Below are 57,671 nucleotides of genomic sequence, written 5' to 3'. Positions count from 1 at the left end.
TCTCAAATGAAGTTGAAAACTATCATCCTTGGATACTGCTGCCGCAAGGCCTCCCTGTGCAAGGTAAGTGCTTCCAGTGGGAATTGGAACTTTGCTCGCAAGAAGAATATCAAGTTCTTCAGGAAGAGCAAGCGCGCATGTCAGTCCTGCCATCCCCGCGCCAAGTATGAGCACATCTGTTCTTATAGTACCGGTCAAATGCATTATCCTATCTTTTTCGAAGTTCTCGAAACTTTATAATCGTGTTCTGAATTTCATCAAGAAGTTCAGGTATATCTCCCTCGACCTCAAGGTTCATTGTTTGAACCATTATGTCATCAGTATCAGCAATACCGCTCAGTTTTACTGCATCCTTCTCTGTGGTTATCAATGCTGCTGCCTGCTTTTTAAGCATTATTTCCTTCAGCTGTTCTATGTCCTCTTCCGAATAAATATGATGGTCAGGAAAAGCCACAAGTTTCCTGATAGTAAAACCGGCTTCTTCAAGAGAGTTCCGGAAGCTTTCAGGTTTTCCAATTCCGCAGAACGCAAGAACCGGATCTTCAGGAATACGTGGCAATCTCCTGCCGGAAGCAAGCCTGACGCCTGTCGGCTGAATTCTGCTGAACTGGACAGAAGCTTTCCAGTTGTAATCTGAAACTCTGCGCTTTATCCACTCAGCTGACATTCCGGACGCAATCCGATTTATCCATATATGATCCGCTCTTGATATGAATGATGGAAATTCTCTGAGTGTTCCAGAAGGAAGAATTCCACCCTGACCAAACGGATTTGAGAAATCAAGTACAATGAGTTCTATGTCCCTGTGCAGTTTAAGGTGCTGAAATCCGTCATCAACTATGATGATATCCGGATTCTCCTCTCTATATGCTCTAATAGAAGCTTCGGTTTTTGACCTGCCGGCATACACTCTGGCTTTTCCCAGAAGGCTCTCAGCAAGGAGCAGGACTTCGTCTGTAAATTCTTTCCTGACATCATCATTGTCCAGTCTGACTCTGCAGGCGGATTCCCTTTCTCCGAAATTCCGCGCAATTACCGCTACAGAATAACCCATCCCTGCTATTCTTCTTGCAAGCCAGATCGTAACAGAGGTCTTACCAGTTCCGCCAACCTCGATATTTCCGACACTTATCACAGGAACCGGTAATCTGAGCTGTTTCCTGCCTGATTCGAACCACATTCTTCGAAGGGCTGCAATTGAACCGTATAGCCATCCTAATGGCATCAATACCCACCCGAGCCAGGCATAATACCCCTCGCGAGATGCTATTTTTCTGAAAACTCTGTCAGGTCTTCTCATTTAATATTCTCCAGGTGACTGATAACCCCTGATCTGAAAAGGAGTAATCCAAACTGATCATATACCACATTCCGAATTTTCTCTACTGTATCTCTCACCAAATCTTTCCCTGGCAAATCGTTTTTCAGTTTCTTAAGTACATCAGCTAACTCTTCATGTGTTGAGATGATATAGCCAACTTGTGATGTGGATATTTTATCGATGATATTCCTGAAACTTTCGTAATGTGGACCAACAGTAACAGGGACTCCCCTCATGAGAGGTTCGAGCACGTTATGTCCGCCAACAGGCACAAGCGTTCCTCCCACAAAAGCGACATTGCCCACTCCGTACATTCGCGCGAGTACGCCATGCAGATCGAGTAGAACACTGTCATGATTACCTCTATCTTCTGAATCTGCAATTTTACTCCATTCAACAGGCGAGAAACCATGATTTTTCATGATATCCAGTACTTCATCTACCCGATCAAGATGTCTTGGTGCCAGAACAGGGAAATATCCTGCTTCACGAGAGGCTTTGAGTATGGTTTCTTCCTCTCCTTTTCTTGTTGAACCGGCAACCAGAACCGGTAGATCGGTCTGCAGCATCTCATGCCATTCCCCCGGCGGATCACCGTGATCGGAGCAGGACTTGGAATCGCCGGTTACGGTTATGGTGTCTGGATTTGCGCCAAGTAACTTGAAGCTATCTGCATCTTTCATGCTTCGCGCAAGAATACCTGAAAAACATAGAAGCATTCTTCTGAGCAATGGTTTGAATATCCGATAACCTCTAAGGCTACGTTCTGAGAGCCTGCCGTTGACAATCATACATGGAATACAGGATTCCAATGCTTCAAGGATAGTGTTTGGCCAGATTTCAGTCTCGGTAATTATTAGTGCTCTCGGTTTCATTCGCTTAATGAAACGCTGCGTAAATATTGGTGTATCAAGAGGACTGAAACTTCCCGGTAGGTTCATTCTATCCAGAAATATCCGTCCAGAGGGAGTGAAACAGGTTACCCAGACAGGTATTTTTCTTTTTTCAAGATACGATACAAAAGGAAGAAGTCCGTTCAACTCACCAAGAGATGATCCATGAAGCCAGACCGGATTACTGTTCATTTCCGGAACGAAACCCTGTCTTTCCTTTCTTTCTCTTGACGATCTGAATTGCATCGCCAGTATTGCAGGAGCGTGAAGAATATATCCAGCGGATTTCAGAATTAACCTGAAAAATCGAGCGGATGGTGATGTAAGAAGATCAGCTATGTGAGTGACTCTTGAAATTTCCCTTTCTATTCTGTCCAGCCATGTATCCGGATCATCTTCCCTTTTCATTGGTGGAAATGGTCTTCCCTCAACCACGCTCACTCTGGCAAATGGCAGTGGAAACAGAAATTTGTCCCAGGAGGAGAAACGCAGCGAAGGCCAGGCTGATGATCCCATTGAAACAACAGGTTTACTTCCAAGCCTGGATATATGAGCAATCCCCTTCTTCACTTGCTCAGCGGGACCTCTCGGTCCATCCGTTGTAATTGCGCAGTCCATCCCGCTTCCAAGTTTACCGGCAATTACACCGATTGCTCTTATGCCTCCCCTGCTGCTGGAACCCCGAACTGTTGAAAAACCCATTGAATGAAGAACATTAGCTGCATACTGTCCATCCCTGTTCTGACTTACGAGAACAGTAACGCCCTCATTCCGATGCGTATGAATAAATGGAAGCTGTCTTCCGTGCCAGAATGCGAAAACCGCGGGTCTCCCCCGAGTATGCCCTGCCCTTAAACCTTGCTGTGAGACGTAAATTACCCGCCATGAACTGCCTATCAACCTCATGAAAATGCGTCCAGCTATTCGTGAGAGCTTGAATAGATCAGGGGTTTTCATGTTTGATTTCATTGTAAAGGAGCCTTGCTGCTCTTTCCGCTGCACCGTTATCACCAAGGGCTTTGCGAACGTATTTAATATCCGATAGTGATTTCTTTCTTGTTCCCGTTTCAGACAGCAGAGGAATTATTCGCTCTGCGATGTTGAACGCTGTAACATTATTCTGTATGAGTTCAGGTGCTACGTCTTTGCCGGAGACTATGTTAGCCATGCCAATTCTATCCACCCCTCGTACCAGCACCTTAGCGAGCAGATATGTCAATCGCGAAGTTCTGTATGTAATGATGAATGGAATTCCCCAGAGTGCTGTCTCAAGTGTGGCAGTTCCAGAACATACAACGGCAGCAGACGCGTTTTGAAGCGAAGCTCTTATTGAATTGACCGGTGTTACTCCTTCAGTATTGAAGGCGCGATCATATAGTCTTGATGGGACAGATTCTGTCATAGCTACAGAAGCTTTTCGGACGATACCCCTGCTTCGAAGAATTGAGTATGCATCGAGCATCGGATCGAGAAGACCGGCAACTTCCTGTTCCCGGCTTCCTGGAAGTAAAGCCAGATCTCCCTCAGGCTTTGAATTAGAGGGCTCTGGAATCGCATCTACCAGCGGATGTCCGGCGCATACAGCTCTGACTCCATGCTGATTGTAGAATTCCACCTCGAATTCGAAGAGAGTTATCATGAGATCAACGCTGTTTCGAATTTTCTTTACTCTCCCTTTGCCCCATGCCCATAACTGCGGAGAGATATAATAGATAACTTTGAAACCCTTTTTCTTTGCCCATTGAGCCAGTGGTATATTGAAGCCTGGATAGTCAACCAGAAGAACCGCATCCGGGTTTTCAGAGATGATAAGTGATTTCATTTCATTTCTCAGATTGCGAAATCTGTTCAGAGAGGAGATCACTTCCGCAAAGCCCATAACGGAGTAATCTTCGAGATTGAATAATACATCTACACCGGCATCTGAAAGATTACTGCCTCCCAGTCCTGAAGCTTCAACCGGAACTAATGCTGAAAGCTTCCTGAAAAGCTCTCCAGCACGAATATCACCGGATGGGTCACCGGCTGAGATAACAAGATTCATACTCCAGTCAGATCCTTCAAAATTTCTTCTGTCGCTATCTGTATCTTGTTCGAGATTATCTTTGCAGATCGGAGAGCGATAAGACCGTCTTTCCCCGAAACAGTCGGAGAACAGCCTGTATTACATGCTTTCAGAAAATCATTGAGTTCAGCGGTAAGAGCATCACCTTCCTCAACAACTATTGAAAGAGGTTCGATATTCCCGGATGAGACACGGAAAGCCTCAACTTCTCTTGATGCGAAATCAACGGATACATAACTCTTATGCTGGAAGAACCTCAGTTTTCGTATCTGTTCTCTAGAAATTCGGCTTGCGGTCATATTAGCAACACAGCCATTCTCAAACTGAATTCTTGCGCTGGCAATATCCACATTATTACTGAGAACAGGCACACCTGATGCCTGAACTGAAGTAACCGGAGATCGTACGAACGAAAGAACCAGATCGATGTCGTGAATCATTAGATCCATTACAACCGAGACATCGGTTCCCCTGGGGTTGAAAGGCGCCATTCTGTGCCCTTCTACAAAAAGTGGTGTATCTATAAACTCTGCCGCGGCAAGTATAGCCGGATTAAAGCGCTCCACATGACCAACCGCTAGAATCAGATCCGTTTCTTCTGCCAGCTCTACCATTTCACGTCCTTCTTCAGGATTCGCTGCGATAGGTTTTTCTACAAGAACGTTCAATCCTGTTCTGAGAGCTTTCATAACCACTCCATAATGCCCCGAAGTAGTACATGCGACAACAACTGAATCGCATTCTTCAAGAAGAGAATCAATTCGTCTCATCGGTCGGACATCAATTCTGGAAGCCAGTTCCCTCATGCGTTCAGTGTCCGTATCGAATATAGGAACAGTTCTGCCAGTGATCTCACCGAGTATTCTTGCATGGTGAAAACCCAGATGCCCTGTTCCGATAACACCAGTTATCATTTTATCCTCCAAAAGCGGAAAGAACATCCGCCGCATATTTTACAGACCGCTCAGACAGTGAGAGGTGAGTAACAAATCTTACCGTTGACGGTGACAGCGCAAGGCAGCCGATCTCGAGCGCAGCAAGAGATGCAGCGACAGTCACCGCTTTTCCCTCGGGTGTTGTTGCTATAACGATATTCGTGTCCACTTTCTTCTGTTGAAGTTTGAGTACAGGAGATTTTCTGATTCCCTGTGCCAGTTTTGCCGCATAATGATGAGTTCTTGATAATACCGGAAGGTTATGCTCCAGAGCATAAATACCTGCCGCGGCAAGTATCCCGGCCTGACGCATACCGCCTCCATGCTGCTTCCTGAGGAATCTGACACGTTCTTCATCTTCTGAAGAACAGAGAAGAACAGACCCAACAGGACATCCGAGGCCTTTAGAAAAGCACATTGAGACCATACGAAAACCGGAAACGAGTTTAGTCAGTGATTGCCCTGATGCAGCAATGACGTGCCAGAGTCGCGCCCCATCAAGGTAGGCGGATGCTTTATTCAAAGATGCTATGGACTGGATTTCTTTTATCATCGTCTGTGGCAGTATGAGACCACCCATTACATTATGTGTATTTTCGAGAGTAACCAGCGTTCTCGGAGCAAAATGCTGGTCTTTTTCTCTGTCTAATGCTTTTCTGAGGGCATCCGGTGGAATACAGCCGCTTTCGTTTTCATCTATTCTGTGCATCTGAAGTCCGCCGAGCATTGCATACTGGGCTCCCTCATACAGGTATGCATGGCTTCTTGAACCACATATTACTTCATCTCCGGCAGATGTCAGAGCACGAATCGCCACTCCGTTTGACATCGTACCAGTAGGCATGAAAACCGCTCTGTCAAAACCTGCCATTCCGGCAACAGTGTCTTCCAGATGATTTATGCTTGGATCTTCCCCAAAGACATCATCACCGACCTCAGCTCTGGACATCGCGTTTCTCATGGCGTGTGAAGGAGTACTGACAGTATCACTTCTCAGATCAACTTTTATCCTGGTCAATGTAATAAAACCCCCGGCTAAGGCTTTGAGTATTTTCTCATTGCTTCCGCAAGAATTCGATCCATTATCTCGGATGATGATTTCCCGGAAGCTTCCCAGAGTTTTGAAAACATGCTGATTTCCGTAAAACCCGGAATTGTATTTATCTCATTGAAATAGACCTCATCAGTCGGAGTCAGAAGGAAATCCGCTCTGGCGAAGCCGCTGCATTCAAGTAAAGAGAAGACTTTCTCGGCCGCTGCTCTGATTCGACCTGACATCCTATCGGATAATGGCGCAGGAATAATAAGCTTCGAATCATCACAATCATATTTTGCCGTATAATCATACCACTCCAGACCCGGTATTATCTCACCGGGAACTGAAGATGAAACAGTTCCGGATTCACACAGGAGAGCAACTTCGATTTCCCTTACATTCGCAAGGCCGTTTTCGATCAGGATAAGACTGTCATATTTAAAGGCAAGTTCCAGGGCATCCCGAAGCTGCACAGGAGAATCAACTTTTGATATTCCAACACTTGAACCCATTCTTGCCGGTTTGACAAATAATGGATATTGAAGCAACTCGAGTTCGCTCAGAGAAGGAGGCGAATACTGCGAAAAACTCTTCCAGGGAATAACCGGAATTCCTTCGGATGAAACGAGTCTTTTAGTGGTGACTTTATTCATTGCAAGAGATGATGTCATGACAGAGGCTCCGGTATAGGGCCAGCCGGCAATCTCACATAATCCCTGAATTGAGCCATCTTCTCCCCATGGACCGTGGAGTACAGGAAATACAAGATCAAAATCTATTTCTGTTTCATCAATGAACAGTTTCCATACAGGATGTCCTGCATTGAGTGTAATAGCTGATCTGTCAAGATACCATTGACCATTTTCACTTATCTCAACAGAAATGATTCTGTGTCCTGATTGCTCAAGAATGGAGCTGACGAACGACGCGGACTGCAAGGATATATCCCGCTCTGCTGATCTTCCCCCCGATAAAAGTACTATTTTCATTTTTCACCTCCTGCAGTTTTTTATCCGAAAAGGGGTCTTGACCGATCCTTTCCGGCTTGTAGTTTATCCGGACGGTCGTTGAATGCTAATATACGATTACTTTCCATATCCGGCAGGCTATATTTCATACCCTGGCAGGATTTCGGAGGCATAATGAAAATACTTATAACAGGTGGAGCCGGTTTCATAGCTTCTAATGTAGCGGATTTTCTCATTGAAAAGAAACATGAAGTTCATATACTGGATGATCTATCCACAGGATTTATCGAAAATATTAATCGAGATGCGGTATTCCACGAACTCGATATAAGAAGTAAAGACGCTTTCGATCTCATCTCTCTCGGGGGATTCGATATCCTCTGTCATCACGCAGCTCAGATGGATGTAAGAAGATCTGTCAGGGAACCTGTTTTTGACGCTGATGTTAATATTAAAGGTTCTCTCAATATTCTTGAAGCCTCAAGAACAGGGGGAGTTCGAAGAGTTGTTTACGCCTCCACCGGAGGAGCTGTATACGGAGAACCTCAGCAACTTCCCGTACCGGAAACACATCCGGTTAATCCCATATGTCACTATGGAATCAGCAAGCATACTGTAGAACATTACCTTTTCCTTTACAGATTCCTTTACGGGCTGGATTATGTGATTCTCAGATATCCGAATGTTTACGGTCCCAGACAGAATCCGTACGGAGAAGCAGGTGTAACAGCCATCTTTACTCTTGCATATCTCACAGATAATCCTCCTTCTATCAATGGTGACGGATTACAACTGAGGGATTATGTCCATGTCGCTGATATAGCAAGGGCAAACGAAATGGCTATGGATCTGTCAAGAACCGATATCGCAGGAGAGATTTTTAACATTGGCTGGGGTGTCGGAAGATCTGTTCTTGAGCTTGATCGTATTATTCGTGACTATACAGGAACTGATCTTGAACCCGTATTCGGCCCCCCCCTGCCTGAGGAAATTCTCCAGATTGCCCTGGACAGCACAAGGGCAGGAGACATCCTTGGATGGAAACCTGAAATCCGGTTTGAGGATGGTCTCGATGACCTTGTGAAGTACCACCGAAGGAAATTGACATCGCAATGATGCGTAAATTACCGGTATTCCTTGACAGAGATGGCGTGATTAACAGAGATAGTGCTGATTACATTCGATCATTGCGGGACTGGTTCCCACTCCCTGGCTCTATTGAGGCAATAACGAATCTGAGTAACGCCGGGCATCCGGTCATAGTCGTTACAAATCAGTCAGCGATATCACGGAAGTACTGTCTTGAATCGGATGTAATTGAGATACATAAGCATCTTGTTAAACTTGTAGATAAATCCGGAGGGAGAATTGACGGTCTTTATTACTGCCCTCACCATCCTGATGATGAGTGCGGTTGCAGAAAACCGAAAACCGGTATGCTGGATACTGCGCGAGAAGAACATAATCTTCCCCCCGGAGGCTATCTTGTTGGTGACGCATCCTCTGATATGGAAATGGGAAGAAGAGCAGGTCTGAAGACGATTCTTGTTCTCACAGGCAGGGGTTCAAATCAGCTTGAGCTGATAGAGAAGGAAAATCAACCATTTCCATGGAGAGTGACTGAAGATCTTGCGTCCGCTGCTTTGATTATTCTGGAAGATTCGGGTTAAGTCTTCCCTTTACCCGAATATAAAAACTGAACAGAGAAGTCCTTTCCGTATATCTTCTCAGTAAAAAAACAAAACATCATAAAAGAGACGCTTTCGCATCCCACGAACATGAAATTCCGGGTTTCTTTAGTGTAGCCTGAAAGGATTTTTCAGGATATAGTTGAGTCTTATGTTGACATATACAGTAAAAAGAATAGTCAAGGTATTGCTTTATTTTTAGAATACAGGTAGATTTTATTTGTGAATTCTTTCTTTTAGGAATTATGAGTAGTGTCATAACTCCTTGATACAAGGTATCAGGCGAAGAATTGTTTCATAATCATCTATCAGTTAAGAGTTTAAGGAGAGGAAATGAATGCTAAAGAACAAAATGCTCAAAGTAATGACAATAATAAGGATTCTGAAAAAATAGATAATACTGATAGACCTGCTGAATTTCGACTCGTACTTTGGATGTTATCGTCTTTAACTATCTTATTGCTGTTATTAATTGTTCTGCCATTTATTATAAGAAATGAATCAAACAGCAGTGATTTTATAGAATATTACAAATGGGTACTACCAGCACTTCTGGGTACTTTCGGAGCCTGGATTGGAGCTGGAGCCGCCTATTATTTCGGAAAAGAAAATTTGAAACTCAGTAGCAAATCTACTCAGGATGCCCTTGCACTAGAATTCCAAGGAGATACATCAAAATTTCATGCTGATAATGCCACTATTGAAGATATTAAACCAACTCCACTAGATCCCGTTTTTAAGTTTACTATGGATTCAAAAATTTCAGAAGTAGTAAGGGAACTAAATAAAAATGTGGATTATTGGTTTATTCCAGTTCTGGAAGATAGTAAGATGAAAGATGTTATTCATATTGAGGCTCTCTGGCGATTCTACAAGAATAAGGATGATAATGGGGATAAAAATATCTCCGAATTATTAAAGGATATTGAAAATGTTACTGATAGTACGAAATCTAAGTTAAGTAAACTGCATGGATTCTTTGAAGAATTTACAATGAATGATCATATAAGCGATAGTTTGAAAATGATGATAAAATCCGATAAAATTGTTGGTATTGTATGTGATGATCAAGATAAAGCTACTCATTGTTTTGTCCGAAGAGATTTAAAAACTTTCATGCTCGGCATTCGTACAGATGACGCATAAACAACCCGTTTTCTTTGACAGAGACGGCGTGATTTACAGGAATTGTGCTGATTTTCGTTCGATCATTGAAGGACTGCCTTGAATCGGATGTGGTGACGCATCCTCTGATATGGAAATGGGAAGAAGAGCAGGTCTGAAGACGATTCTTGTTCTCACAGGCAGGGGTTCAAATCAGCTTGAGCTGATAGAGAAGGAAAATCAACCATTTCCATGGAGAGTGACTGAAGATCTTGCGTCCGCTGCTTTGATTATTCTGGAAGATTCATCTGGCTAACTGTTAGTTTACCGGATCATTCGCCTTCAACAATGTCAATTTTCTCAAGGTAATCCTTCAACTGGTTGATTCCCTCTTGTATCTGGTCTTTGTTCTCTTCTCTTCCGGCAATTTCAATGAAAGCTCCTATTTCAGTAATCCTGTCAAAACCATATCCTGCTCCTGAACCTTTCATGCTGTGCCCGCATCTTTCGATATCTCTGTAAGAGTTGTTCTCAAGCAAATCTTTAATCTTACTGATATCCTCTTGTCTGTGTTCAATATATCCTGGAATAAGAGGCATCAGATCAGGATCGGCATATATCTCAATTCTCTCTTTGCTGCTAATCTCCTCCGAACCGGAGGAGAATGAAGTAATATTTTTAATTAAATTCATAAGATCGGCTTTACTGACAGGCTTCGCCAAATGCACATCACATCCAGCATCAAGGCATTTTTTCACCTCTGTATTAATGGAATGAGCGGTGAGAGCTACAATGGGTGTATGCCTGATTCCTTTTTCATTTTCGATCTCCCTGATTTTCCTGGTTGCCTGATACCCGTCCATAACGGGCATTTGCATATCCATTAAGATAATATCCCATTTTTCTGTTGGAAACAGTTCAACGGCAATACTTCCATTTATTGCTTCCACAATTGAGCATGATTCCTTTCTGAGGAAAGCATTGATAAGGTATCTGTTGTCAGGGGAATCGTCCACAAGCAGTATCGAAAGCGAGCCAAGTTTTTTTGTATCCATTTCAGTATTATCCTGATCCTGGATTTCAGTGGTTTCCCCCTCGTCTTTCCCCGGAATATCAAACTCCGCTGTAAAGCTGAATGTAGTGCCCTCTCCTGCTCTGCTTTGAACAGATATATCACCATGCATCAAATGCACGAGTTTCCTCGATATTGCGAGACCCAGTCCCGTTCCACCGAATTTCCTTGTTACTGAAGCATCTGCCTGAGTGAAAGTGTTAAAGATACTTTCAAGTTTTGCGGATGGTATTCCTATACCTGTATCCGATATTGAGAATTTGAGCGTGGAATTATTCTCAGAAGTTTTCATATTCTCAATATTCACTCTGATGCTTCCTGTCTCAGTGAATTTTATCGAATTTCCAATCAGGTTAACCAGTATCTGCCTGAGCCTGTTCGGATCACCGATCAGTGAATCAGGAACCCCCGATTCTATTTGATAAGTCATTTCAAGGTTCTTCTTGCTGCTCCGTACGGACAGTGTATCACATATTCTCGAAAGAAGAACGTTCAGATTAAAGGATATCTTCTCGATAGTGATCTTACCGGCTTCGATCCTGGAGATGTCCAGTATGTCATTGATTAACACAAGGAGATTCTCGCCTGATGAATGCATCATATCAACCAGCTTTATCTGCTCCTCTTTAAGATCTGTTTCAGACAGAAGGTCAGTTGCTCCGATTATTGTATTCAGCGGGGTCCGGATTTCATGACTCATATTAGCAAGAAATTCCGATTTTGTTCTTGAAGCGTTTTCAGCTGCTTCACTTGCTTCAACAATATCGATCTCAGCTCGTCTTCTTTCGGTGATGTCTCTTATTATCCCGATCGAATACCATTTGTCATTCATTCTTGCTGCTGAGATCGAGAGTTCAACCGGAAATTTTGATCCGCTCTTTCTTTTTGCTTCTATTGAAAGTGTACGTCCGATCACGAGCCCTTCTCCTGTAGTCTTGAAAGACTCGAATCCATGCTTGAATGATGACAGGTATTGTTCTGGAGCAATCATCTCATGAAGATCTGCATTAAGCATCTCATCCTTTGTATAACCGAACATCATTGTGGCGGCTCTGTTCACAAACGAAATCAGGCCTTTTTCATTCATCATTATGATGGCATCCTGTGTGGATTGAGTAATGGCTCTGAATTTTTCCTCACTGTATCTGTACGATTCAACCGCTCTGGAGAATTCTGTGTTTTCCTGGAGAACAGTCAGAATATTGAGAGGATTACAATCTTCGTCATTAATGACTACAGAATTCATAATTGCTATTACAATTGATCCGTCTTTCGATTTCAGATTAATCCTGTATTCCTCGATCCTGCCTTTTGACTGCAGTTCCTTAAGCAGAAATTTTTGTTTATCCGGGTTTGAGAAAAGCAGAGAGACCGGTTTCAGGATTATCTCTTCTCTTGTAAATCCTGTTATCCTGGACACAGAATCAGAGATGTCAATTAAATTCCCGTTCATATCGGTCTGGTAAAATATGATGTTCCGTAAACCGCTGATTATACTAATGTAGTCTTCAGCCATTTGATTTCTCTTCTTTAAAGTTCTGCTTTTTCTGGAAATCTCTACAAAGGTGTGAATTAATCCTCGATGCTCTTTTATTCTGCACTCGGCAGTTGAAATGACAACCGGGATGATTCTGTCCTGATCCCCTCTTAGATACCCATCAACAGCAATTGCTGATGGTTCAAGAGCTTTATTGTTCAGGGTTTTCAGGAATGTGTCACATCGCTTTCCGATAATCGCCGTTTCGGGTACTCCGATCATCTCAGATGCCCTATTGTTGATTTCAACAATTCCACCACTGCCGAAATCAATGATGAATACACCTGCTCCCTGAGAATTAAAGAAGCTCTGACTGGAATCAACCGCAGTTCTTCCTGGATAATCCGGTGTATTAATTTTAGCACCTCTCAACAACAGTAAAAACAACATGCATGAGAAACATAGCAGGTTTCAATTCAGCGAACTGATATCCTCTGCATTAATGGATATATATAAAAATTCGAGTGAATGCACATCAAGCCCAATGATTTCTATGAAGTACTCTCCCTGGACATATTCAATATATATACCGCTTCTATATATTGGATTTGCCATATTCCTATTTTATTCGTAGTATTACTTGTGATATGGTAAATATTGAACTGATAGGGGAATTATGCCTGCAATACTCATTGTAGATGACGACTCAATGGTCAGAAAAATGCTGGTGAAATTTTTTCAGAAAGAGGGATACGGTACTCTTGAAGCATCTGACGGCAAATCAGCTTTAAAAATATATCGTGATGAGATCATTGATGTTGTTATAACAGATATTGTAATGCCTGATATGGAAGGTATCGAGACTATCAGAGAATTACGGAAAATCAATCCGGATGTTAAGATAATCGCGTTCTCAGGTGGAGGTTCGCTTGCACCGGACGGCTACCTGAAAATCGCTGCTTCAATGGGTGCAAGATACACATTCCAGAAACCATTTGATATAAACGAACTGAAAGATGCAGTTCAAATACTCCTTGATTCCTGAAATCAGCTCATAACATACGCCTGGATAAGATCTATTGTTGCTTCAAGAGCTTTTTCGTGTGTTCTTTCGTTTGCGTGTGAAGCGTCTACTCCCGGGCCAATCAATCCATGTTTTACATCAAGTCCTGACTTAAGTGCAGCCGCCGCGTCTGATCCGTAATGCGGAAAAGTATCAACGGTGAAAGGGATTGAGTTCGCTTCTGCAAGTCTTATCAAACGTTTAGTTATCTGGTAATTGAAAGGTCCGGTGCTGTCAGCGGCGCAAATAGTGACACTATTCTCTGAAGATTCCCTTTCCGGACCTGCAACACCCATATCAACAGCGATAAATTCATTTGCTTTCTCCGGAAAATAACCTGCCGCGCCATGTCCGACTTCCTCATATGATGTAATGAGAAAATGCAGAGTCCGCATAGGTGTGATCTCTTCTCTGACCATCCTCTCAGCTACTTCGATGAGTATTGCCACCCCGGCCTTGTCATCGAGATGCCTTGATTTGATAAATCCCGATTCCGTTCGAACAGGACGAGGATCAAAATGTATGTAATTTCCAACGGACAGCCCAAGCTCCAGTATTTCCTTTTTCGATGATACTTCTTCATCAAGCCTTATATACATCTCCTCTTCACTTCGCTTTTCTGAAGCCTTTTCCAGACCATGAATATGGACGGAAGTATTGTCATACAGAACCGTTCCATCGAATAGCTTTCCGTCCCAAGTTTCAATTTTACAGTACTCACCCTCAATACTTGACATTGTATAGGAACCGATTGTCCTGAGACTTATCCTGCCGTTATCATCTATTCCTCTGACCATCCCTCCCAGTGTATCAAGATGCGCAGAGAGGATTATACCTTCTGGTGTTGAACCATTAAGTGTCGCTATAACGCTGCCTTTAGCAGTTGAGTGAATTGTCAGATTCAGTTTCCCTAATCTTTCTCGAACAATATCCATCGCAGCCTCGGTATGCCCGGAAACACTTCGTGTTTTCAGTAATTCCATCAGTGTATCTGTTACATCAGCATCTAATTTCATTCTGTTCCTTTCAGATTTCGACATAAAGGGTTTGAACATTTGGAAATTATAATCATATTCCAGGAATGAGAAAGAAGCGTACAAAACGGATTTTGAAAGTTCTCAGCCTTATTCTGCCCTTTGCGCTGCCTGCTGGAGTATTCGTATTCTGGCTCTCGGATCAGTGCCAGGGACAGGATGGTGACCCGCTTCATATAGTTGCATCCATGGATCCCGATGGAGGACGGACAACGACATTCTCCACAATACTGCCTGATGGAAATGAAGCTGTATGGGAGTGTTCGGATGGAACCTTCATTGAGACCGGAAACATTACAGCAGCGGGCAGAACCGTTACATGGCAACCGCGTCCGGGGCTTGAGGATTCCGTTCAGATTGTTATCACAACTCCAGCCATATCGGATACTGTCAGATTTCTTCCGGTAATCCCGGATATAATTCCATCTCTTACCGTATCCGCTGCATATCATCTTGCCATTCTTGAGCGAGCCAGAAGCATCCAGATGGCTCCAGGCATTTACAGGGCTATTTCTAAACCTGATGCCCTTCGCGAGTACGACGGGCTTGTTGTTCTGATTGTTAAAACACAGCAGGAGACCCGCAAGGCTTTTTGTATGTTTCCAGGTGACACTACCGAAATATTTCTCCCGCTGGGCGGAACCATACAGGCCGCAGGCCTTGATGAAATGGAAAATGCTATGGATAACTCGGGTAATGTTCAGATAATATTTGAAACCTTATCTGAATCTTCGGAAGAACCCCCTTCTTCTGGAGAACAGCAATAGCATAATAATACCTGCAAACCAGATAACCAGCATCCATTCTTTGAATTCAAATCTTCTGAATTCAAGCAAATACAGAAGTTTCAACCAGATATACACAGTCCATTCAGCCAGAATAGATGCTCCTGATGCTATGAATCCCCATGAGAGAGAGATAACGCCCAGAGCCATAAGTGTCAGCATGAAAGGCAGTGATATCACCGTTGCAATCGGTGCTACAGGACTTACAGCCCCGAATGTGCATGATATCAGCGGAGCAAGAGACAGTGTTACAACTACTCCTGCGTAAAAGACTGAAAGTATTTTTTTCCAGATATTCCCTCTGAAATTTCTTCCAAAGATAATCAGGCTGAGGACAGCGCTGAACGACATTTGAGCTCCAATATCATTCAGAACTGCGCCTGAGGAGAGTATGATCAGAACTATTACAGCAAAGGCCCATATAAAGAGAATATCAGGTGTTTTCCCAACCGCCTGCCATGCTATCAGAATGAACATTCCCATTATTCCGGCTCTAACAGTTGAGGCTCTCGCACCTGCGATAAAGACATAGCTGCACATAAGAAGGATAGTTATGAAAACGGACAACCATGTTTTCCCGAATATTCGTCTTGCGATAATGAGGATAATCGCGCATATGATTCCAACATGCAGACCGGATACAGCAAGAAGATGTGAAGTCCCCGTTATCTCAAAAATATTTCGCGTATGGGTGGGAATTGTTCCCCGTTCTCCAGCGAGAAGCGCGGAAACAAGTGAACTTGTCTGCCGTGAATGCAGTTTTTCTCTCCACCTGCGGCAGATTACTCTTCTTATCCTGTTCTGCAGAGAATTCGACTGGATTGTACTGAATGACCAGGTCTCAAGGAAATTACCCCGCATAGATCCGAGAACAAGCACATAATCCCCTCTTCTGACTGTTTGAGCCAGTTCTTTGTCAGATGACCACACCTGCCTGCCGGATTCAGTTAAAAGAAGAGCTCCCCGTGTTGTGGATGTTTCTACATTGCAGCTCCAGACTCCTACCCGTGCTGATTCAGTGCTCTCTTCATCATGTTTACTCAAATGGTCATTATTCCAGTATAATCCGACAAGCAGTGATGAAGCACATAACAACAGCATCCCATATTTTCTATAACCTGCAATTGCCGCGATTAATCCGATAACTGCAGGTATCATCCATAATTGATGCTCAACTCTAAAAGGAAGATAGTAACCCAGGAGGAACAGAGAAGTGATCGAAAAGAGCAATTTTCCTAATATCATGATACCTCAAGTTTACTCAGAATCTCTTCACAGTTCAAGGGGAATGCCCATTTTTATCCTGGATAATTTCAGAAGCGCTTTCAATGTAGGTTCAGTTTTCAGATCTGTCGAGGCAATATCACCTGCTGCTGTTTTTCTGACAGGCACATGCTGCAGACCGGGAAACAGGAAACTCAGTCATACCTCGAGGGGAACCTTTGCTTCAATTCCCTGGAGATATTTCAAAGATATTGAAGAAGCTGCAAATTGGGTAAAGGGAACCGGCCGTATGCTTATAGCGGTTGAAAATACACCCGACGCGATGCCTTTCTGGGAAGCTGAATTCGATCTTTCCTCAGCATTTCTGTTTGGAAATGAAGCAGACGGAGTGAATCAGAATGTTGCGAATATCGCGGATTTGCGAATATATTATCCCCAGTCGGGAACCAGAAAATGCATAAATGTCTCAAGTACTGCTGCTATTATTGCGTCTGAAATTCAGAGAAGGAGAACTGATGTCAGTTCCTAAGTACATTAAATACGCGCTTCTGATACTGTTGATCGTGTCAGTTGTGCTTGCGGGAAAATGGATATATCAGGTTGATCCTGTCATCTGCAACGGCTGCGGTATATGTATCAGCTGGTGCGAAGAAGGCGCACTCTCCATGTATGGCGGCAATGCCGTCATAGATCCTGAACTCTGTAACGGTTGCGGTGTCTGTGCAAATCATTGTCCCAGAGGTGCTATTTACATAGTATGGTATGAAGGAATCGAAGAATCGGAATCATCCCTTTCACCGATGTATGGCCCAAATCCGACACAAGGCGCCTTCTACATTGAAAGTGCTCAACCGGGAGAAGATATTTGCGTGCTGGATCTGTCAGGAAGATTAGTTGCCACAACCGTAACTGACCCCAACGGTTACGCTATTCTTAACCTTTCAGGAAACCCCTCGGGCAATTACTGCGTAATGCTTGGCGAAAATATCCTGGGCGAAATAACACTCATCAAATAATCCCGGTGCCACCCACCAATAAAACGACAAGCAAAGCTTCCCGAATGATAACCCGTCGGAGAGCTTATTCAATAATCAGCTATTCTTATTTCAAGGAATAACTCGTCATGCCCCGTTGACATCGATTAAGTAAATCAATGATTATTGACAATAATAGGAGGTTTCCCATGAATAGAAGTATTCTTCTTTTAGTAATCTCAGGTTTCTTCATTAATACATATGCCGACTCCGCAACCCAGACCGACTGGTCGGGCGGTCCATATATGTATGGATACGGACCTGTTATCGATTGGAGTAACACCTTCGATTTCTACACCGATATTTACTGGGAAAGCTTTCCAGGCTCTTTATCGCTCCAGAATGTTATTGATCATACCGTTGACGGGGATAATGTAAGCTCACTCTTCTCAGAAGATATTGACGGTGACGGTGACATGGACATACTCGGTACTGAAACAAGTGAATACGAAGCCAAATGGTGGGAGAATGTCGACGGCTCTGGAACATCCTGGACTGAACATACCCTCTGCGAGGAAACCGTAGATGCAACTTCCATATACTCAGAGGATATAGATGATGACGGTGATATGGACATCCTTACTGTATCTTATCTTTCCTATGAAATCATCTGGTGGGAAAACATCGACGGTTTTGGAACATACTGGACGAAACATACCGTTGGAGACTTCCTTTATCCCATTTCAGTCTACTCTGATGATATCGACAGTGACGGTGATATGGACGTACTCAGCGCTTCTCAAACTGCAAACGAAATAGCCTGGTGGGAAAACACAGACGGATCGGGCACAAACTGGACAAAGCATAACATAGACTTCATAGTCGGTGGCCCTAATTCCGCCTACTCGGAGGATATAGACGGTGACGGTGATATGGACGTAATCGGAGCCGCTTTTGAAGCTGACGATATCATCTGGTGGGAGAATATCAACGGCTCGGGTACATCCTGGAACGAAATTACTATAGATGGAAATTTCGATGGTGCCATTTCCGCCTACTCGGAGGACATAGACGGTGACGGTGATATGGACGTACTCGGCACTGCCATTATTGATGACGACATCACGTGGTGGGAGAATATCAACGGGTCGGGTACATCCTGGAACGTGCATACCATTGATGAAGATTTCGACGGAGCCTATTCGGTCTACTCAGAAGATATGGACGATGACGGCGACATGGACGTACTAGGCGCTGCCGGAGTGGCTGATGACATAACCTGGTGGGAGAATATAGACGGCTCGGGTACTGTCTGGACCGAGCATACCGTTGATGAATATTTCAACGGAGCTCGTTACGCCTACCCTGTGGACATAGACGGCGACGGTGAAATGGACATACTCGGTGGAGGTAGTTTTCCTTCGGACATCACCTGGTGGGATCTTAACGGGTATTCCTCTGAGGGTTCACTCGAATCCACTGTTCTTGATGAAGGGGGATACATTCCTGAATGGGTGTATCTGGATTGGAGCTCACAGACACCCCTGGGAACCTCTGTTTTATTCCAGGTCAGAGCATCGGACGATCACACAAATATGGGTGCCTGGTCTGACACACTTACAACTCCTTGTAGTCTTGATGGTATCTTGAACGTTGGTGACACATACGTTCAGTACAGGGCAATACTCGAGACATCCAATCCATATAACACTCCCATACTTAACGACGTCACCATTACCTGGAATCGTCTCGGCATCGGAGATACTTCTGAACCGACTCCTCAGGGAACTGAGCTTTTTCACATAGCACCTAATCCAACAGCAGGTTCACCGATCATCAGGTTCGGGCTTACCGAATCTGCTTATGTCTCAATCTCTATCTTCGACCTGCCAGGTCGACTTGTAAGCGAGATTCATGGAGATGAGTATTCATCAGGATATCACGATGTTCTTCTTGGGGATTTATCTCCTGGTATCTACTTCTGCCGCATGACCTCTGGAGACTTCGCGGCAACACAGCGCTTCGTGGTTATAAAGTAGCTTCCAGAGTTCGAACAGTGCCACCCACTGTTAAAAGTGACATGTAGTACTTCTCACTATTAAAATCAGTGGCGGCTTCGAGCCAGTTTCTGCCTTTACCCGTTTCAACAAGCAGAGGTAATATCAGTGAACTTCTAATCCGCAGGCTTCAAGTTCGAATCCTGTTTGGGGTACCAAGTAGAACAACCACTACAGAGCAGTAGAACTCCTTCTAAATAGAGTTCGGAAAGTATCTTCATAGAGTACGCTAGATGTGTAATGAAAAAATGCACTTGGGTCTGATTTCTAATAATATTCTAGTTTCTATAACAATCTTTTCTGTTTTACCTTCGATTGTAACAGAAAGAGTAGCATAAGCAATATCCTTGCGGATGCACAAAATATAACTATAATATTAGAGAGCTATTGAAAAGTAACAAAAATATAGAATGTGTAACTATTTTGTGAGTGAATGAGGTTCTTGAAATGAAAACAGAGAGAGCTGCAGGATACGACTTCCTTATCAAGAGACATCAACTGCGAGTAATGCCGCACTGGCACACTTCAGCAATCAGTTCTGTGGGAACATCCAAAACTACAATTGTAAAGGATGGGCAGGAGAAAACAATCTTTCCCTCTGTTCGGTGGCCTGGGGATACTATCGGGGATCATCTTGAGTTTGCGCTGAAGTATGACGGTATCAATCTGGGAATACTATCTGCCTTGTTTGCCGTTGTGAGTGCGTACGAGATCGCATTATGGATTGAGTCAAAACCAACGGGGAAATACACTCGTAAAATCTGGTTTCTATATGAATTCCTTACAGGTCAGACTTTACCTGTAAATGACGTTTCTCAAGGGAACTATATCAAACTTCTTGAGTCCGAGAAACACTATGTAGCTAAACCGGGAATAAAAATGAAGCGACAGCGTGTGGTGAACAATCTGCTGGGTAACAGGGAGTTCTGCCCAGTTGTCAGAAAAACAGCTAAACTTATATCTATGGAGGGTATTAATATTCATCAACAGTGTGATGAACTTATCAAGTCCTATCCTCCTGAACTCATCAAGCGTGCACTTAGTTACCTATATAGTAAGGAAACAAAATCCTCTTTTGAGATCGAGCATCTGAAGCCAAGCGCATCCAGAACAGAGAGGTTTATTTCATCCCTTGAATTGGCGACAAAGAGGGACTTCTGCAACAAAGAAGATTTGATCGGATTACAGAACAGAATTGTTGATGAGCGGTTCAGGGATTCGGATTTCAGAAAGAATCAGAACTACATCGGAGAAATGATATCCTTCAGGGATCAGAGAATTCATTATGTCTGCCCAAAGCCTGAGGATGTTGAATCCCTAATGAAGGGCTTGATAGGCACACATTCGAGTATGCTGGAAAATGCAGTCTCGCTACCTCCAGTTATACACGCCGCTATAGTAGCTTTTGGGTTTGTATGTATACATCCTTTTGAGGATGGGAATGGCAGAATCCATCGGTTTCTTATACACAATATCCTATTTCTTAAGAATGCAGTTCCAGAGGGATTGATGTTTCCGATCTCAGCAGCGATGTTGAAAAAGCCTGAATTGTATGATTATTCTCTTGATGTTTTTTCTCGACCTCTGCTTTCCCTGCTGAAATTCGATCTGGATGAACTGGGAGAAATGACAGTAAAGGGAAATACAGGAAACTTCTACAGATACTTAGATTTGACTGTACAAGCTGAAACACTCTTTGAATTCATCAAATTTACGGTAGATCACGAGCTTGTTATTGAATTGGATTTTCTCGTCGACTACGATAGAGCAAGAAAGGCTATACAGGAAGTGATTGATATGCCTGCCCAGAAGCTTGATCTACTTATCAAGCTTTGCCTGAATAACAATGGAAGATTATCTGCAGGTAAGCATAAATCTCACTTCAATTTTCTCAAGAAGAGTGAGATTGAGGCAATCGAGAATATTGTGCAAAAGGAGTTGTCAAGCAGACGATTACTAGTGAAGTAGCTTTCATTCATTCTGGATATTTTGAACCTCTCCGCTTACACTTAGCTCAGTTCGAAAAGTGTCCACTACGGTGTACCAACGAAAAAGGCATTGAGGAAACAAAAGCGGAACCTGTTATTCATCGCTGGAAAAACTTTGACTTTGATGTGTAGAATACGCATAGGTTTTTATGAATCGTTCTACAAGTGTTAAATAATACAAATTTTTAGGTTGAATAAAACAGGATCAGCAAATCAGTTCTTCGAGTCTCTATGACTATTGTGCTCTAATGTTAATCCGTCTACTCCAGTACCACGAATGATCGAGAGATTGTGAATTCTCCCGTGGTTATTCTAGCATAGTAAATACCCGGTCGCATATTGCCGGGATACATATGATTTCTGCCTGATGAATAGTAGTTCACCTCCTGGTATATCATACGGCCAGTCACATCGAACACCAAGATTTTGACGATGGAAGAGTCGAGCAGTTCAAAGGTAATGACAGGGGAACGGAAACACGGGTTCGGACAAACGCTTAGTAGGAATGGATCAGTAGACTGATCACCGGACGGTTGCCGGTCTATGCCGGTTCCCGGATTGCTCCAGTAGATGGCTCCAGGTCCACCGTAGGTACCCATGTCATTCCTGAGACCACCCAGTGAGGGCCAGAGGGCATAACCTGGATTATCAGGGTCCTCCGAATCGTTGAAGGTAGGGTCAGTGTCACCGGCGTCAACGCAGGGCGAACTCGGACTAAGGTAATAATCTGGGGGACCGGAAAAGTAACACGGGTCTTCGTCAATGTTACCCGTGCCCGGCCAGCCGCCTTCCACGTCACTGTACTGTATAATGGGGCTATCGTATATATCGTTTGCCCAGATTATACTGCTGGATATATTCAGCTGAGCTCCTCCCATAGCCGCAAGAGCTGTCATGTAGCCCGAATCCTCGTAATTGTAGTTATGATGAAATGTACAATTACGGACAGTCACTTCAGCACCGCCATCAGCACACAGGGCGTTTCCACGACAGTACCAGAAGCTTCCAAAAAGACCATGGAGGAAGCCATTGTTGAAAAAGAGGTTGTTCTCGAGTATTGTACTGCCGTTGGTGTAAACGCACAGGCCTAACATATAGACACCGTATGTTACAGCAGTGTTGTCATTGAAAATATTATTGCGCAGCTCTGCACAGTTCGAACTCCCCTGATTTCCTATGTAAACGCACATGCCCAGGAACTTGCTGCTCCACATATCGCCCGCCCGGGGTGAATCCGGATACGAGTCCCAGTAAAAGTAATTATTGGTAAAGATGTTGCCCTGGATAAGCGCGCTGGATTCGTTCAGGGAAACTATCATGCCTCTCTTCAACTGATTCATCGCGCCACTAATGTCCCAGTAATAATCCTTGAATACATTCTCCAGAATCGACGGGCTGGCACCATTTATTACAAGGGCATATGTGTCCATGTCGACGAAGGTGCTGATCTGAAATCCTTTCAGGACAGCTTCCCTGCCTTCATTACTTACTATATATATCGAAGTGTTTATCACAGTTGAATCCGGGCCGGCGGTACTCTCAATATGAATGTTCTTCCCCTGGTAGTTAAATCCCGAATATTCTCCTGGAAGGACCAGGATAGAATCACCATCCACCGATTCTTCTATGGCCTGCTGGATAGTTGGGTAATCATCTGGAACAAAATAGATTGTTGAATGGATAACTGTTGTCAGAATAAATAGAAGATAAAACATTATATCAAACCTCCAACTAAGCATAATTGTTTTACGCTGTTGGTGCCAATTGGGACGCCGCTGGAATAGTGAAGATCAAGGTAGAAATTATGAGAAGAACGTTCATGAATACCACCTTTCCTATTTAACAATATGATATTGCATGGATAATTCAAGGAGGAATTGTTTCCTAGATTTAAATAGAATTTCAGGATCATGTGGTCATATAGATAACCGAGTTCGAGATTTGTCCACCACGGGGTGCCAAAACAGTGCCACCCACTAATAAAAGTGACAAACGAAGCTTACTCGAAAGAATTCCAATTCCGGAGCCATAAGCATTGGTTCGAATCCCGTCAGGGGTACCACGTCGGGACGGAGGTGCTTCCTCCGTCCCCAAGCCTGTATTATTGACACCATTGATGATCATTGATATCATCAAATCGTACACATCATTATTGAAGAATTCGTACTCATTAATTCACTGTAGTGCCAGTGAATGAAAGACTGTTGATGATTGAAACTATCCTTGCAGCAGCAATTTTAATTTCCGCCACTAATCTTACAATCACAGAGCCAGTGGATGGTGAAACCTACAATGGGGACTGGCTTACCGTCAGGGCTATTGTAGAGAACGAAAACGAGAAAGCAGACTCGGTCCACTACTCACTCAACGGACAGCCTGTTGTACTGATACCCAGGCTCAACACAGACTGGTACACCTACATGGCTAATGATCTACACACTGGTTTTTCAGAGTCACCAGCCCCGACGGACAACACAATACTCTGGACTGCGCCTGTAACTGGAGATGTCCACGAGTTCCCAACACCGGTGATCGTGGATGGAATTGTGTACTATCCTTCCAACATGGGTACTGATTCCCTGTATGCCCTGGATGCTGCTACTGGCGAACTGATATGGAAATACCACACTGGTATGACTGATGATGCTGTTACAGTTAAGGACGGCTACCTGTACACTGCCAGCGACTCACTGTGGTGCCTGGATGCATTGACCGGTGAGAGGATCTGGGCTACCAGTGCTGCTGATCACGGTGGAAGCACACCTGCAGTGGTTGACGGCAATGTGTATGCTGGGCGTAATGAAGACTATAACTATGAGGAATCCTTTGCCTATTGCTTTGATGCAGAAACAGGCGCGGAAACATGGTGTGCTGCACTTTCTGGAGGTATGGCGAGCTGCATGACGGTCTGGAACGATATGTTGTTTATCCCCACATGTTATAACAATAATGAAACCCCTTTGTATGCCTTGGATGCCAATACTGGCTCGATCATGTGGGAGAATACCGATAGTTATCAGGGCTACTGGGACTCATCTCCGGTTGTTGTGGACAGTACGATCTATATAAGTGGAGAGGACGGTAAAACACGGGCAATTGACGCAATAACAGGGATTACTATATGGGAAATAGATATTTCTCCAAGTATGTACATAGCAGCAACTCCTGCATACCATGACGGCAGACTTTATTTCGCGGATCAGGTTGATACCTATCACTGTCTTGATGCATCCAACGGAAGCACAATCTGGTCCGTACCAGGTCATCAACATGGCTCTTCCGGCATTGCTGATGGCATAGTTTTCTATGGAGATATCCTGAATTGGCCGGAGACTGCGAAAGTTAATGCTTTGGATTGTGACACCGGGGAAGAAATATGGTCCTTCGCAACCGGCTCTGATTTTATCTTCTCCAGCCCGGCCATCACAGACGGAGTTGTTTACATTGCCGGCATGGACTGGAACCTGTATGCCTTCGGAACCGGTCTGAAGTACACATACCGGGATGATCTCTTCGCAGAAGTAGGCTCCAACGAACTGATCGTGACAGCCTTCGATGGTAGCGTCGCCTTTGCCGCTGATACCATCAGCTTTACCGTTACAGGTACAGGGATAGGACCAGAGCCCACTATAAGACTTAGACTATGTACAAGCCCGAATCCCTTCTACTCCTCCGCATCCATCTCATTTGAGCTTTCTGAGCCGGGATACACTTCAATTCAAGTATATGACCTTTCCGGCAGGATTATCTGCTCCCTGGTTGAATCTGAGCTTGGAGCCGGACAGCACTCCTGTGTCTGGGATGGCAGGAGCCAGAATGGCGAACACGTTGCTTCCGGGTTGTACATATGCAGGATACAGTCTGGTGAGATCTGTGAGACGACAAGGCTATGCCGTTTGAGATAAGATTCATATGAGGATCGGTACTGCAGTTCGAAAAGCAGTCACCACTGGGTACCAATTAAATAGTGCCTGTCACTTTTTAATTAGTGGCCGGCTTCGAGCCAGTTTCTGCCTTTCCCCGTTTCAACGATCAGAGGAACTTCAAGCAGATACGCGGATTCCATTTCTTTCCTGATAACAGCGGTTATTTCCTCTACCCTGTCTTCCGGAGCAGTAGCCACGAGTTCATCGTGAACCTGAAGAACAAGACCTGCATAAGGAATGTCCTTCAATCTTTCATCCACCCGAAGCATTGCAATTTTTATTATGTCAGCAGCTGACCCCTGTACAATTGTGTTGACTACCATGCGCTCCATTGTATTGCGAGCAGAACCCTTTGCGGATACAAATTCCTTGAAGTTCCTCTTTCTTCCGAGAATAGTTCTTGTTTCGCCTGTTGCTTCAGCATCTGCAATACATTTTTTGAAGAAGAATTCAAGTTCAGGATAAGTGGCAAGATACCTGTTTATTATTCCGGAAGCCTCTCCCCTGCTTATGTTCAATCTGTTACTCAGGCCCCATGGGCTTATACCGTACAGAATTGAGAAATTAACTTCTTTAGCTTTTCTTCTGTGTTCAGGGGAGTCATCTCCAAACAGCGCCAGCGCTGTGGAACTGTGAATGTCCAGATTCTTGCTGTAAGCATCCCTGAGATTTCCAGGACCTGCAAGATGTGCAAGAACACGCAGCTCGATCTGTGAATAATCGGCTGTTATGAAGTAATTCCCTTCTATTCCGGGTATGAAGCATTTTCTGACTTTTCTGCCTTGACTTGTCCTGACAGGAATATTCTGCAGGTTCGGATTGCTGGAACTGAGACGCCCTGTAGCAGTAACTGTCTGACTGAAGCTGGTATGTACAAGCCCATCCCTGTCTGAGATAAAAAGAGGAAGTTTTCCTATATAGGTATTCAGCAATTTAGAGAGTTCTCTATGCTCAATAACTGTTTCAACGAATTCATGTTTACCCCTGAGTTTTTCCAGAACATCTATGCTGGAAGAGTTTGCTCCTTTCCTGGTCTTTTTCACAGGAGGAAGTCCAAGAGTATCAAACAGAACCGCTGATACCTGTGCCGGACTGCTCAGATTCATCGGGTAACCAACTATTTCTGAAGCGTTGTTTTCCAGTATTCTGATTCTTGTTGAGAACTCGTCCCTGAGTTCATTCAGCGATTCCAGATCGATTGCAACGCCGCGCTTTTCCATTCTCGCCAGCACTGTTACCAGAGGCAGCTCCAGTGTGTCATATAATTTGAGCAGTTGCGGATCCTTTTCAAGTTCATCCATGAGTATTCCGGCAAGCTGAAATGCCGTCGCGGAATCACAGCCGCAGTATTCAGCAACTTTTCCTGTATCGACATCGGCAAGTGTTTCAGCATTGCCGAGTACTGTGCTGTAATTCATCATAGGTTTGTTCAACCAGATATACGATAATTCCGATAGTGAATGAGACTGCCTTTCGGGCATAATAAGGTAGTCCGCAATCATGGGATCACTCTTTATCTTCTTTATATCAAGTCCTATGGAATCAAGTATGTGGATGTCGTACTTGCCGTTCTGTGCTGCTATGCTCTTTCCCTCAAGCCTGTTTTTCAGTATCCGGACAATATCTGGAACAGGGAGAGAATCAGGACCAGCCAGAGGAATATAGACAGCGGTATCTTTTGATGAAGCAAAGGATATTCCAACGATATCGGCGTCAAATGGCCGTACTGATGTCGATTCTGTATCCAGTGCTAAAAGAGAGCTATGTGAATTATCAAAATCAAATCTTTCAAGTTCTTCAACCGAATTAATGATGTGTGTTGTACACCAGGAACAGGGATTATTTGAAATCTGCACGCCGAAAAGATCTCCAGCCGGCTGTATATGCAATTTTCTGAGAATACTGTTCATGCCGAGTTTTGTCAGGATCTCGACTGCCACACTTTCATCAGGACGATTCATTGAAAGATCGTCAATTGAAGCGTTTATGTCCTTCGCGGGTTGGAGAGAAATCAGTTTTCGGCTGAGATACACCGATTCTATGCTTTTCTGGAGCTTGTTTCGCACAGATTCCGGTAGTACATCATCGATATTTTCGTATATGTCATCAACACTGCCGAATTGCCTGAGAAGCTTTTGAGCTGATTTCGGACCTATTCCTTTCGCCCCTGGAATATTATCCGAAGAATCACCTGTTAGAGAAAGATAATCAACAACCTTATCGCGAGAGACACCAATTACATTTTCTACATCCTCCCTTTGTATTATGGATATGGGAGTCCCGGATCTACCGGGTCTGAGCATTTTTGCCCCATCTGCGAGAAGTTGAAGTAGATCCTTGTCAGTGGAGAGTATTTCAACGGTATCGCCCCGCTTCAGCGCCTGCGCTGTCAGGGATGCTATGATGTCATCAGCCTCCAGCCCCTCCTCCTCTAATAGTGGAATACCCAGAGCCGGTATCAGCTTACGTGCAAGGTTCGACTGGAGTATAAGCTCCTCAGGCATTGGAGGGCGGTTGGATTTGTATTCAGGATATATTTTCTTTCTGAAACTTGGTGCAGGGTAATCGAATACTGCAACCGTAATATCCGCTGAACGGTTTTCTGTCATATCCAGTATTTCACTGACAAGATGATAAAGACCGCTTGTATTCGTTCCATCCGGTGCCCTGAGAGGATTTCTGTGCATCGCGAAGTGTCCTCTATAGAGAATATTGTAGCAGTCTACAAGCAATACTTTTGACATATCAGTTGTCTCCGCTCTTAAGTAATCGAACGCATGCACTCAAGACTTCCTCCGGAGATATATCATCAAGACAGAGTGGTCTACCATGAGGACATTTACGCTTGAAGCATGGAGAACAGGATCTTTCTGAAGCCATTACCTCTGTATTTCTGCCAAGAGGAGCTGTCCATATCGGCGATGTAGAGCCAAATATCGTAACTGTAGGTGTTCCAACCGCCGCAGAGAGGTGAACTCCTCCGGAATCGTTTCCTATCGCGATTCTCGCGGAAAGGAGATATGAGACCAGAGTTTCAATATCCAGATCTGTTAACGCAGAGGACATCGGTATCTTTGATGCTATCTCGTTGAGTAAACATTCCTCTTCCGGAGTACCGTAAAACACCGATGGCAGTCCTGTTTCTTTATGAAGCATCAACGCAAGTTCAGCAAAACCCGGCCATCTTTTCGCGCTGCCGTATTTTGCTCCTGCGAAGAAAGCAACATGAGATTCATACGCAGGTTCTGTTCTTGGAGCCGGAATATCAGCTTTGAGATGAGCACCCATAGCATCAGATAGTCCGATGTAATCAAGAGAATGATGATGATTACGGTCATCAGGAGGCTTTATGGCATGCGTAAGAAGAAGTCTCCTCATGTCTGTTGAGTAACCTGTTCTCTGAGATATTCCGGATAGATATCCCTGAAGAGCTGTTCTGAAGGAATCCGTCATCAGAAGAAGACTGTCGAATTTCATTCGAGGGAGCCTGTTCTCAACGTGAATATCCCGTGTACCAAAGAATACCGGAAGCAATCCTGAGTTTCCCGGTCGGCTCCAGAAGGTCGTGTCCGGATATTTATTCACCAGCGAAGACAGCGCCGGAAGCGCCATAACAATGTCTCCGAGCCAGTTTGGAATCCTGACAACCAGAGACAAATCTTTCACCAGCCTTTTCTGAGCAGCTGGGACCAGGCTTCAATAAACTCACTCTCATTCGAAACCGTGGAATTATTACTCCATTTGATAAAAGTACCAGATGTATCCAGTGCGACTACAGGTATACCAAGAGCACAGGCGTCACACCATAAATCTTCTGAATCGGTTGCGACCGCTTCCGAATCGGCTATCATCGCTGCTCTTGTTTCTCTTTCCAGGTTTTCGAAATCGATTGATTTGCCTGAAAGTGAAACGGTTCTGAGTGGAATCTCTGCTCTGTGCTTTTCCAGAATTGAGAGCGCTGTTGAAGAGGTGACTATATATGGCAGATGGCGTCCGGATACAGGAGCCGTCAGATTCTCCGCATGTTCCATAACCTGCTGCTGAATAACCGGTTTCCAGGTTGTTTGCGAGTTGATTCCCAGCGCACTGCATATCTGATGAAGTACAGTCGGATAATCTGTGGATTCAGTTCTTATTCTAAGATTGATATAGGGTGAATCAGTTTCCAGCGGCGCAATCCTGATACCGGCTCCTGAACTCATCAGAAGTTTTCCCGTGTTATTATCAATTGTCGTGTAGGGATAGAAAAATAAAATATCATCTTCGAGATTCTCATCATCAAGAAGACTAGGGATACTCGGATGCTTTTCATAGAAGTAGATCTGTGGTTTCCACTGAAGCATGTTCAAGAGTTCGCCATCGTCCAGATTGCAGATTATTGAAGTATTGGTTTTCGGATAAGCATTCTGAAGCATATCTGTCAGGTACATGGCCGGCCATATATCTGAAGTGGCAGGTCCGCTGTAAATCACTATCCGGGATGGGTGCAGAATGCTTTTCGGGAAATGAATCACATTCCTTTTATTATAGCTCCCTGGGAACGATTTCTTCAGAATACGCCTGAAGATACTTGACAAATCACTCATTCCAGATCCTCCAGTAACATTCCGGCAAATGTTCTTGCAGTTGCGGTATAGGTTTCTCCAGTGAATACGGATTGCAGAACGGTCATAGCGGGTCCGAATCGATTCTGTTCATAATGAATGAGTCCCAGAGCGATAAGAGGTATCCCCTCTCCGGGAAAATTCTCAGCAAGAAATGAAGCAATCATTTCAGCTTCTGAATAGTCTCCTGTCTGCAACAGGGCAAAACTAAGATCAAGTGCGGAATAATAGCGCTCCCTTGATGTCCTCGCTGATGTCCAGGATTCCCTGTAATACTGTACAGCCAGTTCCGCATTTCCCCTGAACTGTGATGCGAGTCCAGCAGCCCTTGTCTTGAGCCATTGATCAGCATTAAGGGAATCAAGGCGACGGCATGCGAATTCCGAAATACCGCAGCTCCATGCTAATCTGGCGTACCAATATTCAAAGTATCCGGGATCAATAGGATACAGTTCAAGAATCAGAATAAGATTATAAGCATGCCTGTTCTGACCCGAATAAAGAGCCTCCTCAAGAAACCTGCTCAATATCCGCACTTCTCCACTTGAATCGTTTTCTTCCTGATAAGCGGCTCCCGCTTCAACGAAATCGCCATTTATCTCCATGTTGGATCCGGATGCAATCAGAAGAGCCATTGAAAAAACGAATTGAATCAACATTGGTCTACTCCAGAATCCGTGAAAGCAGTCTCTTAAGAAGCCGCACATAACTCAGTAGACCTGCTAAAGCTGAGAGAAGAGCTATTACAGTCAACGGCCAGTGCAGCGACATAAATATATGTTTATCGGGGAAAGCCATTTTGCCAGAGGCAACGATAAGGAGAATATAACTGAAAAGAACCGCCAGACGTTCTCCTGTTGTTATAGTGACAACAGGAACGAGAATGCTCCAGGATATCACTGAAAGAACCAGCAGCATCAGGAGATGATAACCCGCAAGAATGCTGGCGCTTACAGTATCGATAGCTCCAAGAGAAATAGAGAGTGAAAAGAGAGCTATTGAGAGAAATAACTTGTCAGCGATAAAATCCATCACCTTGCCTGGATATGAGGTCTGTTTCAACCTCCTTGCTACCCAGCCGTCGAGATAATCAGATATGCTGCAGACAAGTATTATCCAGAAAAGCAGTTTCATGTTATGAGAATGATAGATAACCAGCAGGATTGCCGGAACACCAAGCAGACGAATCCATGTTATCAAGGCAGGTACAACGGGAAGCCTCTTTGAGATATCACTGGTTATCCGCTGAATTTCATGTTTTATCATAACAGGATATTTCCACTGGTTCCTGGGTTTCAAATCACTGATTATCTGTAACCACCTTCAGCATTTCCTGAATTAAACAGACTGTCAAGCGCATTCATACCTATCCAGTTCTCGTCCCAGGAAAAAGAGGATGAGAAAAAGATATCTGATATAAGCTCAAGATCTGCGGGACTGATAAACGCATCAGGATGAAATTTCCCGTCAGGTGATGTATGCATCCAGCCCTGTGACAGTACAGCAGCAATAGTAGATCCGTGATCATCATTCTGAAGATCAGGTGGAATATCCAGTTCATTTGAGATGGCAGTGTATAGTTGGAATCGACCGTACCATGAAAGAGCAATTCCTAAATCTCTTCTGGTTACAGGAATAATACACCCCCTTCCTTCCATCCAGATTTCTGCTTCAGCAATTCTTCCACTGTTGACAAGAAGACAGATCAGAGGAATAAAAGCTTTTCTATTGCCGTTTTTCAGCTGAGACTTAAGCATTCTCTCGGAATACTGATTCCAGTTCGTACTCTCCTCAGACTGGATATTGAATCCGGATGCATCCAGCCAGAGGTTCCGCTGATCCTGAAATGAAGCAAATGATGTTGAAACAGCAAACAGGACAATTACCAGAATAATACTGGAGCGGGTAACGGGGATTGAACCCGCGACATTCAGCTTGGGAAGCTGACACTCTACCAACTGAGTTATACCCGCTCTGAAACGACGAAGTGAATAGATATTCAAATTACCTCCGTTATTCTTACGCTTAAAGATTCAGAAGAACCGCGGAATAGACAGGTCTTGCCTCACCTTCAAGCCACCAGCCGTCTCCGCTCTTTCCAACTGTGAGAATCCGTCCACTCTTCACCTGAACCTGAACAGGTGTTTTCTGATTATAAAGCAGATTCATGCAAATAGCTGAAGCGACAGCTCCTGTTCCACATGCGAGGGTTTCTCCTTCTACACCCCTCTCCCAGGTCCTTATCATGATTCTTGAGTCACCTAGAATGGAAACATAATTTACATTAGCTCCGGCAGCACCGAATATCTCATTCCTTCTAAGTAAAGGCGCCTGTTCATTAAAACCATCGAAATTATCTTTATCTGTGAACACCACAACCTGCGGAACACCGGTGTCCAGGAAGGATATCAATATATTTTTCGCAGACGGAAGTTCAAATGGTTTATTGAGAAAGTGTATATCCGGGTTCGTCATCCAGATTCTTGCAGTGTCTGAACCTGTTATTTCCGCCTTATGAATTCCAGCATCACTTCTGAATGAAAATGCACTGCTGTCCGTGACGATGCCCTGCAGAGCTGCATACACCGCTACACACCTTCCCCCGTTCCCGCACATTCCAGCCGGACTTCCATCGCTGTTGTAGTACTTCATTCTGAATGGATACTCCGTATCGGCTTTCATTTCAATCAGACCGTCTGCTCCTGCAGATAGCCCTCTTTGACATACAGTTCGAATAAAATCAGTACTCAGAATACTATCAAGGGATGAATCCATGTTATTGAACATAATGAAATCATTTCCCGCGCCACTCATCTTCATGAATTCAAGTTTCATGAACGAACCCCGTTCAGAAGCATTTGCATCTCCTTCGCGGCTTCAACATTTCCAGGATCTTCCTCCAGAAGCAAACCATACTCATGTATTGCATCTGAATATCTGGCGCTTGAAGCATAGAATCTTGCCAGAAGCAGTCTTAACTCCGATATTGAACCGCACCAGTACATGAATGTCTCAATATCCTCAGCAAGATAATCAAGGTTGTAATCACCCTGAATATACATTTGAATCAGATCATTTAACATCATATGTGTCACATCCTGCGGTCCTCCACCCGATACTCCAAGTAGAAGAGCAGCTGAAAGCATATCAGGATCATTTCTCTCGAGACCCGTATCGGCAAGATAACCGGACGCCGATCGCGGGTCTGCCAGAAACGCTCTCACACTATCATAATTATCGCAGCAGTGAGAATAGCGCTCCTCAAACAGAAAATCTCTGCGGGAGATATCCTCAATATTTCCCACTCTGAATATCCGAAGAGAGGGACCCTGAAAGACAAGTGAAAACGAATCAAGTGAGGAAGGATTGTAATGCATTTCGAGTGCAACCGCATCCGGGGGAATATCAGTCAATCCAGCCAGATAACACAATCCTGAGTAACTCCTATCAAAGAGGAAATCCGCCTGATAAACTACGAGATCACATTCTTTCTCTTTCATGAAGCTGAGAAGACTGTCTTCAGGCTGGAATATTAATTCAGCAAATCTGATTATTGTATTTCTGTTATCTTCACTTTCGAAGAATGTATGAGTTACAACAGGATGTTCCGCATAGGCTGATATCAGACCCGAAATATGCCAGAAACTGAGAAATGCTTCATTCAGCTCTGATTCTCTGTCAATCCATAATATCATGTCGTCCACTTCAGTATCGTTCAGAAGTGATGCGGTATTTCTGAATTCAAGACCGGTGAATGAGATCGCTTCAGCTATACTTCCAGGGAAAATCGAATGAGTGATAATCAGTACAACAACCGGTATGATCGCCCATGTTTTTTTAAGTGATTCTGTAATGACCGGGATCAGTGCAACAGCGAGCAGGATATGAAGACGGTCAAAGAAAAGGTATCCGGCAAGCGATAATGGTAGAAACCAGAAAAGCAGCGTATTTCTTTTTGTCCTGAAAAATGAACGTATTCCCGGTATTGCCGCTATGACAGGAATCCCGAACAGGAAAAGGAACTGAGCAGGAGATGGCGATGTATAGCCGGAAACCCAGAACAGTCTCGCGTCGGCTGAAAGTAAGGATGGATCTGATGGATGAGCAAAACAGAACCGGAGTTTTGCCATTATTACCGCTCCGACATGTCCCGTTGAACCGGAACCCACCATAGCAGATGTCAGAGCAAGAGCTGAAGCTGTCCAGAACAGCCATTTCTTTCCTGATGAGGGCACTATGAGAAAAAGAGCCATTACGGTGGCGGGACTTATCCATGCGGCGTCGTGCCTCATGTGAGTGAGAAGAACTGCAGCTGAGATCTGCGCAAGTGCAAGCGATATCCGTAGTTTTCGCGGAACCTGCCCCGTATTGCATTCTTTCCATAGAACGTAAAGAAGCAGAAAAAAGGATACTGCCGCAGTAACTTTCCATGCGGCAAGAGCAAGAAACAGAATTACTCCCGGAGCTATATAAGCAGCACATGCTTTCCAATAGTCCAGATTCTTCTTTGAAAGCGCTCTTTCGGTAAGACATCCTAAGATAATTATCAAAGGAAGCGCTATTGTTTCTCTGTAGAATGATTCACCCCTTGCTCTTAGTAGAGCCGGCAGGAGAAAAGCGTAAAGTGAGGAACCCGCAAGTGCATACGGGATAGTATAGTTACATGCACGGAGCCAGAAGTATAATGCAGGGATTGTCAGTAGGGGAAACAGCAGACAGAATAAACGGAGAAAACTATTGAAATCACCACCTGTAATTCTATGAAGCCCTCCGGCTAAATATTCCTCGAAAATGGAGTTCTCTGATGTTGACATTCCTTCAGGATGCATAACAAGCGTATCTTTAGCAGGTATCCCCCGCCCTTCCGAGATCATCATCGCATATCTGTACGATTGTGTAGTCTCACCCTGCATTCTTGAAGGAGGAGGCATTATGCTGTCTGAAAACCAGCTTCTGAAAAGCAGCCCGCCGGTGACAGCAAGTACAATTACTGACGCAGGAATCAAATATTTTCTAATTGACATTTCTCAGCTGTATTTCATTGAGTATTCTGAAAACATCTGATAATATCTGCTGGCTGAATAAAGATTGCTCAGGTTCAGGAGAGCTGATCCACATGATGTCTGGCTATAACAGCAGACATGAGTTTTAGCGTTTCTACCGGTCCTGATCCGCCAATTGCAACTGATTCAACTGTTGCCCAGGTATGTCTGTTCAACTGTTTCTCAAGTTCATCAAGGGGAGCAATAGATGGAAGATCACGTTTATTGAACTGTAATATGGTGGGCAATTGTTCCAGATCCATACCATATGATTCAAGATTACTTTCCAGATCTTCAATACTGTCAAGGTTCGCATCCAGTCGTTCAGTCTGACTGTCAGCTACAAAAACAACACCATCAACTCCGTCGAGTATTACTCGCCTGCTTAGTGAGTAGTAGGCCTGACCTGGAACTGAATATAGATGAAGCCTTATACGATCCTTTCCGATGGTCGCAAAATTGATCGGAAGGAAATCAAAAAAGACTGTTCGTTCCCCGCGTGTGCATAATGTAACCAGACGCCCTCTATGCTCGGGAGTAATAATATCACGGATTCTTCTCAGATTAGTAGTTTTCCCCGATAGTCCCGGTCCATAGTATACGATTTTGTATGCAACTTCATTGACTGATCGATGCATTTTAGAATATCAGCCTTTCCATTTTTAAGTTAGAGTATATAATTACCATCTTCTCTTCGATCAGCAAGGTCTGCAAGAATGGAAGATGCAGTCTTAACGGTAATCCTTACTTTCCCCTGAACGAGATCAGGTGCTCCGAACAATTGCTCATCAAGAAGATAACTCAATACAGGTCTTAATCTTCTGGCTCCAATATCTTCCGTTTCCTCGTTCAGATAATTTGCTGTTTTCGCAACTACTGCGGCTGCTTTTCTATTCAATTGAAGTGATACTCCATCCGCTTCAAGTAGCGCGGTGTACTGACTTAAGAGAGAATTCTCCGGTTCGATCAGAATTCTGAGAAGATCTTCCTCAGAAAGGGGGTCAAGTGTAACCCTCATGGGAAATCGACCCTGCAGCTCAGGAATCAGATCCGAAGGACTGGATCCGTGAAATGCTCCGGCTGCTATGAAAAGTATATGATCTGTCTTAACAGGTCCCCACCTTGTCTGAACAGTGCATCCTTCAACTACGGGAAGAAGATCCCGCTGAACTCCCATTCTTGAGACATCAGGTCCTTTACTCTCATTGAAACCTATAATTTTATCTATCTCATCAATGAAGATGATTCCCTCTTCCTGTGCCAGTTCAAGTCCCTGCTCGATATGACCGCTTCCCTCAAGAAGCCTTCTCATCTCATCCTCCTGCAGTCTAGGACGAGCCTTGGATATCGGTAATTTATTGCGTCTTCTTCTTGTGCCGATCATTTTATTCATGAGGTTCTTGAGGTTCTCACCTGCTGGATTATCAAAACCAGCGCCAGGCATTATAGGGAATATTTCCATATGAGGTGTATTCTCAGCGAGTATCAGTTCAATCTCGGTATCCTCCAGAATACCTTTTTCAAGCATACTCCTGAGTTCGCTGCTCGTTCTTGAACTGTAGCCTGTTTTCTGAAGGCTTTCGATAAGTTTCGCGGTGACATTCTCTTTTACTTCCTCTTCTCGATTCCTTCGGGCATTCTCCGCCGCGATATTCACTCCCTTGCGAACCAGAGATCTTACCATTGATTCTACATCACGTCCGACATAACCTGTTTCAGTGTATTTCGTTGCTTCAACTTTCACGAATGGAGCTCCGGTAAGATCAGCTATTTTTCGTGCTATCTCAGTCTTTCCGATTCCAGTAGGACCCATCATTATCAGATTGCTTGGATATATTTCGGATCTTACGGCTTCGGGAGTATTCCGTCTTCTGAATCGGTTACGAAGTGCAATCGCAACTGCTCTTTTAGCATTTCCCTGACCTATTACATACCGGTCAAGCCATTGAACGGTTTCAGCAGGTGTAAGTATACTGTCCATCAGGAAAGCTCCTCTACCTGTATGTCACCACCGGTGTAGATACAGATTCCTGAAGCAACAGAAATGCTTTCAAGAGCCATTTTGGACGGTCCCATCTGCGTATGCCTGTCAAGCGCTCTGGCCGCTGCCAGTGCGTACGCCTGACCGGAACCTACTGAAACAATGCCATCTTCTGCTTCAACGATTTCACCTGAACCACCAATTATAAGAGCGTGTTCTCTGTCCACAGCAGCAATCAGAGCCTGAAGCTGCCTCAGATACTTATCAGTTCTCCATTCCCTTGCGAGATCTACCGCTGCACGAGGCAGATTGCCTCTTGCCGCTTCAAGTTTTTCCTCAAGTCTCTCAACAAGCGCAAAAGCATCCGCTCCAGTACCGGAGAATCCTACAAGTACAGTTCCCGAATATAATTTCCGAATTTTACGCGCCGTGCTTTTTACAATTGTCTCACCCAGGGTTACCTGACCATCAGCAGCCATGGCTGCTTTCCCGTTACGGACAATTCCTATTACCGTTGTGGCATGAATATCCATTATAAGGAACCCCCTGCAAGAATGTTGACCCATGAATATCGTCCTGAACCACGCCCGGGGTCGGGAATTGACGCGGCATATGAAGCGGGAGACCTGAGAATTTCATCAAGAAGAGCCTCAGATACATTCTCACTTCTTGATAGAGAAGCATACATCATTTCTGGTTGTCCGGCTTTGGCAGCCATCCATGCGACAGCCTCAGGTGACACTCTGTTACTCTCGGTAAGATACCATTCAGACCACTCAATAGACGGAATAACTCCGTCCTCTATTATTCTTTCCGCGAATGCCTGGATTATCGATGCCCGGGCAGGGTCATCCATATGGTTCGCAAGTACAAGACCTGATGATACCGATGACATCAACTGTCCTCTTGAAGCAAGTGCAATCATGCTTTCAATAATATCACCGGGAGAAGTATCTGATATAAGCCGGAATTCAGTGGAGCTGGATATATCTATATATTCGAATATTATGAATAATCCGCTCTCGACCGGATTCAACCTTGAATTCATCGGTGTTGTTTCCGCTATTCTTTCCAGTGTCGCGTGTGCCAGATCAGTCAGCTGCAGGGACAATGTATCGGATTGCAGGGGCAAGTTATCCAGAATACGGTATGCCCCGATGTAGTCGGAAAACATCAGAGACATTTCCACTTTCAGCCAGGCGAAAGGAATGGAACCATCATCCAGCACTTCAAAAAGATTGTCATACTCGATTTTCTGTTGATAACCAAGAGAACCATCAAGACCTGTCGCAAGATTCGAGAGATATTTACCAAAATCAGTAAGATCAGGTCTTCCGAGTCTCTCACCTTCATCGCGAATCTCATTTGAAAGGGCTATCAGTGTATCTCTCGCCGCAGCTGGCCCATATAATCCGTCAATCAGCTTCGCTACGATTACAGCCCTCGTTGGAAGTATCTCAGCCCATTCGTCAGGCAGAGTTATGAAAAGCCTTTCTGCTTCATCAAGAGTCATCTTAACACTGTCAGGTTCTCCAATTGAAAGATAGTGATATGCCAGCTGGTGATAGGCTAATAAATAATTCCGAAGCAACTGCACTGTCTGATCACATTTATAAACGCCAGTATCATATACTCCCGTGAACTGATAGTCATTCATCAGCTGCCATCCTCGATGGGAGTTAACGGCATTGATTACCTGGGATTCAGTCACACGATAGGCGATTCCTTCCATCTCCTGATAATTTTCAAGGAATTGTCTGCTGTCCCTCGCGACTGTGCCTGCGAAATAGATTTCTCTGCCATGTATAGGTTTTCTGCGTATCATCTCAAGCAGTACAAGATCCTGCATTGAAAGTGCCCCCTGATTCGCCGAAGGTTCGGTCGGCATGGCTATGGCCAATCTGTCATCCGTAATAGCCCACGGCCAAGCCTGATTGAAGGATGATCTCAGTATATCACCATCAACGGGTGAGTACTCGGGCTGCAGTTCAGCATTCACATGAAAGTAGTGAGGACCCCAGATAAATACCGGCCTGAGAGAATCAACAAGACCCTTATTTCTATAATCAAGAAGAAGAGAATCCCGATCTATTAACTGATTAACGTACCAATTCGTGTTCATCAGACTTAAATTACTTACAATGACATCTCGTCTTGTACCCAGGACTCCCTGAGCAAACCAGAGCGGGAATGTATCATTATCCCCGTTTGTTATAAGAACAGCGTTTTCAGGACAGCTCTCAAGAAGGTTGATACCATAATCCCGCGCGAAGAAAGATTCGGACCTGTCGCACCTGTGCATATTAGCTGCCAGAGATGCAACCGGTATCAGTAAAGCAATCCATGCCAGTTTTGATCTTTCCGGAAGGAAATCTTTAAGTATCGATACAAGTCCGATTCCTGAAAATATCGCGAAAAACGCAAATGAAGCTCCGAAGAAATAATCCCGCTCGCGAACTTCCCCAAGAGTTGTACCCTCAGTACCTGTTTTAAAATTCAATATGAAGAAGATGAAAAGAACCGAAGACATCAGGAACAGTAATCCGAGGTACATCAGAAGCTTCGGCCGCTTCATTCCAATAACGAATATTCCATATATTGTTCCGAAGACAAGGATTATCTTCATCAGCATGGATACAGCGAAACCTGCCTTTCCGCCAAGAAGACGAGCCCATCCATGATCAACACGTCCGGACTGCCAGGACAGGTACTTGAGATAAAGCTTCATCTGATCCAGAAATGGCCCTTTTCTTTCAAATATTGATGTGGTTCCGTACTGTTCTCTGCTGAAAGCCTTTGAAAAGTTAGTCCAGTTCGTTGAATCCGTCTCATTGATTTCAGGATTCTGTACAGCCCTGAGAGGCATGTAGAGATGCACGCTGAAAGCCAGAACAACAAGACCCAGCATTGTGAGAATAAACCAGGATTTCTTCCAGATAATGCTTCGTTTCCGAAATGCGTAAATCAGGTACATCATCAGGATTGGAGGACCGGCTATAAGCGGAACGCTTCCATGATTCGCTACTGCGAGGATAAGAAGATATGAGATGAGTAAAAGGTACCTTGCCTCTCCCCAGCCACCGCTGTCCGGTTTGAATTTTTTTCCGTTCTTTTCAGCATACCTGTCAATCCAGCAATCGAACAGCAGGAGTATGATGAAAGTCATAAGAAGAGCAGTTGCATATGTTTCCGTTGCGTTACTGTTTCTCCAGATGGAATAGCTGAATGCAGCGATCAATCCTGAGAGCACCGACATTGGTCTGTACCATATCCTGTCGAAATTCATCCTGTGACCCCAGCGCTGCACCAGCCGCGCGAGTATTCCAATTGCAAAGGCACCGGAGAGCGCACAGAGCAGATTAACTCTTGGAGCTACAGCAGGTATAAAAGAAAACAGAATCGTGCTGAATCTTCCAAGAAGAACAAATAACGGAACACCTGGAGGATGAGGAACTCCTGCTGTCCAGCTGCAGGTCAGGTATTCTCCACTGTCCCAGAAACTGACACTTGGCGCAAGGGTAATCAGATAAACAGCTCCGGCTGCGAGACCCACAAGAATCGCAATGATTCTGTCAGTCCTGATTCTTTTACTATCCTCTGTTATTTTTCTCACTCTTCCCCCCTGGGATGTGCTTTTCTATATGCTTCTTTCAGTCTTTCCCTTGTCAGATGAGTATAAACCTGCGTTGTTGAGAGACTGGCATGCCCAAGCATCTCCTGCACAGCTCTCAGGTCTGCCCCGTTATCGAGCAGGTGGGTTGCGAAGCTGTGACGAAACGTATGTGGTGTTGCTCCTGCCGCCCTCGCAGCACTTCTGACTCCGACTGCAACAATACGGCGGATATCTCTCGGGTCAAGCTTTCTGCCTCGAATGCTGACAAAGAAAGTACCCGGATCGGGATTATAATTACTAATAAGCTCACTTCTTGCTGACAGCCAGGATTCAAGGGAAATGCAGGTTAATCCGGGTACAGGGACAATTCTTTCCCTGTTTCCCTTTCCAACCACCCTGACCTGCTTCTGCTCCAGATCCATATCGCCTGTCTTCAGTGTAACCGTTTCAGAAGCCCGGAGACCAGCTCCGTAAAGTAGTTCGACTATCGCCCTGTTTCGCTTGCCGAGAGCAGTGCTTTCATCGTAGCTGTTTATAATCTGAATTACTTCTGAAATGCTGAGAAATCCGGGAAGTTTTCCTGATACCCTTGGCATGGTAAGCAATTTTGCCGGATTGCCGGATATTCTATCTGTTTCCTGAAGCCAACCACCGAATGTACGGAGAGATGACACCTCTCTTACAAGAGTCTTTGAATCAAGATCACGACCGGCTTCATGACGAAGATAACTTCGAAGATTCAGTGTATTGAAACTTTCAATAATATCGTCTGAGCTGCACCATTTGTAATAGCGGCACATATCGGCTCTATATGCTCTTATCGTATGTTCAGAAAACTTTCTTCCATGGAGAAGATCCTGACAGAACTGCTCTATCAATTCGATATTCTCTTTTTGCAGTTGGGACACCAGATACCTTTCTTTCTCTCTTCCAGTATTGGGAAGCCACACCTCGGACAGATCCTATTAAGAGGTTTGTTCCATATCGCATACTTGCATTCAGGATATCTGCTGCACGAGAAAAATACTCTCCCTGTTCGGGACCTTTTTTCAACCAGTTCTCCCCCGCAGTCTTGTTTCGGACAGGATACTCCTATGGGAACAGGCTCCGAATGATCACAATCAGGATATTTCTCACACCTCAGATATCTGCCGTACCTTCCGGTATTCAGAAGCAGTTTCCCGCCACAGACAGAGCAGGATCGGCCCTCAAATATCACAGCAGAATTTTCCTTTACCGGTTTTGAGAATTTGCATTTTGGAAATGCCGTACAGGCTTTGAATTTGCCGTACTTCCCCCACCGCACAATTAGTGGAGAACCGCACTCAGGACAAACCTCCTCTGTAGCTTCCTGCAGATCGCTTCTTACATCGGAAACTGTTGCCATCGCTTTCTCAAGTGAGGATACCAGAGGAAGATTCATTTTATTAAGAACATCAACGTAAGATTCATCGCCATTTGCGATAGAGTCCAGAAGATTCTCCATGGATGCAGTAAAACCGATTTCAAAAATATGCGGAAACATCCTGATAAGTAATCTCTCCGTGGTAGTTCCGAGTTCTGTAGGTTTTAGTACTCCCCCATCCTTTTCAACATATTTCCTGTTTTTCAGTGTCTTTATGGTGCTCACATATGTTGATGGCCTGCCAATTCCCTGTTTTTTCATCTCAGCCACAAGTCTGGCTTCAGAAAATCGTGGTGGTGGTGAAGTAAATTTCTGTTCCCTGGTTGCCGATTTAAAATTGATGCTCCCCTTTTTCATTTCTGGAAGTTCTTTCTCAATTCGAATGAATGCCGAATCAATTACGGAGTACCCCCGCAGCAAAAGATGATCTCCAGTACATTTGAATTCCAGATCAGCTCCTGTTACGGTAAATGTGGTCTTCTCTATCTCGGCAGCCTTCATCTGTGTACCAAGGAAACGATTCCATATGAGTGTGTAAAGAGCAAGCTGAGGCGATGTAAGAACTGTGGATATGGTTGAAGGAGTTAGTTTCATACTGACAGGTCTTATTGCTTCGTGAGCGTCCTGTGATCCTTTCGAGCTTCGATACCTGTTGGGAGATTCCGACAGCGTGTTGCTGCCATATTCTCGGGATATGTACTCCCTGCATTCCTTTATGCTCTCCGGACTGATTCGAACTGAATCCGTTCTCATATATGTGATCAGGCCGCTTCGTTCCTTATGTTCAAGAGCGATTCCTTCATACAATTGCTGCGCGATTGTCATAGTTTTCGAGGGTGAATAGGAAAGCCTGGTAGAAGCTGACTGCTGAAGCGTACTTGTTATAAACGGAGGAGGAGGTTTTACAGATCGAATCTTTTTCTTTATTCCGGAGAGGATCCAATCACCTGCATGATCCGTGATCCTGTTGAGAACAGCTAAAGCCTCATCGGATGAGCGGGGAGCTTTCCCTGGTTTATCGACCCTTTTCCCATCCACGGTGAAAAGCATAGCTTTGATAGTATTATCATTCTGATGGAATTCTGCCTCTATAAGCCAGTGCTCAACAGGAACAAAGCTGGTGATTTCGTCTTCCCGCTGCTGTATGATTCTCAGAACAACTGTCTGAACTCTCCCTGCGCTTTTCCCTCTTCCGATGATCTTCTGGAGGTAGGATGATATTTTATACCCTACAAGCCTGTCCATAACTCGTCTTGCCTGTTGAGCATCAACAAGCTGCATGTCGATAACACTTGGATTCTTCAGAGCCTTGAGTACAGTATCTTTTGTTATCGCGTTGAACCTGAGTCTTTTGAATACTCTGCCGTCTTCCTCAAGAATCTGTGAAAGATGCCAGCATATAGCTTCACCTTCTCTGTCTGGATCAGCGGCAAGGTAAATTCTGGAAATTCCTGAAGCTTTCATTTTCAACTGAGCGACTATTTTTCTTTTATCCGGAAGGATGGTGTATGTGGGTTTGAAGTTCTTCTTCTCGTCAACACCAATGTAATTCCTGGGCAGATCCCTCACATGACCATAGGACGCGATTATTTCATAGCCTTCACCAAGATAGCTCTTCAGACTTCTGGCTTTTGCCGGCGATTCAATTATTACGAGGTTCTTCTTATTTTTCATGTATCTTTCAAATTAATGTTCTTGCGAAACGTTTCTGTCCGCTGGAAATCCTTCAGTGAAAACAACCATCAGTCCAGATTGGTAATCCAATCATTAATATTTTCAAATACCAGTGTTCTGATTTCCGGTATAGTCGCCTGTTTTCTCTGCAGGAAGTATGGGCTGTTTGACTGGGATATCACACTGAAACTGTCTGAGACAAAAGAAAAGAGATCTGAATCATAATAGTCGTTTTCGCGATAGTAGAGAACCATTTGATCAACTACTGTGGAGTCAAGTAATTCTCCGATACTGCTGATCAGCGCAGTTCTTTTTTCAACCGGCTCGGGATGAAGGATAGACATGATAAATAGTGTATATCCATCTGATGTATGAATCAGTGAAATAGCATCGATTTTAACAGAAATAGATGTGGCTATATACCCGACAGGGTATGACAGGAGTGTAAGCGAATCTCTGTAAACCTGAATGCCGCGAACCGGTGTCGAAAGTAGCAGCCTTGGTAATACAATTTCATCCGGAGTTTCGGGAAATTCTGGAATCCTGATATTCCTCAGTGAAATTAATGTTCGGGATGTGTCAGGTTGTGCGGTTAGACTGTCTTCATGTGAAATAAGAGTATCTGTATGCATTTCCGTTAATATAGTATCAGGTACTGAATCGGATTCCGGAAGTACTGCAGAAACAACTGAATCCTCGCTGGAGATATATGATCCCATCCCTGAACCATTCATATTATTGCTAAAAAGATTAATGGGATCAATCAGGAAGAATGCGATCAGGATGAGAACAGCGGCTGTAATTGTAATAACAGCAGGTGAAAGCTTTGAAAAGATATTCTGATTTTCACTTATGGTTTTTTTTCTGTCATCACTGGTAATCTCATGCTTCCGATCTTTTTTGCGCTCCGGTTTGTTGTCCAGCGGTCGATCAACAGCTCTCCCTTCAGATACGCACTTCTCACATACATGCATTTTACGATTAAAACAATCTGAACAGGTCAGTTCTCCACACGTTCTGCATGGAGCAAGTTTTTGGGAACTTGTTGGAGTACGACCGCAGATGTGGCATCGATCAATCGACAGTACTTCATCTGCAGCAGTTGTGATAACAAGCTTTTCTTCATCCTCAGAATTCAGCGTTTCTTCTTCAGGATATTCGATTTGTATATCGATATCAGTTTCATCTGACTGAAGCGATTCGGAAGATATATTCTCCTGGTTAACATCAGATGAAACAACGTTTTCTTGAGTAATTGTTGAATATGATCTGGGCAGCAGATCTATGTAGGGGTACATTCTGTTCTGCAGAATTCTTGCCTGCTCCATTGAGATGCCCTCGCTGAGAATATTCGGAGAGCTATCTACTTTTTCTCTGGCTTCATCGTGAGACATTCCCAGTTCGCTTATCAGCATTTCAAGAACTTTTTCTTTCTCTTCCTCCCTGCTGAGCCGAACCAGGAGAAGATCAACAGGTTGACTGTCGCTCACTCTATCCGCTCTTTTCTTCAAGAACAAGAGAGAATTGTCGATGAAGTCTTCGCATTACAATCCTGCTCGCTTTTCTGAGTGTCTCAAAAACACCAATTCCATCTGTAGCAACAGATTCAATACATGGAACCCGTTCAAGGCCAAGCGTATTTCTAATTGTCTCAGATGGTAGAATGTCAGGTAAATCACGTTTGTTATTCTGAAGAACAAGACTGAGACCTTTCCGTTTTGTATGCCTTAGATTCTCCTTCAGATCCCTGAGACTGGCAATATTCGCATCCATCCTTGCCCTCTGAGAATCCGCCACAAATATGATTCCATCTGCACCCTGCAGAATCAGTTGACGACTATCCGAATACATCGCCTGTCCAGGGACGCTGTAAAGATGCAGGCGTACCTTGAAACCATATATGGTTCCTGAATTTACAGGAAGGAAATCAAAGAAAAGGGTCCGTTCATTTCCAGTAGCCAGAGAAATAAGCTTACCCCGGTCTTCAGACGGGATCACTGAATGAATGTGTTTCACGTTTGTTGTTTTTCCTGAAAGTCCAGGGCCCGCGTAAACAATCTTACAATCGATCTCTCTTGAACTGTAACTAACTGTCGCCATTCAAATTTTCTCCGTTCTCAGAATCTATTTCCTCATCTTCTTTATCTGAGAATTCCTCCTTCATTCCTTTTCTGAACATATGAAGCGCCTGACCTACCGATCGAGCAAGATCAGGGATTCTCTTTGCTCCAAAAAGCAAAAGAAGAGCAACTATTATCAGAATAATTTCGCCGGTACCTGGACGAAACATCATTTCATCCCCCTGTCTTAATTTTTCGAACTAGAACCAGCGGTAAAGATAACCTACAAACATCAGTCCCGCAAAACTCATCAGATTCACCCTGAAAGCTATTTCTTCAAGAATGAATCTGAAAACGATAAGATCAAATCCAAAAGGACCCACAGAGAACTCAAGCGATCCGGAAAAGAATGACCTCAAAGCAATTGATGATTCCGGCAGTATCGCTGCTATTCCCTCTCCCAAAGCTGTTCCAGTCATCATTCCAAGGAATGAGATTATTATCCAGAATCGAGTCGAACGATTATGAAGCACTTCTCCTCCAGTATTATATTAATCTATCCCTGATAACAGGTTGAATCAACCCCTGTTTCCCGAATCCAGGGAAACCCCTTTCTCAACAGTATAACTGCAATAATCCCGGTTACGGTTCCGGAAAGAATACCCCAGATCACAAGCGGCAAAGCAAGAGTACCAACAGGAAGACCGGGCAAAAGAAGCATTGCCAGAAATAACTGAATACACAGACTGCAAAGACTGCCGGCAACCGATATACCTGTAACGGAGAATGCTTTTCTCAGATTTCCCATAACTATTGAAGATACTATCCCTCCTGCAAGTGAGAGAAGATAAGTTGGAGTTGCTATTATTCCCAGTAATAATGCTGCTCCGGTTGATCTGAGTATATTAATTCTCAAGCCTGTCATCGTGCCGAATCTTATTATCGCTGAAACAGTAACTACATTGCCAAGACCAATTCTGAGAAACGGGAATGGTTTTGGTACGAGATTTTCGAGTACTCCGATTCCAATTGCCAGAAGTACAAGGAACACTTCTGCCCGAAAATGACCGGTCAGCCTATCCATCATTTATTTCTGATATTACTTCTCGCATAAGGATCTCGATTTTTGAGAGGAGATCCGAACTGTCGAATAGAAGTTCTGCCCTCTCCAGGGCGCCTCGTGAAAGTCTGTCATGCAGAGTTGAATCATCCATTCGTATTATCGCATCAGCAAGAGCATCCGGATTATCAGGCTGTACAATAATACCTGATACTCCATCCTCATTGACCCATGGAACACCTGTTGGAATCGAAGTACTAATTACTGGAGTACCGCATGCCATTGCTTCGGTCTGAACAATACCGAAAGCTTCACTCCTCAGAGTTGATGGAAGGACAAGACATCTTGCGCCCTGATAAAGCTGAACAAGTCTGTCATCATCCGGGTCATGAATGATCTCAATGTTGAGTCTGTCTTTTCTGACAGCACGATGAATCTCCGGTAGTAACGGTCCTCCGCCAACCATGATAAGTCGACGATCCCGAAAGTGCTTCCACGCTTTCAGCAATACATGAATACCCTTGTACTTCCTGAATCTTCCCACAAAAAGAACATAATCTCCGGTTTCCATTGAATCAGAAGGCTTGAAACGATTGAGGTCGGAACCAATAGGTATTACTGAAATATTTTTCAATCGTGATAAGAATACAGATGTTTCGGCATACACAGGTGAAGTGGTGATTACCGCGTTTGCTCTATTGAGGAATTTTCGAAGAAATGGACCATAAAAGGGCAGAAATGCAGCCTGTCTCACGATATCACTGTGATACGTGACAATATACGGTGTCTTGCTGCCGGTCATCAGCCAGGATATTACAGCGGAAGGCAGAGGAACGTGAAAATGCACCAGATCAGCGGGAATTTCTCGTAAGGAATCAATTAATCCAGGACATATTGGATTTGACATCACTCTTCCGATACAGGGAGTTGTTCTGACTTTAAAGCCTGATATTTCAATATCAGAACCATCACTGTTATCTCCCGCAATCAGTACTTCCACTTCATGCCCCTTCTCCGCCAGGAACGATGAAAGATCATGTATATATCGTTCAATTCCTCCGCGAACCAGAGGATGCACATCTTTGTAAACTTCCAGAATTTTCACTTCGAATACTCCCTGTATACGCCAAGTACTTCTTCTGCCATGCGTTTAACTTTGAATCCTGATGAAAATTCAATCAGCCTCTTTCTATCGCATACCGTATCAAGAGATTCAAGTATGGCTACGGCTATTGAATCAGGATTATGGTTCAGTGCAATATTGGAGATTCCCGAGAATATCTCTATCAGCGCATCCGCCGGAGTGATTACCGAGGGGACTCCAGCCGATGCCGCTTCAAGAGGTGGAAGACCAAAACCTTCATAAAATGATGGATAGACAAGCAATTCAGCACCTGTAATACAGCTCTTCAGAATGCTGTCCGGAAGCTGACCTGTCCAGATAACTCCACTGCTGCTCCTGAGCAGATTCTTTAAAGCGGTCGGTCCCCACCCCCATCTTCCAGCAATCACAAGCTTCAGATCAGGATGTTCCTGATGAACAGTCTGCCAGGCTGTAAGGAGGCTGTAAATGTTTTTTCTTGGTTCAATTGTTCCGACAAATAGAATGTATCTGTCACGAATTCCGGTGGATTTCCGAAATACCTCCTGATCAAGCTGCATGGATTCAGTTGAAAGATATACTTTCCTGATTTTTTCTGAGTCTGCGCCCAGCCGGCGCACCGCTTCTCTTCCTGTGAAATCACTGTCAACCATCAGTACATCGGCTCTTCTCGCAACTCTCCTGAAGAAAAGGCGATAATACACAGATCTCAACCGTGGAAACCAGGACGGATTTGCCAGAAACGCCAGATCATGGAGAGTAACCGCGCACGGGATTCCGCGTGGCGGTCTTCCTGCAAAAGCGGGAAGATGAACTATTGAAGGGGATACAGATGCCGCCAGACCAGGCAGAGTAATATTTTCATGAAATACTTTCAGTATGCCGCCTGCAGATATATTTGTATGAAGCGCTTCGGATGGTTTCATCAATCTATTCGCCGTGGCTGCCAGAACATGCGCATTACATTGAATAAAACCTTCAAGTAATCGCCTGAGGTATACACCTGTACCGCCCCTGTTCACAAGCGATTCAGCATATACTACCGGGATACTGTCGTTCATATTTGAAGGGTATTCTCTATAATTATAATTCAATTGTGCTCGAGTTACCGACGTCGAGTTTTTCAGCTTTTCCTGATACAGCAACATCATCCCCGATGATTGAATCTCTGATATTCACCAGATCAATACTGGAGCGTTTTCCGATTACTGTATTGGATATTATTGAATTCTCTACTCTTGAACTGCATCCAATGGAAACGTGCGGTCCTACTATTGATGCAGATATAACAACTCCTTCCGGCAAACTTACCGGAGGAATGATAACAGAATCCACAACCAAAGCTCTGTTTTCACCAGATCCGGAATCAAGGAGATTCCTGTTAGTCTCAAGGAATGTTTCAGGTTTGCCGCAGTCAAACCATTCGTCGATCTTGAAAACACCGAAGTCATGCCCTTCATCCAGCATCAGCTGCATGGCGTCGGTAAGCTGATATTCACCTCGTGTCCTGTTGCCGCTTTTAATAAGTCTTGAAGTAGCATTCATCAGCACGCTACCGGACGAAAAACCATAGATACCTACAATCGCAAGATCACTGATGAATTCTTCAGGCTTTTCAACGAGTCTGACTACCTTTTCTCCTTTCATCAGAACAACTCCGAATCGGCTGGGATCATCTACTCGTTTCACAGCGATCATATTCCGCTCCGGATCTGCTGCCTGAGAAAGGTCAGCGCTGAAAATTGTGTCTCCCAGAACTACAAAAGTCATTCCATCTCCGGTCATCGGGGCCGCAAGATCAACCGCAGAAGCAAGACCATCCATAGTGTCCTGCTTCGCAAAATCAACATGAATATCAGGATATTCCTTTCTTGTCCATTCAACTATCATATCTCCCAGATAGCCTACGATCAGGGTCACATGCACTATTCCAGCTGAAGCGAGCCTGTCCATTATGTGGCCGAGTATCGGCTTACCTGCAACCTGCAGAAGAGGCTTTGGTGTCGACCAGGTATGCGGCCGAAGTCTTGTGCCCTTCCCCGCAACTGGAATTATTGCATGCATTCAGTTTCTCCGATCATTATTATCACGGTGAATCTCATCCAGAATTATTTCAGGATACCTTGATTCGACGTACTCAAGTACGTATTTCCTTATTTCATTTCCTGACTCCATCATCAGAGTCTTTCGTGCAAGTGCTTCTGCTTCTTTCATATTAATAACACTTATCATCTTTTTGACATCCGGAATCAGTGTCAGGGATACACTGAGTTCATCAATCCCGAATCCAAGAAGTAGTGGTATAGCCAGCGGGCTGCTTGCCATCTGTCCGCATATTCCGACCCAGATATCAGCTTCCCTGCATTTCCTTGCTACATGTTCTATCTGTCTCAGAACCGAGGGATGAAGCGAATCGAAAAGGTCTGACACGTAAGGACTGCCTCTATCAACTGCAAGAGTGTACTGTGTAAGGTCATTTGACCCTATTGAGACAAAATCAATATGAGGGATCAGGAAATCAATAGCCAGCGCGGCAGCAGGCGTTTCCACCATAATTCCGAGTGAAGGAATTGAACCATGAGGTGTCTTGGATGCATCCAGTTCTGCTGCTATTTGTTCAAGCATAACTTTTACCTGCAAAACCTGATCCTGCGATGTGATCATCGGCAGCATCAACCACGCATTGCCGAATCTTGCAGCTCTTAGAACTGCTCTTAACTGGCTCTGAAATTTTAAAGGTCGGTCAAGGCAGATTCTTATGCCTCTCCATCCGAGAAAAGGATTTCGCTCTTTGGTGGGGATGGATTCCAAAAATTTGTCTCCACCCAGATCAAAAGTCCTGATTATAACAGGTTCCGGAGAAACTGCTTTCAGAACATGTTTATACGCTCTGAAATGGATTTCTTCATCATCTTCGATTTCAGGTGAAAGAAGTCTAATGAATTCTGTTCTGAAGAGTCCGATTCCCTTTCCCCCAAAACGTTTTACCTGATCAGCTTCCTGAGAGAACTCTATATTCGCGGAAAGTTCAATTTTCTTTCCATCTTCCGTAACTGTCTCGTTTTCAGCGTTTAGCGCAATCTCTGCTTCCGCCATGTTGTAACGATTTTTCAGCTCTGTATAATATTCCAGTTCGTCCTCGTCAGGATCAAGTATGACAACACCGTGCACTCCATCAACAATTACCGTTTGACCAGGATGAGCGTACTCAGCTACATCCTTCAGGGCTACAACGGAAGGTATTCCCATGCTTCTTGACAGTATTGCCGTATGTGAGGTTGAACCACCAAGATCGGTTACAATCCCGAGGAGTTGTTTTCTCGTCAGACCCGCGGTCTGAGAAGGATCCAGATCACTCGATACGAGCACTACGGGGTGGTCTAAATTCGCGAGAACCTCTTTCTCAGTTCCCAGAAGGTTTGCAATCACACGTCTGCCTACATCGCGGACATCTACCGATCTGCTTCGCAGGTAAGGATCCTCAATCGAATTAAAACGTTCGAGGATATCATACAAAACCTGACTTACAGCATATTCTGCGCTTACAAGTTCTTCTCTTATTCTATTCTCTACTTCTTTATGGATGGCGGGATCGTCAAGAAGGAGAATATGCACTTCCATGAGTTGTTTCCCCTCAATAATATCGCTGACCTGGCCGGAGATTTCCTCAAGTTCCACGCGTGAGTGCAGAAGAGCTTCCCGGAAACGTATCAATTCCCGATCCACCTCTGTTTTGTCTTTCAGGACATATTTCTTAACCCTGATTTCTTCCACATTCAGCAGAAATACAGGGCCAATTGATATTCCGGGTGATGCTGCTGTTCCAGTCAGTCGAATGCTCAGCTTTTCATTCCTCTCCGAAACCATCGTTAATTAGTATTATGAGAGCTTCGACGGCTTCTATTTCATCTGCCCCATCCGCTCTCACTTCTATGGTGCTTCCACGACATGCAGCAAGAGTCATAACCCCCATTATGCTTTTTGCATTAACCGTATCACGTTCAACAGTTAAAGTAATATGACTGTCGAAATTCGATGCTTTCTTTACAATCTGTGCAGCAGGCCGGGCATGAATTCCAAGCTTGTTAATTACTTCAGCGTTTTCAGCTTTCAATTCATATACTCCTGTCAGATATACTTTTACTTACTATTCAGTTCTTGTTCTTTTCTGATAATTGTTTCAATTTGATTCTTTTCAATTTCTTCAGGAACGCTTCTACCTTTGCTTCTAAGAAGGTAATTCATTACAGCCACCTCAAGAAGAAGTGTGAGATTCCTTCCAGGCATCACCGGAATAGTAGTTCTGGGTATCGACAGATCCAGGATCCTGTTCATCTTCTGAATAAGACCGGTTCTGTCAAATTCCTGGTCATCTCTTGACCATTCCATCAGTCTCACTTCAAGATGAATCTGTTGTCTATCCTTAACTGCGCGAATGCCATAGAAGGCGGAAACATCCACAAATCCAAGCCCTCTGATTTCCATATGGTGAGCCATTCTTGAATCACCGGTTCCAAAAAGAGCATTACCGATTCGCCTGACATATACCCTGTCATCAGCTATCAGTCTGTGTCCGCGTTCCAGAAGTCCGAGAACTGCCTCACTCTTCCCTATTGCACTTCGTCCTGTACAAAGCAGTCCGGCTCCAAAAACCTCAACAAGGCTTCCGTAAACATCAGTTCTTGGAGCAAATACGAGATCAAGAAAGCCCGACAGATCGTGGATAAGAGGCGTCGTATCTCTCATTGATCTGAATAGTGCGCAGTTATTATTTCTGGACAATTCCACAAGTAAAGGAGGTGGGATGATGTTTTTTGTTACGATAGAACAATGTATCGGAAATCGAAATATGTTCTCAATGGCAGATTTTCGCGCTGTTTCTGAGAGTGAGTCAAGGTAGGTTATCTCAGTTTCTCCGAATATCTGTATTCGTTCATGAAGGAATTTGTTCAGGAAACCGGTGAGAGCCATACAGGGTCGGCTGACATCGGGAGATTCAATCAGTGAATCATGGCCTGTTGTCCCGTTGACAGCAACAAGACTGAGTTTTTCTCCAAGGAGCTCAAAAAGTCTTGCTGCAGTCAGATCCTCCGGTTTTGGTATACTATCCATCAGTTATTTCTCCGTCAGTTGCTTTCTATAAGCTCAACGACCTGCGTTCTGCCGGAATGTGTCGAGTATACCACACTGAGACTTCCAGTCTCGGTATTATGAAAGACAAAAGGCTCATCAGCTTCGATCTCAAATTCCATAATGGCGTCTTTTGTTTCATGACGGGGTATTTCAACTGTATCATCGATAAGGATTCCATCCTTAAAATCTGATTCCTCAACTGGTATGTAGTACGTTGATGAAGATATCTTTTCGTTTGAATCCTGCCGTTTTCTATGTGAATGGTTGTGCTTTCGATCCTTGTGTTTTCGAATCTGGCGTTCAAGAGAATCAAAAGCGTCATCGAATGCAATGTATATATCATGCGATTTGGATTTTGAATCAAGTTTGAGATGATTTCCCCGCAACTGTATATGAACATGATTTGTACCTGAAGTTACTTCCAGAATCACATGTACATCATCTATCCCGTTATAGAACCTGTTTATTGAATTCAGTTTCTTCTCAACGTGCTCTTTTAAAGCGTCTGTCAGGTTAAAATGCCTCCCGCTGAGTTCTATGTTCATATGAAACTCCCTTCGTAAAGATTCCATCCGATCTGTGGTACAAGCAAGAACAACTGAAAAAAAATACTGCCCCACATATGCTTTTAAAGCACACCCCGGACAGCAGGCGATCCGTTACTGTATTTATCACAAATCAATAATATTGTTCCAGTACTTTGAGGTCAACACCCAAGTTTAATGCACATCTTATCTTTTATGCATTTTTATAAATTCTTCGACTTCGGGAATCCCTCCCTGGAGAATAAGATATCCGTTATGTGCTTCCCTCTCTGTGATTTCTCCTGCAACAGATGTCATCATGATATTTCTGACTTCCTCTCGGTCATGACTCTGTCCCAGAGCCCAGCAAAGTTTCACATAGGCAACTTCAGGAAGCATGTTCGCCGCCGGTATGACTCCGAGATCCATCATATCGCGACCTGTGTCATAAACAAACATCTGAACGTAACCCCAGAGTGTCTGAACTGTCATGTAAATATGAATACCTTTGTCGCACGCTTTCTTAAGCACTGGATAAAGAGGTTTATTTACATGCCCGAGCCCTGTTCCCGCAATAATTATACCCTTGTAATCGTTATCGATAAGTGATTCAATGATATCGGGTTTCATGTTGGGATAGTAGTACACTATGGAAACTCGATCATCGAAGGATGTATTAATCCTTACTTTCCTGTCGTTTCTTCTTTTCCTGCAGTCATCCTTCAGTATAATGAACTTGTCTTTTTCAACCATTGCGAGGGGAATGTCTCCTATTGTGCGAAACGTTGACCTGTAGGATGAGTGCATTTTACGTACCCTGGTCCCTCTGTGAAGGAGGCAGTACTGATCGCTTGTCGGACCGAACATGCAAACCATGACTTCAGCTATATCGCTTCTCGCGGCGGTATAAGTAGCATTTATGAGATTTATCGCGGCGTCGCTGGATGGCCTGTCGCTCGATCTCTGTGATCCGACCATAACAATCGGAACCGGAGAATCCTGAACCATGAAAGAGAGTATTGCCGCTGTATGATGCATAGTATCAGTTCCATGCCCGATAACAATTCCATCTATCCCGCCTTCTATCTCCTTTCCGATCGCTTCAGCTGTGCCTATCCACTGTTCCGGTCCCATATTTTCACTGAAAACACCAAAGAGCTTTTCTGTTTTGAGATTACAGATATCAGCCAGTTCAGGAACGGAACCATAAAGTTCGCCAGGAGAAAACGCCGGTATTACTGCGCCCGTTCGATAATCAAGCCTTGAAGCGATAGTTCCCCCGGTTCCAAAAAGCTTGACATTCTTTTTATCCGGATCGTAAGGAAACTCTTTCTCGGGTATTTTATAATGTGCTTCTGTGCGGCCCAGCTCTATAATCGATTCGATAGTATCGATAGCAAGACCTACGTTATACCCGTTGTGCAATTTAAGAACAATGTGAAATTCATCTGCGTTTTCGGATCTGGGTAGAATTGTTCCGCTGAAGGAGCCACGGGTTGACTGAACATCCACATCACTCCAGACCCCTACACTGAATTCTTTCAGGCAGGCAAGGCTTTTCCCGCTGTAACCCTTGTATAAATCAGAAGACAGCGTCGATCACCTCCATACTTATGATATATTTCTCGTCAGAAGTACTCTATGTACAATTTCGGATACTTCTTTTCCATTTATCAGACCATTGAATTTGAGCCTTATTCTACCAACAATATACCGATTCAGAATTTTCTGCTCAATTCCTGATGATTCAATGCAGGATAGAATCTGCTCTACAGCCTTTCCCAGAGCATTCCTGTCAGGCATCTCGATTTCATCAGCAGCAAGAGATATGTCTTTAAATCCGGATCCGCGTGTATCTTCAAGAATATGAGCAACAGCATCGATCGGGAATGATCTTCTGCCGGCTTCAGACAGCGATGAAATCAGTATATCATCACTTAGATCCGCAGCTTTCCCCCTTTTCTTCAGATGGCTTAATGTACTCAGAAAAAAATGCGAGAGAACACCTGAAGAATAGGAAGTTTCCTTAACAGCACGATCAAAAAGATCTCTCATTATGGAAATACTCATCTGTCGTGCTGATTCTTCGGGAACTCCTGCATCAGTATATCGTTCAGCACGTTCCCATGGGCGTTCCGGAAGCGCGGAATAAATTCTTTCCATATGATCTACACTGATTGCCAGTGGTGGAAGGTCAGTGTCAGGATACATCCTGTTCGGGCCCGGGAGTATCCTTTCAAACCCGTTCGTTCCGTCAGGATGGGCCTGTCTTGTCTCGTTACATACACCATCGATTGCTTCCCGTGCTCTTATTGTAATCTCACTTAAGGCAGTAGAAATATCCTGACCGTTACCCCAGATGACCAGTACAGAGTCGTCCTTAAAAGCTCCTGTTGATTTCATGATTTTTTCCCATTCAGAAGTTGAGAAGTTTTCTCCTTCTGAATCGGAATGAGTGATGTTGGGAAGTCTGTCAAGACATGCTATCACCCTGACGCGATCGGATATCTCACTGGCAAATGTCTGTCCAGGCTGCGTAACCGTTGAGAGTATTCCTCTGTAACCCCGAAGAACCACAGCGTGAAGTTGAAGCCCTTTCGAAAGTGCCTGTGCAGCTGGTTTATATTGTGTACCTGCAAGTGATTCCGTCATATCAAATGAAGATGATTCGAAAGACGAATCGGTTATCTCTCTCTTTTTCAGTTCGCTCTTAATTGAAAGAAGCATGACCTGACGGAAAGCTTCATTGTGAACGAGGAGAGGAATAGTCGGGATTCTCGAAACACCTTTTATCTCAACGCGTTGACCTCCCTTGACGGATACGTTTACATCCTGCCTTGCAGCTCCTATCCCGCGACGAACCTTTCTCGAAGCCCTGGCAAGATTACTGAGTATCACCGCAACCTCGGCAACTTCATAAGGCGTTACCATCTCCGGAGCAGTAACCGTCTCAATGAGCGGGATACCCAGCCTGTCAGTCAGGTAAACACGATCATGTCCTGTATCGCTCACCTCACGGCATGCATCTTCTTCGAGCCCAAGCTGAATTATACCTATACGTCTGTTACCGTATGGAATCCATCCGTCCACACCCAGAATAGTAGTTCTCTGGAATCCTGCAGGTATCGAGCCATCAAGGTACTGTTTTCTCTGAATATGAAGTTCACTGATGAGTTTACAGTTGAGGAGCATCGTGATTTCAAGAGCTATATCGAGCGCCTGACGATTCAATTCGAAAGGAGGAGTATCGTCCATCTCATAAGTGCAGACAGTATCCTTGCTTATCTGATATATAATTTCCTTTTTCGTCTTGAATTCCATAAGTGCTGTACCGTCATATTCACCAAGTTCTGAGAGAGTCGGTCTCATATGACGCAGTATCTCCGCATCGAATGATTGCGAATATGGAAGCACAGGACATCGGCAGAATAGTTTTTTTTTCGTATCAAGCTGCTGATGTATCTCCAGCCCGCTGCGAAGTCCGATTAAACTGTAATCGGAGGGTGTCATATCCTCCATTTTCCTGATCCCGGTCAAATAAATCTCCTTCCTTTGGGGGCCGCCTTGGGGGGCCGGCTTTGGGGGCCGGCTTTGGGGGCCGGGGCTTAAACATTTTCTGATTCTCTATTGCCAGTCATGCCCTTCTATTCGTGTCAAAATTCGAATGTAATAGTAATTACTCGACAAAAATGTTTAAATGTTAGCCCCGGCCCCTTCAACTGATTCTCTATTGCCAGTCATGCCCTTCTATTCGTGTCAAAATTCGAATGTAATAGTAATCACTCGACAAAAATGTTTAAATGTTAGCCCCGGCCCCTTCAAAGATCCAGTTCCTTCAGGCGGGATAGAAGTGTTCTGTAGCT

The 57,671-nt window shown here is 44.2% G+C and carries 50 protein-coding genes and 1 tRNA gene (1 of these 51 running past the window's edge); 11 read left to right on the top strand and 40 right to left on the bottom strand.

Annotated elements, in window-relative coordinates; all coding sequences use genetic code 11:
* The 7 genes in view from nadB to K8R76_07490 are tightly spaced (at most 17 nt apart) and all read right to left on the bottom strand, a layout consistent with a single transcriptional unit that may run on beyond the window.
* Nucleotides 1-198: the 5' end (the start) of an L-aspartate oxidase gene (nadB, locus tag K8R76_07520; GenBank protein MCD4848022.1), read on the bottom strand. The gene continues 1,395 nt to the left of window position 1, outside the view; the window shows 198 of its 1,593 coding nt (coding positions 1-198); it begins with the start codon at nucleotides 196-198; the stop codon falls past the left edge of the window.
* Nucleotides 199-208: 10 nt separating this feature from the next.
* A complete protein-coding gene (lpxK, locus tag K8R76_07515; GenBank protein ID MCD4848021.1) occupies nucleotides 209-1,300 on the bottom strand; it encodes a tetraacyldisaccharide 4'-kinase in 1,092 nt (363 codons plus the stop codon).
* On the bottom strand, nucleotides 1,297-3,183 hold the full coding sequence (locus tag K8R76_07510; protein ID MCD4848020.1) for a DUF374 domain-containing protein: 1,887 nt from the start codon (nucleotides 3,181-3,183) through the stop codon (nucleotides 1,297-1,299). Before K8R76_07510 ends, lpxK begins: the two co-directional genes overlap by 4 nt.
* A complete protein-coding gene (gene lpxB, locus K8R76_07505) occupies nucleotides 3,158-4,258 on the bottom strand; it encodes a lipid-A-disaccharide synthase (protein ID MCD4848019.1) in 1,101 nt (366 codons plus the stop codon). Before lpxB ends, K8R76_07510 begins: the two co-directional genes overlap by 26 nt.
* Complete coding sequence (locus K8R76_07500) at nucleotides 4,255-5,193, bottom strand: Gfo/Idh/MocA family oxidoreductase (GenBank protein ID MCD4848018.1); 939 nt, start codon at nucleotides 5,191-5,193, stop codon at nucleotides 4,255-4,257. Before K8R76_07500 ends, lpxB begins: the two co-directional genes overlap by 4 nt.
* Before the next feature lies 1 nt (nucleotide 5,194).
* Nucleotides 5,195-6,232 (bottom strand): low specificity L-threonine aldolase, encoded by a 1,038-nt coding sequence (locus tag K8R76_07495; GenBank protein MCD4848017.1) that lies wholly within the window; start codon nucleotides 6,230-6,232, stop codon nucleotides 5,195-5,197.
* A 17-nt stretch (nucleotides 6,233-6,249) separates the two neighbouring features.
* The gene (locus K8R76_07490; protein ID MCD4848016.1) at nucleotides 6,250-7,239 is read right to left on the bottom strand and encodes a D-alanine--D-alanine ligase; all 990 of its coding nucleotides are present in this window, start codon (nucleotides 7,237-7,239) and stop codon (nucleotides 6,250-6,252) included.
* Nucleotides 7,240-7,392: 153 nt separating this feature from the next.
* Between K8R76_07490 and K8R76_07485 the strand changes: the two genes are divergently transcribed.
* From K8R76_07485 to K8R76_07470, 4 genes are all read left to right on the top strand, one after another.
* Complete coding sequence (locus K8R76_07485; protein MCD4848015.1) at nucleotides 7,393-8,334, top strand: NAD-dependent epimerase/dehydratase family protein; 942 nt, start codon at nucleotides 7,393-7,395, stop codon at nucleotides 8,332-8,334.
* Nucleotides 8,331-8,888, top strand: a complete 558-nt coding sequence (locus K8R76_07480; GenBank protein ID MCD4848014.1) for an HAD-IIIA family hydrolase — start codon at nucleotides 8,331-8,333, stop codon at nucleotides 8,886-8,888. Before K8R76_07485 ends, K8R76_07480 begins: the two co-directional genes overlap by 4 nt.
* A gap of 351 nt (nucleotides 8,889-9,239) precedes the next feature.
* A complete protein-coding gene (locus K8R76_07475) occupies nucleotides 9,240-10,052 on the top strand; it encodes a hypothetical protein (protein ID MCD4848013.1) in 813 nt (270 codons plus the stop codon).
* Nucleotides 10,053-10,161: 109 nt separating this feature from the next.
* Entirely contained in the window at nucleotides 10,162-10,326 is a 165-nt protein-coding gene (locus K8R76_07470) for a hypothetical protein (GenBank protein MCD4848012.1), read from the top strand.
* A 16-nt stretch (nucleotides 10,327-10,342) separates the two neighbouring features.
* On the opposite strand, the gene K8R76_07465 is transcribed toward K8R76_07470, so the two are convergent.
* Entirely contained in the window at nucleotides 10,343-12,994 is a 2,652-nt protein-coding gene (locus K8R76_07465) for a PAS domain S-box protein (GenBank protein ID MCD4848011.1), read from the bottom strand.
* Nucleotides 12,995-13,235: 241 nt separating this feature from the next.
* On the opposite strand from K8R76_07465, the gene K8R76_07460 reads away from it, so the two are divergent.
* Nucleotides 13,236-13,604, top strand: coding sequence for a response regulator (locus K8R76_07460; protein ID MCD4848010.1), 369 nt, complete (start codon nucleotides 13,236-13,238; stop codon nucleotides 13,602-13,604).
* Nucleotides 13,605-13,606: 2 nt separating this feature from the next.
* On the opposite strand, the gene K8R76_07455 is transcribed toward K8R76_07460, so the two are convergent.
* Nucleotides 13,607-14,638: a M42 family metallopeptidase gene (locus K8R76_07455; protein MCD4848009.1), complete on the bottom strand. Its 1,032-nt coding sequence runs from the start codon at nucleotides 14,636-14,638 to the stop codon at nucleotides 13,607-13,609.
* Between the two features lie 65 nt (nucleotides 14,639-14,703).
* On the opposite strand from K8R76_07455, the gene K8R76_07450 reads away from it, so the two are divergent.
* Nucleotides 14,704-15,423 (top strand): hypothetical protein, encoded by a 720-nt coding sequence (locus tag K8R76_07450; GenBank protein MCD4848008.1) that lies wholly within the window; start codon nucleotides 14,704-14,706, stop codon nucleotides 15,421-15,423.
* Here K8R76_07450 and K8R76_07445 read toward each other — a convergent pair.
* The gene (locus K8R76_07445) at nucleotides 15,376-16,686 is read right to left on the bottom strand and encodes a ComEC/Rec2 family competence protein (protein MCD4848007.1); all 1,311 of its coding nucleotides are present in this window, start codon (nucleotides 16,684-16,686) and stop codon (nucleotides 15,376-15,378) included. The genes K8R76_07450 and K8R76_07445 overlap by 48 nt on opposite strands.
* Before the next feature lie 43 nt (nucleotides 16,687-16,729).
* Here K8R76_07445 and K8R76_07440 point away from each other — a divergent pair, with 43 nt between their 5' ends.
* From K8R76_07440 to K8R76_07425, 4 genes are all read left to right on the top strand, one after another.
* On the top strand, nucleotides 16,730-17,194 hold the full coding sequence (locus K8R76_07440; protein MCD4848006.1) for a hypothetical protein: 465 nt from the start codon (nucleotides 16,730-16,732) through the stop codon (nucleotides 17,192-17,194).
* Nucleotides 17,181-17,681, top strand: coding sequence for a 4Fe-4S binding protein (locus tag K8R76_07435; GenBank protein MCD4848005.1), 501 nt, complete (start codon nucleotides 17,181-17,183; stop codon nucleotides 17,679-17,681). Before K8R76_07440 ends, K8R76_07435 begins: the two co-directional genes overlap by 14 nt.
* 167 nt (nucleotides 17,682-17,848) lie before the next feature.
* Entirely contained in the window at nucleotides 17,849-19,678 is a 1,830-nt protein-coding gene (locus K8R76_07430) for a T9SS type A sorting domain-containing protein (protein ID MCD4848004.1), read from the top strand.
* A 465-nt stretch (nucleotides 19,679-20,143) separates the two neighbouring features.
* A complete protein-coding gene (locus K8R76_07425; GenBank protein MCD4848003.1) occupies nucleotides 20,144-21,664 on the top strand; it encodes a Fic family protein in 1,521 nt (506 codons plus the stop codon).
* Nucleotides 21,665-21,944: 280 nt separating this feature from the next.
* Here the strand turns inward: K8R76_07425 and K8R76_07420 are convergent, their stop codons facing one another.
* Nucleotides 21,945-23,399, bottom strand: coding sequence for a T9SS type A sorting domain-containing protein (locus tag K8R76_07420; protein ID MCD4848002.1), 1,455 nt, complete (start codon nucleotides 23,397-23,399; stop codon nucleotides 21,945-21,947).
* 492 nt (nucleotides 23,400-23,891) lie between these two features.
* Between K8R76_07420 and K8R76_07415 the strand changes: the two genes are divergently transcribed.
* The gene (locus tag K8R76_07415) at nucleotides 23,892-25,589 is read left to right on the top strand and encodes a PQQ-binding-like beta-propeller repeat protein (GenBank protein ID MCD4848001.1); all 1,698 of its coding nucleotides are present in this window, start codon (nucleotides 23,892-23,894) and stop codon (nucleotides 25,587-25,589) included.
* 80 nt (nucleotides 25,590-25,669) lie between these two features.
* On the opposite strand, the gene polA is transcribed toward K8R76_07415, so the two are convergent.
* The 29 genes from polA to gatE form a co-directional block, all read right to left on the bottom strand.
* Nucleotides 25,670-28,354 carry a DNA polymerase I gene (polA, locus tag K8R76_07410; protein MCD4848000.1) on the bottom strand — a complete coding sequence of 895 codons (2,685 nt, stop codon included), beginning with the start codon at nucleotides 28,352-28,354 and terminating at the stop codon, nucleotides 25,670-25,672.
* 1 nt (nucleotide 28,355) lies between these two features.
* Nucleotides 28,356-29,276 carry a glycosyltransferase family 9 protein gene (locus K8R76_07405; GenBank protein MCD4847999.1) on the bottom strand — a complete coding sequence of 307 codons (921 nt, stop codon included), beginning with the start codon at nucleotides 29,274-29,276 and terminating at the stop codon, nucleotides 28,356-28,358.
* Entirely contained in the window at nucleotides 29,273-30,196 is a 924-nt protein-coding gene (locus K8R76_07400; protein ID MCD4847998.1) for a hypothetical protein, read from the bottom strand. The genes K8R76_07405 and K8R76_07400 overlap by 4 nt, the downstream gene beginning before the upstream one ends.
* The gene (locus tag K8R76_07395) at nucleotides 30,193-30,873 is read right to left on the bottom strand and encodes a hypothetical protein (protein ID MCD4847997.1); all 681 of its coding nucleotides are present in this window, start codon (nucleotides 30,871-30,873) and stop codon (nucleotides 30,193-30,195) included. The genes K8R76_07400 and K8R76_07395 overlap by 4 nt, the downstream gene beginning before the upstream one ends.
* Nucleotides 30,874-30,877: 4 nt before the next feature.
* Nucleotides 30,878-31,480, bottom strand: coding sequence for a CDP-alcohol phosphatidyltransferase family protein (locus tag K8R76_07390; GenBank protein MCD4847996.1), 603 nt, complete (start codon nucleotides 31,478-31,480; stop codon nucleotides 30,878-30,880).
* Between the two features lie 41 nt (nucleotides 31,481-31,521).
* A complete protein-coding gene (locus tag K8R76_07385; GenBank protein MCD4847995.1) occupies nucleotides 31,522-31,971 on the bottom strand; it encodes a hypothetical protein in 450 nt (149 codons plus the stop codon).
* A gap of 140 nt (nucleotides 31,972-32,111) precedes the next feature.
* A tRNA-Gly gene (locus tag K8R76_07380) sits at nucleotides 32,112-32,187 on the bottom strand.
* 52 nt (nucleotides 32,188-32,239) lie between these two features.
* The gene (gene dapF / locus K8R76_07375) at nucleotides 32,240-33,049 is read right to left on the bottom strand and encodes a diaminopimelate epimerase (protein ID MCD4847994.1); all 810 of its coding nucleotides are present in this window, start codon (nucleotides 33,047-33,049) and stop codon (nucleotides 32,240-32,242) included.
* Nucleotides 33,046-35,238 carry a hypothetical protein gene (locus K8R76_07370; protein ID MCD4847993.1) on the bottom strand — a complete coding sequence of 731 codons (2,193 nt, stop codon included), beginning with the start codon at nucleotides 35,236-35,238 and terminating at the stop codon, nucleotides 33,046-33,048. The genes dapF and K8R76_07370 overlap by 4 nt, the downstream gene beginning before the upstream one ends.
* Before the next feature lie 74 nt (nucleotides 35,239-35,312).
* A complete protein-coding gene (locus K8R76_07365) occupies nucleotides 35,313-35,894 on the bottom strand; it encodes a gliding-motility protein MglA (GenBank protein ID MCD4847992.1) in 582 nt (193 codons plus the stop codon).
* Nucleotides 35,895-35,923: 29 nt separating this feature from the next.
* Entirely contained in the window at nucleotides 35,924-37,237 is a 1,314-nt protein-coding gene (hslU, locus tag K8R76_07360) for an ATP-dependent protease ATPase subunit HslU (protein ID MCD4847991.1), read from the bottom strand.
* Nucleotides 37,237-37,770 carry an ATP-dependent protease subunit HslV gene (gene hslV, locus K8R76_07355; GenBank protein ID MCD4847990.1) on the bottom strand — a complete coding sequence of 178 codons (534 nt, stop codon included), beginning with the start codon at nucleotides 37,768-37,770 and terminating at the stop codon, nucleotides 37,237-37,239. Before hslV ends, hslU begins: the two co-directional genes overlap by 1 nt.
* Nucleotides 37,770-40,850 carry a DUF2723 domain-containing protein gene (locus K8R76_07350; GenBank protein ID MCD4847989.1) on the bottom strand — a complete coding sequence of 1,027 codons (3,081 nt, stop codon included), beginning with the start codon at nucleotides 40,848-40,850 and terminating at the stop codon, nucleotides 37,770-37,772. The genes hslV and K8R76_07350 overlap by 1 nt, the downstream gene beginning before the upstream one ends.
* Nucleotides 40,847-41,758 (bottom strand): tyrosine-type recombinase/integrase, encoded by a 912-nt coding sequence (locus K8R76_07345; protein MCD4847988.1) that lies wholly within the window; start codon nucleotides 41,756-41,758, stop codon nucleotides 40,847-40,849. The genes K8R76_07350 and K8R76_07345 overlap by 4 nt, the downstream gene beginning before the upstream one ends.
* Nucleotides 41,725-43,929, bottom strand: coding sequence for a type I DNA topoisomerase (gene topA, locus K8R76_07340; GenBank protein ID MCD4847987.1), 2,205 nt, complete (start codon nucleotides 43,927-43,929; stop codon nucleotides 41,725-41,727). Before topA ends, K8R76_07345 begins: the two co-directional genes overlap by 34 nt.
* A gap of 68 nt (nucleotides 43,930-43,997) precedes the next feature.
* Nucleotides 43,998-45,419 carry a hypothetical protein gene (locus tag K8R76_07335; protein MCD4847986.1) on the bottom strand — a complete coding sequence of 474 codons (1,422 nt, stop codon included), beginning with the start codon at nucleotides 45,417-45,419 and terminating at the stop codon, nucleotides 43,998-44,000.
* Between the two features lies 1 nt (nucleotide 45,420).
* Complete coding sequence (locus K8R76_07330; GenBank protein ID MCD4847985.1) at nucleotides 45,421-46,029, bottom strand: gliding-motility protein MglA; 609 nt, start codon at nucleotides 46,027-46,029, stop codon at nucleotides 45,421-45,423.
* Nucleotides 46,016-46,219: a twin-arginine translocase TatA/TatE family subunit gene (gene tatA, locus K8R76_07325; GenBank protein MCD4847984.1), complete on the bottom strand. Its 204-nt coding sequence runs from the start codon at nucleotides 46,217-46,219 to the stop codon at nucleotides 46,016-46,018. Before tatA ends, K8R76_07330 begins: the two co-directional genes overlap by 14 nt.
* 30 nt (nucleotides 46,220-46,249) lie before the next feature.
* Entirely contained in the window at nucleotides 46,250-46,522 is a 273-nt protein-coding gene (locus K8R76_07320) for a hypothetical protein (protein ID MCD4847983.1), read from the bottom strand.
* Between the two features lie 23 nt (nucleotides 46,523-46,545).
* Nucleotides 46,546-47,076: a Gx transporter family protein gene (locus K8R76_07315; protein ID MCD4847982.1), complete on the bottom strand. Its 531-nt coding sequence runs from the start codon at nucleotides 47,074-47,076 to the stop codon at nucleotides 46,546-46,548.
* On the bottom strand, nucleotides 47,066-48,154 hold the full coding sequence (locus tag K8R76_07310) for a glycosyltransferase (GenBank protein ID MCD4847981.1): 1,089 nt from the start codon (nucleotides 48,152-48,154) through the stop codon (nucleotides 47,066-47,068). The genes K8R76_07315 and K8R76_07310 overlap by 11 nt, the downstream gene beginning before the upstream one ends.
* Complete coding sequence (locus K8R76_07305; GenBank protein ID MCD4847980.1) at nucleotides 48,151-49,212, bottom strand: glycosyltransferase family 4 protein; 1,062 nt, start codon at nucleotides 49,210-49,212, stop codon at nucleotides 48,151-48,153. The genes K8R76_07310 and K8R76_07305 overlap by 4 nt, the downstream gene beginning before the upstream one ends.
* Nucleotides 49,213-49,234: 22 nt before the next feature.
* A complete protein-coding gene (locus K8R76_07300; GenBank protein MCD4847979.1) occupies nucleotides 49,235-50,215 on the bottom strand; it encodes an NTP transferase domain-containing protein in 981 nt (326 codons plus the stop codon).
* Nucleotides 50,216-52,018 carry a phosphoenolpyruvate--protein phosphotransferase gene (gene ptsP / locus K8R76_07295; protein ID MCD4847978.1) on the bottom strand — a complete coding sequence of 601 codons (1,803 nt, stop codon included), beginning with the start codon at nucleotides 52,016-52,018 and terminating at the stop codon, nucleotides 50,216-50,218. It lies immediately after the preceding gene.
* Nucleotides 51,999-52,265 (bottom strand): HPr family phosphocarrier protein, encoded by a 267-nt coding sequence (locus K8R76_07290; protein ID MCD4847977.1) that lies wholly within the window; start codon nucleotides 52,263-52,265, stop codon nucleotides 51,999-52,001. The genes ptsP and K8R76_07290 overlap by 20 nt, the downstream gene beginning before the upstream one ends.
* 26 nt (nucleotides 52,266-52,291) lie before the next feature.
* Nucleotides 52,292-53,263 carry an HPr(Ser) kinase/phosphatase gene (hprK, locus tag K8R76_07285; GenBank protein ID MCD4847976.1) on the bottom strand — a complete coding sequence of 324 codons (972 nt, stop codon included), beginning with the start codon at nucleotides 53,261-53,263 and terminating at the stop codon, nucleotides 52,292-52,294.
* A gap of 14 nt (nucleotides 53,264-53,277) precedes the next feature.
* On the bottom strand, nucleotides 53,278-53,829 hold the full coding sequence (gene raiA, locus K8R76_07280; GenBank protein MCD4847975.1) for a ribosome-associated translation inhibitor RaiA: 552 nt from the start codon (nucleotides 53,827-53,829) through the stop codon (nucleotides 53,278-53,280).
* Between the two features lie 186 nt (nucleotides 53,830-54,015).
* On the bottom strand, nucleotides 54,016-55,401 hold the full coding sequence (gatD, locus tag K8R76_07275) for a Glu-tRNA(Gln) amidotransferase subunit GatD (GenBank protein MCD4847974.1): 1,386 nt from the start codon (nucleotides 55,399-55,401) through the stop codon (nucleotides 54,016-54,018).
* An 18-nt stretch (nucleotides 55,402-55,419) separates the two neighbouring features.
* Complete coding sequence (gene gatE, locus K8R76_07270) at nucleotides 55,420-57,345, bottom strand: Glu-tRNA(Gln) amidotransferase subunit GatE (GenBank protein MCD4847973.1); 1,926 nt, start codon at nucleotides 57,343-57,345, stop codon at nucleotides 55,420-55,422.
* Nucleotides 57,346-57,671: the final 326 nt, after the last annotated feature.

Origin of the sequence: Candidatus Aegiribacteria sp. (assembly GCA_021108435.1) — a bacterium.
Taxonomy (GTDB): domain Bacteria; phylum Fermentibacterota; class Fermentibacteria; order Fermentibacterales; family JCC-6; genus Aegiribacteria.
The sequence above is the reverse complement of the archived record's forward strand: the minus strand, read 5'-3'. Positions and strand labels throughout refer to the sequence as shown.

Bases quoted from the DNA above. Each gene is read 5' to 3' on its own strand.
- lpxK (MCD4848021.1), bottom strand. From the start codon at position 1,300: ATGAGAAGACCTGACAGAGTTTTCAGAAAAATAGCATCTCGCGAGGGG.
- K8R76_07510 (MCD4848020.1), bottom strand. From the start codon at position 3,183: ATGAAATCAAACATGAAAACCCCTGATCTATTCAAGCTCTCACGAATA.
- lpxB (MCD4848019.1), bottom strand. From the start codon at position 4,258: ATGAATCTTGTTATCTCAGCCGGTGACCCATCCGGTGATATTCGTGCT.
- K8R76_07500 (MCD4848018.1), bottom strand. From the start codon at position 5,193: ATGATAACTGGTGTTATCGGAACAGGGCATCTGGGTTTTCACCATGCA.
- K8R76_07490 (MCD4848016.1), bottom strand. From the start codon at position 7,239: ATGAAAATAGTACTTTTATCGGGGGGAAGATCAGCAGAGCGGGATATA.
- K8R76_07485 (MCD4848015.1), top strand. From the start codon at position 7,393: ATGAAAATACTTATAACAGGTGGAGCCGGTTTCATAGCTTCTAATGTA.
- K8R76_07480 (MCD4848014.1), top strand. From the start codon at position 8,331: ATGATGCGTAAATTACCGGTATTCCTTGACAGAGATGGCGTGATTAAC.
- K8R76_07475 (MCD4848013.1), top strand. From the start codon at position 9,240: ATGAATGCTAAAGAACAAAATGCTCAAAGTAATGACAATAATAAGGAT.
- K8R76_07470 (MCD4848012.1), top strand. From the start codon at position 10,162: ATGGAAATGGGAAGAAGAGCAGGTCTGAAGACGATTCTTGTTCTCACA.
- K8R76_07460 (MCD4848010.1), top strand. From the start codon at position 13,236: ATGCCTGCAATACTCATTGTAGATGACGACTCAATGGTCAGAAAAATG.
- K8R76_07455 (MCD4848009.1), bottom strand. From the start codon at position 14,638: ATGAAATTAGATGCTGATGTAACAGATACACTGATGGAATTACTGAAA.
- K8R76_07450 (MCD4848008.1), top strand. From the start codon at position 14,704: ATGAGAAAGAAGCGTACAAAACGGATTTTGAAAGTTCTCAGCCTTATT.
- K8R76_07445 (MCD4848007.1), bottom strand. From the start codon at position 16,686: ATGATATTAGGAAAATTGCTCTTTTCGATCACTTCTCTGTTCCTCCTG.
- K8R76_07440 (MCD4848006.1), top strand. From the start codon at position 16,730: ATGCCCATTTTTATCCTGGATAATTTCAGAAGCGCTTTCAATGTAGGT.
- K8R76_07435 (MCD4848005.1), top strand. From the start codon at position 17,181: ATGTCAGTTCCTAAGTACATTAAATACGCGCTTCTGATACTGTTGATC.
- K8R76_07430 (MCD4848004.1), top strand. From the start codon at position 17,849: ATGAATAGAAGTATTCTTCTTTTAGTAATCTCAGGTTTCTTCATTAAT.
- K8R76_07425 (MCD4848003.1), top strand. From the start codon at position 20,144: ATGAAAACAGAGAGAGCTGCAGGATACGACTTCCTTATCAAGAGACAT.
- K8R76_07420 (MCD4848002.1), bottom strand. From the start codon at position 23,399: ATGTTTTATCTTCTATTTATTCTGACAACAGTTATCCATTCAACAATC.
- K8R76_07415 (MCD4848001.1), top strand. From the start codon at position 23,892: ATGATTGAAACTATCCTTGCAGCAGCAATTTTAATTTCCGCCACTAAT.
- polA (MCD4848000.1), bottom strand. From the start codon at position 28,354: ATGTCAAAAGTATTGCTTGTAGACTGCTACAATATTCTCTATAGAGGA.
- K8R76_07400 (MCD4847998.1), bottom strand. From the start codon at position 30,196: ATGAGTGATTTGTCAAGTATCTTCAGGCGTATTCTGAAGAAATCGTTC.
- K8R76_07395 (MCD4847997.1), bottom strand. From the start codon at position 30,873: ATGTTGATTCAATTCGTTTTTTCAATGGCTCTTCTGATTGCATCCGGA.
- K8R76_07390 (MCD4847996.1), bottom strand. From the start codon at position 31,480: ATGATAAAACATGAAATTCAGCGGATAACCAGTGATATCTCAAAGAGG.
- K8R76_07385 (MCD4847995.1), bottom strand. From the start codon at position 31,971: ATGCTTAAGTCTCAGCTGAAAAACGGCAATAGAAAAGCTTTTATTCCT.
- dapF (MCD4847994.1), bottom strand. From the start codon at position 33,049: ATGAAACTTGAATTCATGAAGATGAGTGGCGCGGGAAATGATTTCATT.
- K8R76_07370 (MCD4847993.1), bottom strand. From the start codon at position 35,238: ATGTCAATTAGAAAATATTTGATTCCTGCGTCAGTAATTGTACTTGCT.
- K8R76_07365 (MCD4847992.1), bottom strand. From the start codon at position 35,894: ATGCATCGATCAGTCAATGAAGTTGCATACAAAATCGTATACTATGGA.
- hslU (MCD4847991.1), bottom strand. From the start codon at position 37,237: ATGGACAGTATACTTACACCTGCTGAAACCGTTCAATGGCTTGACCGG.
- hslV (MCD4847990.1), bottom strand. From the start codon at position 37,770: ATGGATATTCATGCCACAACGGTAATAGGAATTGTCCGTAACGGGAAA.
- topA (MCD4847987.1), bottom strand. From the start codon at position 43,929: ATGAAAAATAAGAAGAACCTCGTAATAATTGAATCGCCGGCAAAAGCC.
- K8R76_07330 (MCD4847985.1), bottom strand. From the start codon at position 46,029: ATGGCGACAGTTAGTTACAGTTCAAGAGAGATCGATTGTAAGATTGTT.
- tatA (MCD4847984.1), bottom strand. From the start codon at position 46,219: ATGTTTCGTCCAGGTACCGGCGAAATTATTCTGATAATAGTTGCTCTT.
- K8R76_07315 (MCD4847982.1), bottom strand. From the start codon at position 47,076: ATGATGGATAGGCTGACCGGTCATTTTCGGGCAGAAGTGTTCCTTGTA.
- K8R76_07305 (MCD4847980.1), bottom strand. From the start codon at position 49,212: ATGAACGACAGTATCCCGGTAGTATATGCTGAATCGCTTGTGAACAGG.
- K8R76_07300 (MCD4847979.1), bottom strand. From the start codon at position 50,215: ATGCATGCAATAATTCCAGTTGCGGGGAAGGGCACAAGACTTCGGCCG.
- ptsP (MCD4847978.1), bottom strand. From the start codon at position 52,018: ATGGTTTCGGAGAGGAATGAAAAGCTGAGCATTCGACTGACTGGAACA.
- hprK (MCD4847976.1), bottom strand. From the start codon at position 53,263: ATGGATAGTATACCAAAACCGGAGGATCTGACTGCAGCAAGACTTTTT.
- raiA (MCD4847975.1), bottom strand. From the start codon at position 53,829: ATGAACATAGAACTCAGCGGGAGGCATTTTAACCTGACAGACGCTTTA.